Source organism: Paenibacillus flagellatus (genome assembly GCF_003217775.1).
In the GTDB taxonomy this organism is placed as follows: domain Bacteria; phylum Bacillota; class Bacilli; order Paenibacillales; family NBRC-103111; genus Paenibacillus_AB; species Paenibacillus_AB flagellatus.
Genome location: NZ_QJVJ01000022.1, coordinates 1 through 54,600 on the forward strand (window position 1 = coordinate 1; position 54,600 = coordinate 54,600).

Here is a 54,600-nt window from a genome sequence, read left to right on the forward strand (position 1 = left end):
CCTCTCAGGTCGGCTACGCATCGTCGCCTTGGTGGGCCGTTACCCCGCCAACTAGCTAATGCGCCGCAGGCCCATCCGTAAGTGGCAGATTGCTCCGCCTTTCCAGGAAAGAAGATGCCTTCTCTCCACCTATCCGGTATTAGCGTTCGTTTCCGAACGTTATCCCGGTCTTACGGGCAGGTTGCCTACGTGTTACTCACCCGTCCGCCGCTAGTCTCCGAAGAGACTCGCTCGACTTGCATGTATTAGGCACGCCGCCAGCGTTCGTCCTGAGCCAGGATCAAACTCTCCAAAAAGGTACTGCTTATTGGATGAGCCGATTGCTCATTTCGTACTGACTTGTTGTGGTCTCTTGCGAGACCGCACTTGCACGCTCGTTGTTCAGTTTTCAAGGAACAAGGATTGCTCTATTCGTCGTCTTTCACAGCAACCATTTGCTCGAATGCTGTTTAGCGACGACCTCTTTAATATAACACATCGCCCATGACCAATGCAAGCATTTTTTCGAAATCATTCGTTTGGAAGCTTGTACCACCTGGCATCGTGCGATGTCGCGAAACATAATTTATCATATCCGTCTCTACCCGTCAAGCCTTTTCGGGTCAACATACGACAGCCGTTTATTGATAGTTTCGATTCCGCGCATAGCGTGACAAATCTTTGGGGGAAGCCAGCCGGGCATACATGCGGAATACGACTTTATAACGCGATTCGATCGCATTTTTGACGTCGCCGTCCAGTCGGTGATCCTTCAAATCGAACAGCATCTCATCCAGTTCTTTGCGCAATACGTAGCCGAGTTCTTTGCATTCTCTTTGATTGAATAAAAATCCGAGCATGGAAGTTTATTGCGCCCCCTGTCCGTTATCGTAATCTTAACGGTTGTGTGCACCGCTTTACTGTTATGCTCACAATTTGCCAATTTTATGATTGGGGGCGCAAATTTTATAACCGGATGACCCAAGGCGTCACGAAGCTCTCGATGATCGCCGCTGCCAGCAGCGAGACGACAAGCAATCCGATCAAGGGAACTGTCAGCTTCATGAATCGCTCCAGATCGGCCGCAAACGATTGCCGGCCACGCGCGTTCACCAAGCGGAGCGTACCTTTACCCATAATCGATCCGAACTTGATCCCGTAAGCGCAGGCGATAATGATGGCGGGAATCTCGATCACGCCGTGCGGAATAAGACCTTTTAACAAGAAGGCCAGTTGCCCCGCTTCCGTCTGCAGCTCGGCCAAGTACCCGATTACCATCCCGTTAATAAGCAGAAAGCCGATCGGCAATATACCGAAGAAGACGCCCGCATACACGATAAGCACCGATTTGATCGCATTGTTCAAAAAAATGAAGCCGAACAGCCAAAGCATCGAATGGTCTTTCTCGGAAATGGCTTTTGCCAAATCGCGCAGCCCTTCCACCTGGCTTTGGAGGATGTTGTCGAACCGATCGGAGTAACCGTAGCCGAGCACGATGCCGCATACGAAAACGAGTGTCGCGGCGATAAAATAATTATGCATTTCTTTAAAATGGCGGAACAGCGCATGAATACTCATCGGAAACGGATGACGCTCCTTCTCTTTAAAGGTTTGTCCGGAATCGAACGCATAAGCGGGACGTACGAGCATACATTTTATTATAAACCATATACAAGCCTTTTGCGCGCGAAACGCTTCGTTCGTGCAAAGGTTCCAAAGGAGGCCTGAAATTGCCGTGAACTTTTTTTACGTCATGAACGGCACGAGACTGAAACGGTACTTGATCGTCTTCATCGCCGTCGTGTTCGCGGTCGGAATCGTCTACTCCGAAAGCGGCAACATTACCGTCTTCTCGCAGAGCGAACCGGCGGCCATCTACAGCGTCGAAACGGACAAGAAGGTAATCGCCCTTACGTTCGACATCAGCTGGGGAGACAAGCGCGCCGAGCCGATTCTAAACATTTTGCAAGAGAAGGGCGTGAAAAAAGCTACCTTCTTCCTGTCCTCCCCCTGGAGCCAGCAGCACCCGGAAATCGTGAATAAAATCGTCAAAGGCGGTTGGGAAATCGGCAGCCACGGCCATAAGCACGTCAATTACAGCAAATTGAGCGACGAAGAAATCCGTACGCAGATCTCGACGGCCCACGGTATTTTGCAGCAGGTGACCGGACAGACGCCCGGCTTGATCCGACTGCCCAACGGCGACTTCGACAAGCGCGTCCTGCGCATCGCGAACGAGCTTAATTATAAAGTGATCCAGTGGGACACCGACTCGTTGGACTGGATGAACAAAGGCGTCGACAATATTATCAATCGCGTCGTAACGAAAGCGCACCCCGGCGATATCGTCCTGATGCATGCAAGCGATACGTGCACGCAGACTCACGAGGCGCTGCCCGTTATTATCGACCAGCTGCGGGCCAAAGGATACGAATTCGTTACGGTCAGCGAGCTGATTCAGCAAACGTCGGTGGAGCATAAGGAAGCGGAGCGTCAAACCGGCGGCACCATTCATTAAAAAAAACGACAACCCCGAGAGTTATCCGCTCTTGGGGTTGTTATTTGCCGGCAGCAGCCGGTGCAGCAGCAGGATTTGCCAAGCATTGCAGGCAAGCAGCGGGGCGACCATAATAGTCGTATAAGTCGCTTCATTCAGGTTGAACGCCGGAACGGCCTCAAGAATCGTCGCAACGGACATGAAAAACAACGTAGGGATCAAAGCGCGCCGGTTCGTCTCCTTGACTTTCCGGTACGTTACCGCGATCGATACCAGCAAAATGACGATCGGCAGCAAAATGTACTGTACCCAGCTTCCGTTGCCGTCATTGGCGGCACCGGTATATCGCAGATAGACGATATCGAACAAGGCTACGATGATAAGAATAACTTGCAAAATGTCCCAATAGAGCAATTTGCCCCGAAACAAATTAAGCGCGACAAAACGTACCGTGAGATAAGCGAAAAAGCCCATCTGGCTCAAAACGGCGATCATCCCGGCACCGAACAGCATAAACAGCCACTCGTACCAGCCGACCTCGACGCCCAGAAACACGAAATTCGGCACCGTGAGCTTCAACGCGATGCCGGCGATCATGCCGACCGCCGTCCCGACCAACAGGGTCGTCCAAAACAAATAGCCCCATTTTTTTAACGTCAAGTTCGAACCCCTCCGACTCGTCCCATTCCCCTTGCACCAACTAATTATAGACAATTGTATCAACCCGCACAACCAAAAGCGAATTTCCCAAACCAAAGTTCTCCGAACATAAAGCGCCCGATTAAACGAATACTAAGCGGGAAACCACATGAAGGGAGCAACAGGTTCCATGAACTGGAGACGGATGCGCGGGTACGCCGTGTTGCTGCTGTTGCCTTTACTGATCTCATGCGGAAGCGGCGGCTCTTCCGAAGGCAGCAGCTCGCAAGGATATAAAGATACGAAATCGATGGTCATGGATATTTTGAAATCCGAAGACGGCAAAAAAGCGATTAAGGAAGCGACGAAGGGCGGCGGGAATGGCGGCGGGGGCGGCGGCGGTATGCAAGCCCAATCGGCGGGCGGCGGCGGCAAAATTCAGATGCTGTCGGCGCAGGATGCCCAACAGCTGCAAGTCGTCGTGAAGGACGTGCTGACGTCCGACGGCAGCGACAAAATGATCAAAACGATGATGACGGATCCGAAATTTGCCGGCGATTTCGCCAAGGCGCTGCAGAAAGAGAACAAACAGCTGCAAAAGGATTTGATGAAGGACCCGGAGTATCAGAAGCAGATGATCGATCTGATGAAAAATCCCGAGTATGAGAAAATGCTCATGGACGTTATGAAAAGCGCCCAGTATCGGCAGCAAGTCATGACCGTCATGCAAGAAGCGCTGCAAAGTCCGCTATACCGACTGGAACTCATGAATTTGCTCAAGAAGGTTATGGAAGAGCAGGCCCAGCCGCAAGCGCAAGGCGGCAAGCAAGGGGAGAAGCAGCAGGGGAAAAAAGGCGGCGGCCAAGAAGGCGACAAGCAAGGCGGCGGCGGTGGCGGCGGCGGTGGCGGTGGAGGCGGTGGAGGCGGTGGAGGCGGCGGTTAATAACCGCCCTCGCTCACTCGACTCCATACCCTATACAAAAAGGACTGGCCGGGTGCCAGTCCTTTTTTCTGCTGCGAACCATTCCCGCGATCGCCGAAAGTCGACCTTCGCTGCGTTATGCTTCGGTTTCGTTTTGCCGAATTACCGCTTCGGCGACTTCCAAATACATTTGTCCGACGTCGCTATCGGCCTTATAAACGGACGGCGAATAATCGGGCTCGCTGGGGTGATTGTCCGGCGCGCCCAGCGGAATTTGGGCCAGCAGCTTCGTATGAAGCTCTTCGGCCAGCTTGGCTCCTCCGCCGCGTCCGAACACATAATCTTTGTGACCGCACTGGCCGCAGGCGTAATACGCCATATTCTCGACGACGCCGATGATTTCGTGATTCGTGTGCACCGCCATCGCCCCCGCTCTGGCCGCTACGAAAGCGGCGGTCGCGTGCGGCGTCGTAACGATGATTTCCTTGCTGTGCGGAATCATCTGATGAACGTCCAGCGCCACGTCGCCCGTTCCCGGCGGCAGGTCGAGCACCATGTAGTCGAGCTCGCCCCATTCTACCTCGGAGAAGAAGTTGCGCAGCATTTTGCCGAGCATCGGCCCCCGCCAAATGACCGGCGCGTTGTCCTGAACGAAAAAGCCCATCGAAATGACCTTGACGCCATACCGTTCCACCGGACGGATCAATTGGTCGACGAGCTCGGGACGGTCTTCGATGCCCATCATGTCGGGCACGCTGAAACCGTAAATATCGGCATCGATAATGCCGACCCGTTTGCCTTTCCTTGCCAATGCGACGGCCAGATTGACGGCCACGGTCGACTTGCCTACGCCCCCTTTACCGCTGGCAACGGCGATAAAGGTCGTTTTCGAGCCTTCCGCCAGCAAATTGGTCGGAGTCGGCTTGACGGGCTCCGGATTCGCCTTCTTGGCCGCTTCCGCGCGCTCGTAATCGGACATTTCGCGGAACCGGATATGAACGTCGGCTATCCCGCTCCGATTCAATACGCCCGCAATCTCACGGCGCAGCTCTTCTTTCCGTCCCTCGTCGTCCGTCGAGAGCACAACGCTCATCGCCACGCTGTTTTCCTTCACCATGACATCCTTGATGGCGTTCAATTCGACCATGCTTATCCCGTAAACCGGATCCTGCAAATGACGCAGCGACTCCAGCACCTGTTCCCGAGTCATGTGGGCAGCCCCCCGTTATGCGTTTTCGAACCTTCGATCATTATAGCACATGTCGCAGCCGGCTCGAAAATGCGAAACGTAAATCCCGCCGTTCATTTATCGGTCGCATAGCGCAAAATCCCCCGGTAAATCGATTCCGCCACTTTCTTCTGATAGCCGGCATCCGCCATCAAGCGCGCTTCCTGCGGATTGGACAAAAACCCGACTTCGACGAGCGTCGCCGGAATATCGAGCGCTTTGAGCAAATAAAACGTGTCTTCGGTTTTCGGCACGCGGTCGGTATTGTTCAAATTGGCGCGAATTTCGCCCTGAATGCTCTCCGCGAGCTTCTTGCCCTCCGCATTGGTCGGAAAATAAAACGTTTGCGCCCCGTTCCACTTCGGAGAAGGAATGCTGTTCAGATGGATGCTGACCAGCATGTCGGCTTTCTTGCTCCGGATCAAGTCGACGCGCTTGAGCAAATCTTCGGTTTTGCGCTTGCTGTAGCCCTTCGTCCCTTCGGCGGCCAGATCGGTATCCTCCTCGCGCGTCATGACGACTACCGCTCCGGACTGCTGCAAATAATCGCGCAAGTAAAGCGAGATGGCGAGATTCACTTCCTTCTCGACGAGCCCGCCGCTGCTGACCGCTCCGCCGTCCGGTCCGCCGTGCCCGGCGTCGATGGCGATCACTTTTCCCGACAAAGGCATCGTCCAATACGTCCAGGTTCGGGTCGTGGGCAATTCGTAGGTGAACAAGAAAATCATGAGCAGTACCATCGCCGTCGACAGCAGCAGCTTCAGCATGCCGTTCGTATTGAGCCAGACGACGACGCGCGCCCTTCTTTTCCGCATAAAAAAATCCACCCCAGTTCCGCTAGACTTTTCGTGTAACGATAAAATCTATATGGACCGGGATGGACAAATATACCTATGGATTGGACGAGGGCACCAATTGATCGGACATTCCTTCGATCAGCACCTTGGCGACTTCCGGACGGGTAAATTCCGCCGGCGGGCATATGCCCTCCCTCAGCATCGCCCGAACCTTCGTACCGGACAAATGCATATGATGCGATTTATCGTGCGGGCACGTCTTGCTCGTCCCCATGTTGCCGCACTTCGTGCAGAAGAAGCTGTGCTCGAAGAAAAGCGGCGTAATGCCGAGCTCATCGGCCGTAAAGTTTTTGAAAATGTCCTGCGCCTCGTACGTGCCGTAATAATCGCCTACGCCGGCATGGTCGCGCCCGACGATGAAGTGGGTGCATCCGTAATTTTTGCGCACCATCGCATGAAAAATCGCCTCGCGGGGCCCCGCGTAACGCATCGCCGCCGGGAAAACGCCGAGCATCGTACGTGCCTTCGGATAATAATGGTCGAGCAGCACCAGATAGCTTCGCATCCGCACGTCCGCATTGATATCGTCGGACTTCGTCTCGCCGACCAACGGATTGAGGAACAAGCCGTCGACGATTTCCAGCGCCGTCTTCTGAATATATTCGTGCGCCCGGTGAACCGGGTTGCGGGTTTGGAAGCCGACGACGGTTTTCCAGCCGTTTTGCACGAACTTTTTGCGGGTCTCCGCCGGGTCGAAATAAAATTCCTGGAATTTATCCGGCTTCGGACGGTTCAGCAGCTGAATCGGACCGCCCACGTACGTCTTGGGCCGCGAGAACAGCTTTTGCACGCCCGGATGCTCCAAATCGTCCGTTTTGAACACCTTGACCGCTTCTTCCCGCTGATCGACACGATACACGCTGCGCACGTCCAAAACGGCGTATACGACGCCGTCTTCTTCACCGACAAGCGCCACCCTTTCCCCGACCAGCAGACGCTCCGCAAGCGCATCCTCGACCGGCAAGACGATCGGAATGCTCCACACCGTCCCGTCGGCCAGACGCATCCGGTCAAGCACCGAACGGTAATCCTTCTCCTCGAGGAACCCGGTAAGCGGAGAAAAAGCGCCGATGCCGATCAAATCAAGGTCGGACACGGTCCAGGCGTTAACCGGAATGTGCTGCAAATCTTCCGCTTCCTTCAACAAGCCGTCGCGCTGGGCGCCGGTGACGACGCGATTGACCAAAGCGCCGCCATGAGGCTTTATCGTTTCTGCCATGATTATAATCCTCCCAAATCGGACGTTCTGCTTTACTTATGCAGGCCGCATTCCGTTTTCTCGAACCCGGACCAACGACCCGCCCGCGGATCTTCGCCGGGGAGCACTTGACGCGTGCACTTCTCACAGCCGATGCTCGGGTAATATTGATCGTGCAGCGGATTATAGATCAATTCGTTTTCACGAATATAGTTCCATACATCGTCCGACGTCCAATCGGCGATCGGATTGAATTTCACGAGACCGAACTTGACGTCATACTCAATCTTCTTCGCATTGGCCCGCGTCGGAGCCTGATCGCGGCGAATGCCGGTGATCCATGCTTCGTACTTGCCCAATATATCGGTCAACGGCTCGACTTTGCGAATGTTGCAGCACGCGGTCGGATCGGATTTCCACAGCTCGTCGCCATGGCGTTCCGCTTGCTGCTCCAGCGTAAGCTTCGGGCTGACGCGAATGAATTTCAATCCGTAACGCGCCTCGAGCCGGTCTCTCGTCTCATAGGTCTCCTTGAAGTGGAGATCGGTATCCAAGTAAAAGATGTCCGTCGAAGGCGACACCTTCTGCAGCATATCGACCAGCACGACGTCCTCCGCGCCGAAGCTGCAGGCGAACGTAATGTTCGGGAACGTCTCGACCGCCCACTTCAACACAGCCTCCGGACGTTGCGATTCCAGCGTCTCGGCGGCATCTCGGATGAGCGCTTCTTTCTCAAGCAAGTTCATACGTATGATCCTCCTTGTTCGAATCCATTTTTTGATTTCCGAGTTAGTTTATATGAATTAAGGTATATACTCATTATAAGGTTAATTAATGGGGTGTCAATACATATCGTTATGAACCTCTCGTTTTTTTGGGCACATCACTATAGTATGGCGAAGCCGGTTATTGGTGAAAACAAAAAAAGACCTTTTCCGCTGTGCGGAAAAGGCCTTGTTGCTGTAAACGATCGATGGGAATCGGATTAGCGCTTCGAGAACTGAGGCGCACGGCGGGCTGCTTTCAAGCCGTACTTCTTCCGTTCTTTCATGCGCGGGTCGCGCGTCAGGAATCCGGCGCGCTTGAGCGGTCCGCGGAATTCCGGATCGGCTTTCAGCAATGCGCGGGAAATGCCGTGACGGATCGCGCCCGCTTGTCCGGTCGTACCGCCGCCATTGGCGATAACGAGGACGTCGTACTTGCCGCCCGTCTCAGTCAGCGCGAGCGGCTGCTTCACGATGAGCTTCAACGTCTCCAGACCGAAATATTCGTCCAGTGCGCGGTTATTGATCACAATCCGGCCTTCGCCCGGTACGAGACGTACGCGTGCGACGGAGTGCTTCCGACGGCCGGTTCCGTAATATTGTACTTGTGCCATGAACAGATCCTCCCTCTAATTATCCGCGAAGCTGCCAAGCTTCAGGTTGTTGTGCTTGGTGCGGGTGTTCCGAGCCTGCGTAAACTTTCAGCTTCGTCTTCAAGCTGTCGCCGATCCGGTTTTTCGGCAGCATGCCGTAAACGGCCAGCTCAACCATACGCTCCGGCTTATTGTTCAGCATCTCTTGTGCGGTCGTCGTCTTCAAACCGCCCGGATATTGAGAGTGGCGGTAATATTTTTTCTGTTGCAGCTTCTTGCCCGTCAGTACGACTTTATCGGCGTTGATGATGATGACGAAATCGCCGGTATCGATATGCGGGGTGAACTCCGGCTTCGTCTTGCCGCGCAAGATCGATGCGGCTTCGCTGGCCATACGGCCGAGCGTTTGACCGGCTGCATCGATGATGTACCATTTCTTTTGAACTTCGTTCGGCTTCGCCATATATGTGGTACGCATTCGCTTTGTCCTCCTAAATAAATCTCCATGTCACGCATTCGTTATGTTCATCTTGATCGAAGCAGATGCCTTCTCACAACTCGGGGCGTGGGAGGCCAGTTGTGAAAAGAGCCATCTAATATATTACAACATTTCCGGGTGTAGCGCAAGACGTTCTTTCGGGGAACGCATGCGCTTCTTTCGCCCATCGCGAATCAATACACGACTTCCCAGAGCATCAACCCGTGGGCCATCGCCGTCGGCCCGGCCAGCTTCCGGTTGCGGGCTTGGAGGATGACCGCCATTTCCGACGGGTCTCGCTTGCCTTCTCCGACCTGCATCAGCGTGCCGACGATGATTCGCACCATATGCTGCAAAAAACCGTTCCCGGTTACGAACACATGAATCAATCCGGACGAAGAAGAGGCGGCCGATTCGCGCTCCTCCACGATCTCGGCGTCGAAAATCGTTCGCACGTGCGAGGGCTTCGTCGATTTCACCGAACAAAACGTCGTGAAATCATGCTCGCCGATCAGCGCCCGGAGCGCATGGCGCATCGCTTCCACATCAAGCCGAGTCGGATGGTGAAATTGGAGATGTCGCTGGAATACGTCCGGCACCCGATTCGTGTTGATCGTGTACCGGTACGTTTTCCTCTTGGCCGATCTGCGCGCGTGGAATTGCGGATCCGCCGTACGCGCCTCCATGATGCGAATGTCCGGAGGCAGACGCGAATTAAGCGCCATCGCCCACCGTTCGAGCGGAATAAGGGACGACGTATGAAAGTTGATAATTTGGGCTCTCGCATGCACGCCCGCATCGGTCCGCCCCGACGAGGTGATGGCGATTCGTTCCCCCGTAAGCTGTTCGATGGCCGCTTCGATCCGGTCCTGAATCGTATTCCCGCCGGGCTGCGATTGGAAACCGAAATATTGCGTTCCGTCATAGCTTACGGTCATAACCAAATTCCTCATCTTGCACCCCAAAATCGAAACCTGTGCCGAGTCTCGTTCGTCGCCCATGCGTACTTACAAAAAAAAGGGCTTCAGCAGAATCAGCGATTCTGTCCACCCTTTCATCCGGTCGATTAAGCTCGATCTACCAGTTCCAAGTACACCATGGGAGCCGCATCGCCACGGCGAGGTCCCAGCTTCAAGATACGAGTGTATCCACCCGGACGTTCCGAGTAGCGAGTCGCGAGTTCCGAGAACAGCTTCTGGATCGCGTCTTGATCCGCGTCGGGCAATTCTTCGCGACGGACAAATGCAGCCGCTTGACGGCGAGCGTGCAGATCGCCGCGCTTCGCCAGCGTAATGAGTTTCTCCGCAATGGAGCGAACTTCTTTCGCCTTCGCCTCGGTCGTTTGGATACGTTCGTATAAGAACAGGTCGGTTACCAGGTCACGAAACAAAGCTTTGCGAGCGCTGGAGTCACGGCCCAATTTTTGGTATGCCATCTGTTTCCCCTCCTTCTGTAGTCGTACGGTTGAACATGGAACAGCCGCGCAGGAGTTCCGTTCGTCGATCAATCTTCCGCGCGCAAGCCGAGTCCGAGCTCTTCCAGCTTCTCTTGAACTTCCTCCAAAGATTTGCGGCCCAAGTTGCGAACCTTCATCATATCTTCTTCGGTTTTCGTGATCAGCTCTTGCACGGTATTGATACCCGCACGTTTCAAGCAGTTGTAGGAACGAACCGAAAGATCCAGCTCTTCGATCGTCATCTCCAACACTTTTTCTTTCTTGTCTTCTTCCTTCTCGACCATAATCTCCGCGTCTTTCGCTTCGTCGGTCAAGCCGACGAACAGCATGAGATGTTCGGTCAAAATTTTGGCGCCCAGGCTGACGGCCTCTTCCGGTCGAATGCTTCCATCGGTCCACACTTCGAGGGTAAGTTTGTCGTAGTTCGTGACTTGACCGACACGGGTGTTTTCGACGCTGTAGTTCACGCGGGTAATCGGCGTGTAGATCGAATCAACCGGGATGACTCCGATCGGTTGGTCTTCTTTCTTGTTCCGATCCGCGGGAACGTAGCCTCTGCCGCGTCCAGCGTGAATACGCATATGCAGTCTGGCGTCCGCCGCGAGCGTGGCGATGTGCAGATCGGGATTGAGAATTTCCACATCGCTGTCCGCGCGAATGTCGCCGGCGACGACATTGCCTTCGCCTTCGGCATCGATTTCGAGCACCTTTTCCTCGTCGGAATGGATTTTCAGAGACAATCCTTTCAAGTTCAGGATAATCTCCGTCACATCCTCCATCACGCCCGGCACTGTCGAAAACTCGTGCAGCACGCCGTCGATCTGAACGGAATTGACGGCAGCTCCCGGCAGCGAGGAGAGCAGGATGCGGCGCAAGGAATTCCCGAGCGTTGTCCCGTATCCGCGCTCCAACGGTTCGATCACGAACTTGCCGTATTTGCCGTCATCGTTCAATTCGACGGTTTCGATTTTAGGCTTTTCAATTTCGATCATGAACTTAACCCTCCTTAAAAACGTCGTTTCCCTCCGGATTCCCTGTACGCGCAAAAAAGCATAGTATGCCTATCGTCCACAACCATTATTCACATGTTTCGGATATTTATACTATATAGGAAACCACTACTCAGACACGACGACGTTTTGGCGGGCGGCAGCCATTGTGAGGAATCGGCGTTACGTCCTTGATCAGGTTGACTTCGAGTCCTGCCGCTTGAAGCGAACGAATCGCCGCTTCGCGACCGGCACCCGGGCCTTTGACCATGACTTCCACGCTTCTCATTCCATGCTCCATAGCGGCTTTGGCTGCGGATTCGGCAGCCATTTGGGCCGCATACGGAGTGCTTTTACGGGATCCCTTGAAGCCCAGGTTACCGGAGCTTGCCCAAGAAATCGCGTTACCGTGCGGGTCCGTAATCGTTACGATCGTGTTGTTGAACGTCGAACGGATATGGGCCACACCGGTCTCGATATTTTTACGGTCACGACGTTTCGTGCGTGCTGCTGCTTTTTTAGGCTTTGCCATGAGAGTTATCCCCCCTTATTATTTCTTCTTATTCGCTACCGTACGACGAGGACCTTTACGCGTACGCGCGTTCGTTTTGGTGCGTTGACCGCGAACCGGCAAGCCGCGGCGATGACGAATACCGCGATAGCAGCCGATTTCTACGAGCCGCTTGATGTTGAGGGCAATCTCGCGACGAAGGTCGCCTTCCACTTTCAACGTTTTGTCGATCGCTTCACGGATTTTGTTCACTTCATCTTCCGTCAAGTCGCGAACACGGGTGTTGACGTCCACGCCGGTTTGCGCGAGGATTTTTTGGGAAGTCGTTTTGCCGATCCCGAAAATGTACGTCAGCGCGATTTCCACGCGTTTGTCACGGGGCAAGTCTACTCCAGCTATACGAGCCATTAGTGTTCGTGCACCTCCTTTTAACCTTGTTTTTGCTTATGCTTCGGATTTTCGCAAATGACCATGACCGCGCCTTTGCGACGAATGACTTTGCATTTTTCACAAATCGGTTTGACCGACGGTCTTACTTTCATGGTTATACCTCCTGAGAGCTTTCCGATGGAAAGCTGCATCGTAAGCGTTGCTGAGCTTTCCGATAGGAAAGCCGTTAAGCGTTGCATCTAACCTTTTTATTTAAACCGATACGTAATCCGGCCTCTGCTCAAATCGTACGGCGACAGCTCGACGGTCACTTTGTCCCCTGGCAATATACGGATGAAGTGCATCCGGATTTTGCCCGATACGTGGGCCAGCACTTGGTGCCCGTTCTCGAGCTCCACCTTGAACATGGCGTTCGGGAGAGGTTCGATTACTTTGCCTTCTACCTCAATCACATCTTCTTTGGCCACGGTCAATCTCCTTTCTCATGCGCTTCGGATTGCACGCTTTCCAAATATTTGTTCAACGCGTAACGTAGTTTGCCGTTGGTCACACGCCCGGTTTCCTTGATGCTGTCGGCCACCTCGCCGCTCACATGATCGAGCAGCTCCAGATGAAGCAGGTTTTTCTTTTTCGGCTGGTCGAATTTGCGCTTGTCGCCGTCGGCGATCCATACGAACCGATCGTCGATGATCCGGACGATAACTGCGTATTTCTCCTGCTCGCGGCCTCGCAGTACTTTGACGATCCGGCCGACTTGCGGTTCAATCGCGGTATCTTCCATCGAGCGTCACCCGTTTCTCGCGGATTTGGTCAAAATCTCGAATCCGTCGGGAGTAATGGCGATCGTATGCTCGAAGTGAGCGCAGAGCGAACCGTCCACGGTTACGACCGTCCAATTATCCTCCAACGTCCTCACGTACCGTTCGCCGACGTTCACCATCGGTTCGATGGCGAGCACCATGCCCGGCTTCAACCGGGGTCCGCGGTCCGGCAGCCCGTAATTGGGGATCTGCGGTTCCTCATGCAAGTTTTGACCAATTCCGTGCCCCACATACTCGCGCACGATCGAAAAGCCTTCTTCCTCCACGCACGTCTGAATCGCATGCGAGATGGTAAACAGGCGGACATCCGCTTTCGCTTTCGCGAGTCCCGCATACAGCGCTCGCTCCGTCACGTCCAGCAGCTTGCGGGCCGTGTCCGAAACTTGGCCCACCGGATACGTCCAGGCGGAATCGCCGTGATATCCTTTGTACTTCGCGCCGATGTCGATGCTGATGATGTCGCCTTCCTTCAGCTTTCTGTCGCCGGGAAATCCGTGTACCAGTTCCTCGTTGACCGAAGCACAGATACTGGCAGGAAAACCGTTATAGCCTTTGAAAGATGGGGTAGCGCCCTGACTGTTGATATACGTTTCCGCGATGTGATCCAATTCCTTGGTTGTAATGCCAGGCTGAACCGCTTCGGCCATCAGCCGGTGCGTCTCGGCGACGATCCGGCCGGCTTCCCGCATAAGATCGAGTTCAGCTTCGGTCTTACAAATGATCATCAGGCTTGACCTCTCAGCAAAGAAGAAATCTCGGCCGTCACCGCATCGATATCTTGTTGGCCGTCCACTTCGCGAAGCAGCCCTTTGCCCGCGTAATACTCGAGCAGCGGAGCCGTCTTGTTCGTGTATTCGTCCAACCGGGTTCCTACCTTTTCCTCCGTATCGTCGGAGCGCTGGTACAGCTCGCCCGAGCATTTGTCGCAGACGTTGTCTACTTTGGGCGGATTGAACAGCACATGGTAGGTCGCGCCGCAAGATTTGCAGATGCGTCTTCCGGTCAACCGGCCGAGCAGCAGGTCGCGGTCGACTTTCAGGTTGATGACATGATCGATTCGTTTCCCCATCGAAGCCAACATCTCGTCAAGCGCCTCGGCTTGCGCGATCGTTCTCGGAAACCCGTCCAGCAAAAACCCGTTGTCGCAATCCGGTTTCTCGAGACGCTCTTTCACGATTCCGTTCGTAATCTCGTCGGGGACGAGAAGCCCTTGATCGACAAAGCTTTTGGCTTTGACGCCAAGCGCCGTTCCTTGGCTCATCGCGAGCCGGAAAGCGTCGCCCGTCGAGATATGCGGGACGCGGAATTCGTCGACGATCCGTTCGGCTTGCGTTCCTTTACCGGCTCCCGGAGGACCCATGAAAAGAATGTTCACTGTACGCACCCTCCCTGGATGTTTCCGCGGGCGAAAACGTCCTTCATGCGTGATTTGCAATCCGTTTATTTATTGATAAACCCTTTGTAGTGGCGTTTGATCAACTGGCTCTCGATTTGCTTCATCGTCTCCAGGGCGACGCCGATTACGATAAGCAGCGACGTGCCGCCGATCGTTACTTGTTGCGGAAGCCCCGCCAAGTTGGTGAAGAAGACGGGCAAAACCGAAATGAGCGCCAAGAAAATCGCGCCGGACAACGTAATGCGGGTCATGACTCGGGTCAAATAAGTGGCCGTCGTTTTACCCGGACGAATGCCCGGAATGTAACCGCCGTTTTTCTTCATTTGCTCCGCCATTTGGACCGGGTTGATTTGCACGAACGTATAGAAGTACGTGAAACCGACAATCAACAGGACATACAGCACCATGCCGAGCGCGGCGCTGTAAGAAAGGTTGTTGATGATCCAGTCCGCCACGACGTTACCGCGCCAGAACTGAGCGATCGTAGGCGGGAAGACGAGCAGCGACGAAGCGAAGATGACCGGGATTACGCCCGCCGCGTTGACTTTGAGCGGAATGTGCGTCGATTGACCGCCGTACATTTTGCGCCCGACAACGCGTTTCGTATATTGTACCGGAATTTTGCGTACGCCCTGCTGAACGAAGATGACGCCGACCACGATGGCCACGATGACGACCAAAATGATCACGACTTTCAAAATGTTCAGGAACAGGGTGCCCTCCGCCGACTCGGCAAACAGGTGCAAGTAAATCAAGTTGATGCCGTTCGGAATGGAGGCGATAATCCCGGCGAAAATGATGATCGAAATCCCGTTGCCGATGCCGTACTCGGTAATTTGCTCGCCGAGCCACATCAAGAAGGCGGTACCCGCCGTCAAGACGATCGCGATGAGCAAATACGTCGTGAATCCCGCATCGGTGACGAGCTGCATGCCGTAAAGCCGGTTAAAACCGAACGCGACGCTGTACGCCTGGATCAAGCCCAGGACGATCGTACCGTAACGCGTAATTTGCGCCAGCTTCTTCCGTCCGACTTCGCCTTCCTTCGCCCATTGCGCGAATCGGGGAATGACGTCCATCGACAACAGCTGCACGATGATGGAGGACGTGATGTACGGCATAATCCCGAGTGCGAAAATGGAGAATTGGAACAAGGCGCCGCCGGAGAACGTGTTCAGCAGGCCGAATACGCCGCCGCCGCTCGATTGATCGATGCTTTTCAGTATTTCCGTATCAATGTTCGGCACCGGAATAAAAGCGCCGATGCGGTACACGATCAGAATGAGGAGCGTGAATATAATTCTTCTCCTCAGATCTTGTACCTTCATGATGTTGGACAACGTCTTGAACATCAAATCACCTCGGTTTTACCGCCGGCAGCTTGGATCTTTTCGACGGCAGATTGAGAGAACTTATTCGCTTTTACTGTCAATTGTACAGTAAGCTCGCCGTTACCCAAAATCTTGATGCCGTCTTTCGGGTTTTTCACAACACCCGATTGCAAAAGCAGTTCCGGAGTGACTTCCGTTCCAGCCGAAAATTGATTCAATTCGCTCAGGTTGACGATCGCATATTCCGTACGGAAGCGATTGTTGAAACCGCGCTTCGGCAAACGACGGTACAGAGGGTTCTGTCCGCCTTCGAAGCCCGGGCGAACGCCGCCGCCGGAGCGTGCGTTTTGACCTTTGTGACCTTTACCTGAAGTTTTTCCGTTTCCGCTTCCGACCCCGCGACCCACACGGTTCCGCGTTTTCTTCGAACCCGGTGCAGGTGAAAGTTCGTGTAACTTCATCGGTGCACCTCCTATAGCAAGATTGTGAAACGAACTAGACGTTCGTCGAAATGGTCGTTTCTTACACTTCTTTAACTTCAACCAAATGGCTCACTTGGTTGATCATGCCGCGAATCGACGGCACGTCGTTATGAACGACCGTTTGGTGAAGCTTGCGCAAGCCGAGCGTTCTAACGGTGACGCGCTGGCTTTCCGGGCGGCCGATCAAGCTGCGCTTGAGGGTGATTTGCAATTGCTTCGACATCCGTTTCCCTCCTTAACCGAGAAGCTCTTCAACCGTTTTACCGCGAAGCTTCGCTACATCTTCAGCCCGCTTCAAACGTTGCAAACCTTCCAAAGTGGCATTGACCATGTTGATCGAGTTGGAAGATCCGAGCGATTTCGTCAAAATGTCGCCGACGCCGGCCAGTTCCAATACGGCGCGAACCGGACCGCCTGCGATAACTCCGGTACCTTTCGAAGCCGGCTTCAGAAGAACGCGGCCTGCCCCGAAATGACCGATAACCTGGTGAGGAATCGTCGTGCCGACGATCGGTACGTGAATGAGGTTTTTCTTCGCGTCCTCGATGCCTTTGCGGATCGCGTCCGGCACTTCGGCCGCTTTGCCGATGCCCGCGCCTACCCAGCCGTTGCCGTCGCCGACGACGACCAGTGCGCTGAAGCTGAACCGGCGTCCGCCTTTGACGACCTTCGCAACGCGGTTCAAGTTGACCAACTTCTCTTTCAGGTCCAATGTATTGGGATCTACACGCAAGTCGTTTACCTCCTTATTGAGAGATTTCGATTAAAACTCGAGCCCTGCTTCGCGGGCTGCGTCCGCAAGCGCCTGAACGCGGCCATGGTACAAGTATCCGCCGCGGTCGAAAACCACTTTGCTGATGCCTTTTTCTTTCGCGCGCTGCGCCACCAATGCGCCTACTTTTTGAGCCGCTTCGGTGTTGCCGCCGTTCTCGATTTGACCTTTCAGGTCTTTATCTTGAGTCGATGCGGAAGCAAGCGTTACGCCGTTCACGTCGTCGATCAATTGAGCGTACATGTGCTTGGAGGAACGGAAAATGTTCAGACGCGGACGTTCCTGGGTCCCTTGGATCTTTTTGCGTACGCGCAGATGTCTTTTTTGACGGGCTTTATTCTTATCGCCTTTGGTAATCATCGGGTGTTCACTCCTTCCCTTCTGCCAAGAAGCTCTATGCGGCTCCTTAGTGGATTAAGCGATCCTTATCGGCTGCTTACGCGGCCGGAAGCGGAATCTTACTTCTTCTTGCCGGCTTTGCCTTCCTTGCGGATGATGCGCTCGCCCTCGTACTTGATACCTTTGCCTTTGTATGGCTCCGGCTCGCGTACGGAACGAACTTTAGCAGCCGTTGCGCCGACGAGTTCCTTGTCGATGCCCTTCACGATAATTTTCGTGTTGGACGGTACGTCGAACTCGATTCCGTTCTCCGGTACGATTTCGACCGGATGCGAGTAGCCGACGTTCAAGACGAGCTTGTTACCGTTCTTGTTGGCGCGGTAGCCGACGCCGACGAGGTCGAGCGACTTCGAGAAGCCGTCCGTTACGCCGCTCACCATGTTGTTGATGACGCTGCGGGTCGTACCGTGCAAGGAACGGTGCAATTTGTTGTCGGAAGGACGTTCGACGTTGATGACGTTATCCTCGACGACGATTTTCATATCCTTATGAAGCTCGCGGCTCAGCGTCCCTTTCGGGCCTTTGACCGTGATGACCGTATTGTCAAGCGTTACATTAACCCCATTCGGGATCGTAATGGGTTTACGACCGATACGAGACATAGTTGCACCTCCATTCTTACGCGATGTGAATTACCAAACGTAGCAGATGACTTCGCCGCCGGATTTTGCCTGGCGAGCGTCTTTGTCGCTCATGACGCCTTTGGAAGTCGACAGGATGGCGATTCCGAGACCGCCGAGCACCTTCGGCACTTCCTGATTTTTGGCGTATACGCGCAGTCCCGGTTTGCTGATGCGTTTCAGGCCGGTGATGACGCGCTCCTGATTCGGGCCGTATTTCAGGAAAATACGGATAATCCCTTGTTTGTTGTCTTCGATATATTCGGCGTCGCGGATGAAGCCCTCTCTCTTCAAAATCTCGGCGATTTCTCTTTTGATTTTCGAAGCGGGAACCTCTACCGTTTCGTGACGAACGACGTTTGCATTGCGGATGCGTGTCAGCATATCTGCAATTGGATCTGACATAACCATTAGTTGCGAACCTCCTTCCCGAAGTGGGGTAATTACCAGCTTGCCTTTTTCACGCCAGGAATTTGACCTTTATAAGCCAATTCTCGGAAACAGATACGGCAAATTTTGAATTTGCGCAATACGGAATGCGGACGACCGCAGCGCTCGCAGCGAGTGTAAGCTTGAACTTTGAATTTCGGCTTCCGCTGCTGTTTGATCTTCATCGAAGTTTTTGCCACTGTTACACCTCCGAACCTCTCTTAAGATTTCCGATCTTATTTCACGAACGGCATCCCGAGTTGTTCCAACAGCTCGCGGGATTCTTCGTCCGTTTTGGCAGTCGTTACGATGACGATATCCATACCGCGCACTTTATCGACTTTGTCGTATTCGATCTCCGGGAAGATCAGCTGTTCCTTGATACCGAGCGTATAGTTGCCGCGTCCGTCGAAAGCTTTGTTCGATACGCCGCGGAAGTCGCGTACGCGAGGCAGCGCGATGTTGAACAGCTTGTCGAGGAAGTAGTACATCCGGTCGCCGCGCAGCGTTACTTTAACCCCGATCGGCATGTTTTCGCGGAGCTTGAAGCCGGCGATCGATTTTTTCGCACGAGTCACGACCGGCTTTTGACCGGCGATGATCTGCATGTCGTTCACGGCCGTATCGATGACTTTGGAGTTGCCTACCGCGTCGCCGACACCCATGTTGATAACGACTTTCTCGATTTTCGGAACTTGCATCACGGTCGTATAGTTAAACTTCTGCATCAGAGCAGGAGTAACTTCGTTCAGAAAACGGTCTTTCAATCTGGTTGCCATTAAGGATGGACCTCCTTTCTAAGCCAAATGATTAGTCGATCGCTTCGCCCGATTTTTTCGCGATGCGCACTTTCGTACCGTTATCCAGCACTTTGTAGCCTACGCGAGTCGGTTGACCGCTCTTCGGGTCGATCAGCATGACGTTCGAAACGTGAATCGGCGCTTCTTGGTTCAAGATGCCGCCTTGCGGGTTTTGCTGATTCGGCTTTTGGTGCTTCTTCACCATGTTCACGCCTTCGACGAGAACGCGATTCTCGCGAGGGTAAGCGGCGATGACGCGACCTTTTTTGCCTTTATCTTTGCCGGTAATGACCATTACCGTGTCGTCTTTTTTTACATGAAGCTTGTTGTTGTGGGACTCCAACAGCTTTTTCGTTTTCGGCATTCGTTACACCTCCCAGACTGACCCCGTAAGAAGCTCGTATTAGATAACTTCCGGAGCCAAGGATACGATTTTCATAAAGTCTTTATCGCGAAGCTCGCGGGCGACCGGGCCGAAAATACGCGTTCCGCGCGGGCTCTTGTCGTCCTTCACGATAACCGCCGCGTTCTCGTCAAACCGGATATAGGAACCGTCCTTACGACGGGTAGAGCGCTTCGTGCGTACGATAACCGCTTTGACTACGTCGCCTTTCTTGACAACGCCGCCTGGTGTTGCTTCTTTCACAGAGCAAATGATCAAATCCCCGATAGCGCCAACGCGTCGGCCGGTACCGCCAAGGACACGGATGCACATCAGTTGCTTGGCTCCGGAGTTGTCCGCGGACACCAATCGTGTAAATGGTTGGATCATTTGTAAGCCCTCCTTTCAAGTGTGTGCTGCTGACCGAATTATACGATAACCGCTTTTTCGACGACTTCCACGAGCCGGAACCGTTTGTCTTTCGACAGCGGGCGGGTCTCCATGATTTTGACCGTATCGCCAATTTTGGCTTCGTTGTTCTCGTCGTGCGCTTTGAACTTCTTCGTATATTTGATGCGTTTATGGTACAAGCTGTGCTTCTTGTAAGTCTCGACGGCGACGACGATCGTTTTGTCCATCTTGTCGCTCACGACTTTACCGATTTGCACTTTGCGTTCGTTGCGTTGTTCCATCGAATGCCCTCCTCTCTAAATTCGTCAGCTAATGCCGAGTTCTCTTTCGCGCAAAATGGTCTTCGCACGGGCGATCTCTTTGCGAAGCTCACGAAGTCGAATCGGATTGTCCAGTTGGCCCGTCGCCAATTGGAAACGGAGGTTGAACAGCTCTTCTTTGAAACCGGACACTTTTTGCTCGATTTCAGCAGTGGTCAAGTTGCGAAATTCACTGGCTTTCATTTGCTTCACCACCCACTTCTTCTCTCTTCACGAACTTCGTTTTGATCGGGAGCTTGTGGGACGCAAGACGCATAGCTTCGCGCGCGATTTCTTCGCTCACCCCGGCCAGCTCGAACAAAATTTTGCCGGGCTTCACAACCGCTACCCATTTCTCCACGTTACCTTTACCGCTACCCATCCGAACCTCGAGAGGCTTTTGCGTGATCGGCTTGGAAGGGAAAATTTTAATCCACACTTTACCGCCCCGCTTGATATAACGGGTCATCGCGATACGTGCCGCCTCGATTTGGCGGTTCGTAATCCAAGCCGGCTCAAGCGCCTGCAAACCGTATTCGCCGAAGGCTACGTCCGTGCCGCCCTTCGCGCGGCCTTTCATCTTACCGCGCTGCTCTTTGCGGTGCTTGACGCGTTTAGGCAACAACATGATCAGTTTCCTCCTTCCTGAACGTCCTTTTTCTTCGCTGCCGGAAGAACTTCGCCGCGATAGATCCAGACTTTAACGCCGATCCGTCCGTATGTCGTATGAGCTTCCGCCGTACCGTAGTCGATATCTGCGCGAAGCGTATGAAGCGGAACCGTTCCTTCGCTGTAGCTTTCGCTCCGTGCGATTTCCGCGCCGCCGAGACGACCGCTCACGCCGGTTTTGATCCCTTTTGCGCCGGCTCTCATCGTCCGTTGAATCGCTTGTTTCATCGCGCGGCGGAACGAAATGCGGCGTTCCAGCTGCTGAGCGATGCTTTCGGCGACCAGGATCGCGTCGAGCTCGGGGTTTTTGATTTCCGCAATGTTGATATGGACTTTTTTGCCCGACATTTTGGAAATGTAGTTGCGGATCACTTCCACTTCAGCGCCGCCCTTGCCGATAACCATGCCGGGCTTGGCCGTATGAATCGTAACGTTGACGCGGTTGGCCGCACGCTCGATGTCGATATGGGAAACAGCCGAGTCCTTCAGCTTGTTTTTCAAATATTCGCGGATTTTGACGTCTTCCATGAGAAGCGTACCGAATTCTTTATCGGCGTACCATTTGGACTCCCAGTCCCGGATAACGCCAATTCTCAGTCCGACTGGACTTACCTTTTGACCCACACGTTATCCCTCCTTATTTTTCAGATACCACCAAGGTGATGTGGCTGGTGCGTTTCAAGATTTTGAATGCGCGACCTTGGGAACGCGGACGGATCCGCTTCAAAGTCGGCCCTTGATTGACGTAAGCTTCCGACACGACCAATTTGTTCGCGTCGAGCGAATGGTTGTGCTCGGCGTTTGCGATAGCCGAATTCAGCAGCTTTTCCACGACCGGCGAAGCGGAGCGCGGCGTGTTGCGCAGAATGGCGATTGCGTCTCCCACTTGTTTGCCCCGGATCAAGTCGATTACGAGCCGAACTTTACGAGGAGCGATGCGAATGTGGTTCGCATGTGCCTTTGCTTGCATGGGGTGTACCTCCTCTCAAACATACGTGATTCTAAGATTAGCGCTTGCCCGTTTTCTTGTCGTCGTCGTGACCTTTATACGTACGAGTCGGCGCGAATTCGCCCAACTTGTGTCCGACCATGTCTTCCGTTACATAGACCGGAACGTGCTTTCTGCCGTCGTATACGGCGAAGGTGTGTCCGACGAACTGAGGGAAAATCGTCGAGCGGCGGGACCAGGTTTTGATTACCGTTTTCTTCTGTCCCAATGCTTCGACTTTTTTCATCAAGTGATCGTCCACAAAAGGTCCTTTTTTCAAACTGCGGCCCATTCGTAAATCCTCCTTTCATCCAACCTTCTCGGTGCCGCTCTTACTTCGTGCGGCGACGGACGATGTATTGGTTGGACGCTTTTTTCTTCTTGCGCGTTTTGTATCCGAGCGTAGGCTTGCCCCATGGCGACATCGGCGATTTGCGTCCGATCGGAGCGCGGCCTTCGCCACCGCCGTGCGGGTGGTCTACCGGGTTCATGACGACCCCGCGGACTACCGGGCGTTTGCCCAACCAGCGGTTACGGCCGGCTTTACCGATGTTGATCAGCTCGTGGTCTTCGTTGCCTACGGAACCGATCGTCGCGCGGCATACGCGAAGAATGCGGCGCATTTCGCCCGAGGACAGACGAACCGTTACGTAGTCGCCTTCTTTACCGAGCAATTGAGCTTCCGTACCGGCTGCGCGAACCAACTGGCCGCCTTTGCCCGGCTTCAGCTCGATGTTGTGGATAACGGAACCGACCGGGATGTTCTCCAGCGGAAGCGCGTTGCCGATACGAATGTCTGCGTTCGGACCCGAATGGATCGTGTCGCCGACCTTCAAGCCTTTCGGCGCGAGGATGTAACGCTTTTCGCCGTCCGCATAATGGATCAGCGCGATGTTCGCCGTACGGTTCGGATCGTACTCGATAGTTGCAACGCGGCCCGGAACGCCGTCCTTGTTGCGCTTGAAGTCGATGATCCGGTACTTGCGCTTATGTCCGCCGCCTTGGTGACGAACCGTAATTTTACCTTGGTTGTTGCGGCCTGCTTTGACGTGCAGCGGAGCCAGCAACGATTTCTCCGGTTGCGAAGCGGTAATCTCCGCGAACGCATTGACCGTCATTTGCCGTTTCGACGGCGATGTCGGTTTAAACGATTTGATTGGCACTTTGTTTCCCTCCTTGCCCCGTTAAATTAAACCGTCTCGAAAAATTCCAACGGCTTGCTGTCTTTGCTCAGCGTCACGAACGCTTTTTTCCATTCGGACGTATATCCGGAGTAACGGCCGTAACGCTTCGGTTTGGCCGGAACGATCATCGTGTTCACTTTGTCGACTTTCGTCTTGAAAATTTCTTGAACCGCCAACTTGATCTCGGTCTTGTTCGCGCGCTTGTCGACCTCGAACACGTACGTGTTGGCACCCATCAAGTCGCTGGATTTCTCAGAAATGATCGGGCGCTTGATAATATCGCGTGGGTTCTTCATTACGCAAGCACCTCCTCTACTTTCTGAACTGCTTCCTTCGTGATGATCAGCTTGTCGTGCGCGAGCACGTCAAGTACGTTGATTCCTTCGGCGGAAACGAATTTCACGCCCGGAATGTTCCGCGTCGACAACGCGACGTTATCGTCATAGCTTCCCGTTACGACGAGAGCTTTGCGCTCTACTTTCAAGTTGCCCAGGATTGCGGCAAACTCTTTCGTTTTCGGTTGGCTGAGAGCCAATTGATCCAGTACGATAATTTCGCTATCGATCACTTTCGACGAAAGCGCCGATTTGATCGCAAGACGACGAACTTTTTTCGGCAGCTTGAAGCCATAGCTGCGAGGAGTCGGTCCGAATACGACGCCGCCGCCCTTCCATTGCGGAGAACGGATGCTGCCTTGACGAGCGCGGCCCGTACCTTTTTGTTTCCAAGGCTTGCGGCCGCCGCCGCGAACTTCCGAACGGCCTTTCGTTTTGTGCGTGCCGAGACGCTGAGACGCTTGCTGAAGGACGACTGCGGAATGAACGACGTGCTTGTTCGGCTCGATCCCGAATACCGCGTCCGCCAGTTCGACTTCGCCTACTTGCGCTCCGCTCACGTTATACAGTGCTACTTTTGGCATGGGTGTTCCTCCTTTCTCGCTACCTTATTGCTTTACGGTCGACTTGACGCTGACGTAGCTGTTTTTCGGTCCCGGAATGGAGCCTTTCACCAGAAGTACGTTGCGTTCGGAATCGACTTTCACGATTTGCAATTTTTGAATCGTAACCGTTTCGTTGCCGAGACGGCCTGCGTTCTTTTTGCCTTTCGGCACTTTGTTACTCGTACGGATGACGGCGAGAGAGCCGGCACCGCGATGATATTTCGAGCCGTGAGACATCGGTCCGCGGGAATAGCCCCAACGTTTGATCGCACCGGCCGTACCTTTACCTTTGGAAGTACCCGTTACGTCAACATATTCGCCTTCGGCGAAGAGATCGGCTTTCAACTCTTGGCCCACTTCGAACTCGCCAAGGTTCACTCCGCGAATCTCTTTAATGTAGCGCTTAGGTGCGGCATTGGCTTTTTTCGCATGGCCAATCGCAGGTTTGGTTGCGTTCTTTTCTTTCTTGTCGTCGAAGCCGATTTGGATCGCTTCGTACCCATCGTTTTCCTGGTCCTTCTTTTGAAGAACGACGCAAGGTCCCGCCTGAATAACCGTTACCGGAACTACGGTACCGTCAGCGGCAAACACCTGAGTCATACCCAGTTTTTTTCCTAAGATACCTTTCATGTTGACACCTCTTTTCTTTTACGTATGCGTATTACAGTTTGATTTCGATATCTACACCGGACGGCAGATCCAAGCGCATCAAAGCATCGACCGTTTGCGGAGTCGGATTCACGATGTCGATCAGACGCTTATGCGTGCGCATTTCGAACTGCTCCCTGGAATCCTTGTACTTGTGCACCGCGCGCAAAATCGTAATGATTTGCTTTTCCGTCGGCAGCGGGATCGGACCGGACACACCTGCACCGGAACGTTTCGCCGTTTCGACGATTTTCTCTGCGGATTGATCGAGCACTCTGTGATCGTATGCCTTCAAGCGGATACGAATCTTTTGCTTTGCCATATTGTTCCCTCCTTTTATCGCCCAATTTGAGTATCGGACATACTCCGTGAAAATCTCCTGACGCCCTGCCATGGCAAAGGGGCCGGGTGTGTCAGCAACCTCTCACATCATCGCAACGTCACAGACCAACGTTCAATATTGTACAACAAATAAGGAAGGAAAGCAAGAACATATCGCTATATTAACGTAACATGTTTAATTTGAAACTTTTTTCACAAAAATAAGTCGTCTATTCTGGGTAACAAATAATAAGTCAGGGAATAAGCAACAAACGATACTATTAGTGCGATCACAATGGAGTACGCTTTATACTTTGACGATAGGGAGTAAGTAGTAATGGAGGAGGTGATAAACGCTACAAAAAATAAAATAAATGAAGGCAATGTCATCATATTTTTTCCACTCCTATCATTTTCTTCGCAACCATTTCATTATACAACCCGCCGCGCCACTTTACGTATCTAAACTTTCGAGATATGTTTAATTGCTGTTTCGGCATTTTATTGAGTGACTTACCTCTTAATTATTGCCATACATTTTAAAATATAATAAGAGAGGTTCCCCTCTCTTATTATACGTGCTATTTTCATTACATCTTAAGGAGTCCAATAGGTAGGCGCATCGCTTGTGGCTGTAAATACACTTGGAGAGCTTGACCAACTTAAGGATATTCCCCATGGCTGGATTGCAACTCCAGATAAAGTCCCATTTGTCCACGAATGATCAAATTGCGGCTTTATTTCATATGTTTCTCCAACCTCTGTTACTCTAAAATAAGTCGCTAACACACCGTCATCCCAGTTATAGTCAAGGCCATCCTGTGGAAATGAGGCTCCCCGATATGTTATTGTATCTTGTCCTACAAACGATACTCCCTGAGCGGTTGAAGCTGAAGGCTGCGTTTTCGTTTCTGTTATCGAATCATTGGCATTCCAGAGCCGCAAATAATGGGACCCAACATTTCTCAATTTACTCACATCGCTGTTAGTAAAATAAAGACCAAATTGATCGAATGCACCGATATCATCTGTCTTATACATGAGATCGCAACACCACCATTCTTTGTCTTGCCTCCAATACTTTTTCCCGCTGGAGTCAACTTTCCAAGCGAATGCCGTATCTATCCTCCAAGCACCTGTTTGGGTATCCCATGATATAGATGGTCGTGTCACGACAACGTTTTCAGGTTGTGTGTACTCAACACAGAGATGTCACAAACACTTAATTCTTGGCACTTCCAAGCTTTTTGAACTTGTCTCCTCCTTTCGCCTGTACATATTATATAATAAACCCAAATTTTTCAAATAGTTATATTTACTATTTTGTAATTATTAAATTTATCTTGGTATTCAGTATTTCCGGAACATGCAAAACCACAAAAAGAAGGTCCCCGGCGTGTTCCGCCGAGGACCGTTTCTTCTATTATAATGTAGCTTCGCGAGCGAAGGCTCGCATCCGCTTACTTCGTGATCGTTACAACCGCGCCGGATCCTACGGTCCGTCCGCCTTCGCGGATCGAGAAGCGAGTTCCTTCTTCGATAGCGATCGGAGCGATCAGCTCAACCGTAACGGTGATGTTGTCGCCCGGCATAACCATTTCCGTACCTTCCGGCAGGTTGATGATGCCCGTAACGTCAGTCGTCCGGAAGTAGAACTGCGGACGGTAGCCCGTGAAGAAAGGCTTATGACGGCCGCCTTCTTCTTTGGTCAGGACGTATACTTGAGCGGAGAAGTTCGTGTGCGGTTTAACCGAACCCGGCTTCGCCAAAACTTGGCCGCGCTCGATGTCTTTACGGTCAACGCCGCGGAGCAATGCGCCGATGTTGTCGCCCGCTTGTGCGGAGTCGAGCAGCTTACGGAACATTTCAACGCCCGTAACGACCGATTTGCGAGTTTCTTCGGCCAGACCGATGATTTCGATCTCGTCGCCGACTTTAACCGTACCGCGCTCTACGCGACCCGTAGCAACCGTACCGCGGCCCGTGATCGTGAACACGTCCTCGACAGGCATAAGGAACGGCTTGTCGGTGTCACGTTGCGGAGTCGGGATGTACGTGTCGATTTGCTCGAACAGCTCGACGATCTTGTCGGCCCAAGGACCGTTCGGATCTTCGAGAGCCGGACGTGCAGCGCCGCGGATGATCGGCGTGTCGTCGCCCGGAAATTCGTATTCGTTGAGCAGGTCGCGAACTTCCATTTCAACGAGCTCGAGCAGCTCTTCGTCTTCAACCATGTCGCATTTGTTCAAGAATACGACGATGTAAGGAACGCCTACGTTACGGGAGAGCAGGATGTGCTCGCGCGTTTGCGGCATAGGACCGTCAGCAGCGGATACGACGAGGATCGCGCCGTCCATTTGAGCTGCGCCGGTGATCATGTTTTTAACGTAGTCGGCGTGTCCCGGGCAGTCTACGTGAGCGTAGTGGCGGTTCGGCGTTTCGTATTCGACGTGAGCCGTCGAAATCGTAATGCCGCGCTCGCGCTCTTCCGGAGCTTTGTCGATTTGGTCGAACGCTACGGCGTTACCACCGTATTTTTTCGCCAAAACGGTCGTGATGGCCGCCGTCAAAGTCGTTTTACCGTGGTCGACGTGACCGATGGTACCGATGTTAACGTGCGGCTTGTTGCGTTCAAATTTCGCTTTTGCCATGACAACAATTCCTCCTTAAATAAGAGATTATGATTATGCGCCCTTGTTCTTTGCAATAATTTCTTCTGCAATGCTCTTAGGCACTTCTTCATAATGGGAAATTTCCATCGAGTAAACGCCGCGACCTTGCGTACGCGAACGAAGCGTCGTGGAATAGCCGAACATCTCGGCGAGCGGTACTTTCGCACGGATGATTTGAGCGCCTGCGCGGGAATCCATACCTTCGATACGGCCGCGGCGGGAGTTCAAGTCGCCCATGACGTCGCCCATATACTCGTCCGGAACGGTAACTTCCACTTTCATGATCGGCTCGAGAATAGCCGGGTTACACTTGTCCTTCGCCGCTTTAAGCGCCATCGAACCCGCGATTTTAAACGCCATTTCACTGGAGTCGACATCGTGGTACGATCCGTCTACGATCGTAGCTTTCAGGTCCACGAGCGGATATCCGGCGAGAACGCCGTTTTTCATCGATTCTTCGATACCGGCTTGAACGGCAGGGATGTACTCTCTCGGTACTACGCCGCCGACGATTTTGTTCTCGAACTGGAAGCCCGTTCCCGGTTCGAGCGGCTCGAACTCGATCCATACGTGACCGTATTGACCGCGGCCGCCGGACTGGCGCACGAATTTCCCTTCGACTTTCGCCGGGGAGCGGAACGTTTCGCGATAAGCGACTTGCGGCTTACCGACGTTCGTTTCGACTTTAAACTCGCGAAGCATGCGGTCGACGATAATTTCCAAGTGGAGCTCGCCCATACCTTGGATAATCGTTTGGCCCGTTTCTTCGTCGGTGTAGTAACGGAAAGTCGGATCTTCTTCCGCCAATTTGGAGAGGGCGACGCCCATCTTGTCTTGGTCGGCTTTCGTTTTCGGTTCGACGGCGATGTCGATAACCGGATCCGGGAAGTTCATCGACTCCAGAATAACCGGATGCTTCTCGTCGCACAGCGTGTCGCCGGTGATCGTATCCTTCAAGCCTACGGCAGCCGCGATGTCGCCAGCGTATACTTCGCTGATTTCTTGACGGCTGTTCGCATGCATTTGGAGAATACGGCCGATACGCTCGCGCTTGCCCTTCGTCGCATTCAGTACGTACGAGCCGGACTGAAGTACGCCGGAGTAAACGCGGAAGAACGTCAGCTTACCGACATACGGGTCCGTTGCAATTTTGAACGCCAAAGCCGAGAACGGCTCCGTGTCGCTCGATTTGCGGCTGACTTCCGTACCGTCTTCAAGCGTACCGCGGATATCCGGTACGTCGATCGGAGCCGGCAAGTAGTCGATGACGGCGTCCAGCATGAGCTGAACCCCTTTATTCTTATAAGACGAACCGCAAATGACCGGGAAGATTTTCACTTCGCACACGCCTTTGCGCAGAGCGGCTTTGATTTCCGGAATGGAGATTTCTTCTCCTTCCAAATACTTCATCGTCAGCTCTTCGTCCAGTTCCGCTACTTTCTCGATCAGCTCGGTGCGGAGCTCCGCAACCTTCGCTTGGAACTCGGCCGGAACTTCGACTTTCTCGATGTCCTTGCCGAGGTCGTCCTTGTAGATGTACGCCACTTGCTCGACCAGGTCGATGATGCCTTTGAAATCGGCTTCGGCGCCGATCGGCAGCTGAATGGCGACTGCGTTTGCTTTCAACCGATCGCGCATTTGGTCAATAACGCCAAGGAAGTCGGCGCCGATGATGTCCATCTTATTGACGTACGCGATCCGCGGAACGCCGTAGCGATCCGCTTGTCTCCAGACGGTTTCCGATTGCGGCTCAACGCCTTCTTTCGCGCTGAATACGCCAACCGCTCCGTCAAGAACACGCAGGGAACGTTCGACTTCGACCGTGAAGTCTACGTGTCCTGGCGTATCGATAATGTTGACCCGGTGGTTGTTCCACTGGCAAGTCGTAGCGGCGGACGTAATCGTGATTCCGCGCTCCTGCTCTTGCTCCATCCAGTCCATCGTCGCCGCACCTTCGTGCACTTCGCCGATTTTGTGGGTACGGCCTGTGTAAAACAGAATCCGTTCGGTCGTGGTCGTTTTGCCGGCATCGATATGCGCCATAATCCCGATGTTGCGTGTCTTTTCCAAGGAGAACTCTCTTGCCATACGACCGTCTCCTTTCGAGCTGTCTGTGTGGGTTATGTAGAAAGACTTCTTCAAGAAGTCTTTCTATCGATTTCCTACCAGCGATAATGAGCGAATGCTTTGTTGGCTTCCGCCATTTTGTGCGTGTCTTCACGCTTCTTGACCGACGCTCCGGTGTTGTTGCTGGCATCCAAAATTTCGGCGGCCAGACGCTCTTCCATCGTTTTCTCGCCGCGAAGACGAGAATAGTGGACCAACCAACGGAGACCAAGCGCCGTACGGCGCTCCGGCTTGACTTCAACCGGAACCTGATAGTTCGAACCGCCCACGCGGCGAGCTTTGACTTCGAGCACCGGCATGATGTTCTTGATCGCTTGCTCGAACACTTCCATCGGCTCTTTGCCGGAACGGTCCTTGATCAGATTGAACGAGTTGTACAGAATCGTTTGAGCGACTCCGCGCTTCCCATCGATCATGATTCGGTTGATAAGTCGGGTAACGAGTTTGCTGTTGTAAATCGGATCCGGCAGTACGTCTCTTTTCGGTACGGGACCTTTACGAGGCATAGTTATCCCCCTTTCTTGCAAAATTCATTCCATAATTTGTTCCGATATTCATCATAACCCAATCGGCGATTACGATTTTTTCGCTTTCGGACGTTTCGTTCCGTACTTGGAACGAGCTTGCATCCGGTTGTTCACGCCGGACGTATCCAATGCGCCGCGAACGATGTGGTAACGTACACCCGGAAGGTCTTTGACCCGGCCGCCGCGGATCAGCACGACGCTGTGCTCCTGCAGGTTGTGGCCGATACCCGGAATGTAAGCCGTCACCTCAACTTTGTTGCTCAAGCGTACACGGGCATATTTCCGAAGCGCGGAGTTCGGCTTCTTCGGAGTCATTGTGCCTACACGAGTGCAGACGCCGCGTTTTTGCGGAGCGCTGATGTCGGTTTGTTCCCGCGACAGGGCGTTGTACCCTTTTTGCAGAGCCGGGGATTTCGACTTGGTGATTTTCGCCTTACGGCCTTTGCGTACCAATTGGTTAATAGTTGGCATGTCGCCACCTCCTTCCCCTCGTTTTGCGTTTCAAGCCCACAGATCCAGGTGGTTCGCGTTTTTGCAAACGAAATGTTCTTGCCGCGCGCATTCCGCCGTATTCATGCGAGACGCACGCGACAAAAACAGGATTGCTCCGCGACGGACGATCCGGCTGCCCTTCGGCTGCCGGTCGCACCATCACGGCACTCAGTCATTCGTTTACCGCTGCGGCCATGGCCGCACCCACTTCGATTCCGCAAGCTTTGCCAAGCTGCTTCATCGAATCGACATATGTCACTTGAACCCCCATCTTCTTGCAGAGGCTCACGATCTTGGCCGTTACTCTCGGATCTGCATCTTTCGCGACAAATACTTCGGCAGCCTTACCGAGCTCTACCATCTTTGTCGTTTGCTTGGTGCCTATCGTAATCTTCTCCGCCTGCTTCACTTTATCGTAAGACATCGTGACGTTCCTCCAAAAGGACAGCAGTGAAAATAGAGCTTCGGCACACACTTTGATAGTTTAGCATTTTGAAAATGTCGTGTCAAGAACGAAACCTTAGGACTCGACAGCGACCGTTTCTTTGAATTCTTCCTCGGAATCGGTCTCTACCGCGTTCGGATCGTACACCCGAATGTTCCGGTAACGCGACATGCCCGTACCGGCCGGAATGAGCTTCCCGATAATGACGTTCTCTTTCAAGCCGAGCAGCTGGTCCACTTTTCCTTTGATCGCCGCATCGGTCAGGACGCGGGTCGTCTCTTGGAACGATGCCGCGGACAAGAACGAGTCGGTCTCGAGCGACGCCTTCGTAATCCCGAGCAGAACCGGCTTCGCGACGGCGGGCTCTTTGCCCGAGAACAGCGCTTGGCGGTTCGCCTCTTCGTACTCGTGCATATCGACGAACGATCCCGGCAGCAGCGTCGTGTTGCCGCTGTCGACGATGCGGATTTTGCGCAGCATCTGGCGGATCATGACTTCGATATGCTTGTCGTTGATCTCAACGCCTTGGTTCCGGTACACGCGCTGTACTTCTTGCAAAATGTAATTTTGCACGCCGCGAATGCCCTTGATGCGCAGCATTTCTTTCGGGTCGATGGAGCCTTCGGTCAGCTCGTCGCCCGCTTCGACCTGCTGGCCGACCGCTACGCGGATGCGGGAACCGTACGTGACCGCGTACGTCTTCGATTCGGCTTCGCCCTCGATCTCGATTTCGCGGCGGTCCTTGCCCTCGCGAATGTCTTTGACCGTACCGTCGATTTCGGAAATCGTCGCTTGGCCCTTCGGATTGCGCGCTTCGAACAGCTCCTGGATCCGCGGCAAACCTTGGGTAATATCGTCGCCCGCAACGCCCCCGGTATGGAACGTACGCATCGTGAGCTGCGTTCCCGGCTCGCCGATCGATTGCGCGGCGATAATGCCGACGGCTTCGCCGATCTCGACATGCGTGCCCGTCGCCAGGTTACGCCCGTAGCATTTTTTGCAGACGCCGTGGCGCGTGCGGCAGCTGAGTACGGAGCGGATCTGGATTTTTTCGATGCCGGCCGCGATGATGGCGTCCGCCTTCGTCGAATCGATCAGCTCGTTGCGACCGACGATAATTTCTTTCGTCTCCGGATGGCGAACCGTTTCGAACGAATAGCGTCCTTCGATGCGGTCGTACAAATCCTCGATAACCTCTTTGCCGTCCTGAATCTTGCTGACGATGAACCCTTTATCCGTGCCGCAGTCGTCCTCGCGGACGATGACGTCTTGCGCGACGTCGACGAGACGACGGGTCAGGTAGCCGGAGTCGGCCGTCCGAAGCGCCGTATCCGCCAAGCCTTTCCGGGCGCCGTGCGTCGAGATGAAGTATTCCAAGACGGTCAAGCCTTCGCGGAAGTTCGATTTGATCGGCAATTCGTAGATCCGGCCCGACGGCGTGGCCATGAGGCCCCGCATGCCGCCCAGCTGCGTAATCTGCGATTTGTTACCCCGCGCTTTCGATTCGACCATCATGTTGATCGAATTGAACTTGTCGAGCGACTTCATCAGAACGTCGGTAATGCGGTCTTTCGCTTCGCTCCAGATGGAGATGACGCGGTCGTACCGCTCGTCGTCGGTAATAAGACCGCGACGATATTGCTGCATGACGACTCTAACTTTTTCTTCCGACTCGCGGAGAACGACTTCCTTCTCCTGCGGCACGATAACGTCGGCGACGGCGACGGTAATGCCCGCACGCGTCGAATACGTAAAGCCGTTTTGCTTGATTTTGTCCAAAATAACGGACGTCTCCATCGTATGGTAACGGCGGAAGCATTCCCCGATAATCGTACCGAGGTAGTCTTTGCCCACCGCACCGCGGGATGGCAGGCTGCGAAGAATCTCCTGGACGTTGGCGCCTTTCTCCGAAATGAAATATTCGTCCGGCGTGCCGTTGAACAGGTTGTTCTTCGTCGCTTCGTTAATATACGGGAAGTCGGCCGGGAAAATCTCGTTGAAAATGATTTTGCCGACGGTCGTGACAAGCAGCGAGTTTTGCTGCTTCTCGGTAAAGCTCGTTTTGCCGAGCGCTCTGGCCGGAATGGCCACACGCGCGTGAAGCGACGCGGCTCCGCGATGGTAAGCCGAAACCGCTTCGTGGACGTTGCGGAAAATGGTGCCCGTACCGGGAGCCTCCACGTTGTCCATCGTCAAGTAGAAGCTGCCGAGAACCATGTCCTGCGAAGGCGTAACGACCGGCTTGCCGTCCTTCGGGTTCAGGATGTTGCCGGAGGCGAGCATCAGGATGCGCGCTTCCGCTTGCGCTTCCGCGGAGAGCGGAACGTGAACGGCCATCTGGTCGCCGTCGAAGTCGGCGTTGTACGCCGTACAGACGAGCGGGTGCAGCTTGATCGCGCGGCCTTCCACGAGAATCGGCTCGAACGCCTGGATACCGAGACGGTGAAGCGTAGGGGCGCGGTTCAGCAAAACCGGATGCTCCTTGATCACTTCTTCGAGAACGTCCCATACTTCCGGGCTGATCCGTTCGACTTTGCGCTTCGCGCTTTTGATATTATGGGCAAGCCCTTTATTGACGAGCTCCTTCATGACGAACGGCTTGAACAGCTCGAGCGCCATTTCCTTCGGGAGACCGCACTGGTACATTTTCAAGCTCGGACCGACGACGATAACGGAACGTCCGGAATAGTCGACGCGTTTGCCGAGCAGGTTTTGCCGGAAGCGGCCCTGCTTGCCCTTCAGCATATGGCTGAGCGACTTCAGCGGGCGGTTGCCCGGACCCGTAACCGGACGTCCGCGGCGGCCGTTGTCGATGAGCGCGTCGACGGCTTCCTGCAGCATCCGCTTCTCGTTCTGTACGATAATATCCGGTGCGCCGAGGTCGAGCAAACGCTTCAGCCGGTTGTTCCGGTTGATGACGCGGCGGTACAGGTCGTTCAAGTCCGACGTCGCGAAGCGTCCGCCGTCCAGCTGAACCATCGGGCGAAGCTCCGGCGGGATGACGGGAAGAACGTCGAGCACCATCCATTCCGGCTCGTTGCCGGAATTGCGGAACGCCTCCATTACTTCCACGCGCTTGATCGCGCGATTGCGGCGCTGGCCTTGGGCGGTGCGAAGCTCTTCCTTCAGCGCATCGACTTCCTTGTCGATGTCGATGTCCTGCAGAAGCTTCTTCACCGCTTCGGCGCCCATGCCCGCTTGGAACGCGTAGCCGTACTTCTCGCGGTAGCTGCGGTATTCTTTTTCGGACAACAGCTGCTTTTTCTCAAGCGGCGTATCGCCCGGATCGGTTACGACATAAGATGCGAAGTAGATAATCTCCTCGAGCGAACGCGGAGACATGTCAAGCGCCAAGCCCATCCGGCTCGGAATGCCCTTGAAGTACCAAATATGCGAAACCGGCGCGGCCAGCTCGATATGGCCCATCCGCTCGCGGCGCACTTTCGCGCGGGTTACTTCGACGCCGCATCGATCGCAGACGACGCCTTTGTAGCGGACGCGCTTGTACTTGCCGCAATGGCATTCCCAGTCTTTCGTCGGGCCGAATATTTTCTCGCAGAACAAGCCTTCTTTTTCCGGCTTCAAGGTCCGGTAGTTGATCGTTTCCGGCTTCTTGACTTCCCCGCGGGACCAGGAACGGATTTTATCGGGCGAAGCGAGACCGATCTTCATATACTCGAAATTGTTTACGTCCAACAAGGAGCAACCCTCCTCCAGTGTATACTGCGTCAGCGTTGCCGCCGGATCATTCCATGCCGACTTCGGCGCCTTCGAGGTTGAGATTGAGCTTGTCGCCGGACACGTCGTCCTCGTCGTCCAGCTCCTTCATCTCGATTTCCTCTTCGTTCTCCGACAAAATCTTGACGTCCATGCCTAAGCTTTGCAGCTCTTTGATCAAAACCTTGAACGATTCCGGAACACCCGGCTCCGGCACGTTCTCGCCCTTGACGATCGATTCGTATGTCTTGACGCGTCCGACGACGTCGTCCGATTTGACCGTAAGAATTTCCTGCAGCGTATAAGCGGCGCCGTACGCTTCCAGCGCCCACACTTCCATCTCCCCGAAACGCTGGCCGCCGAACTGGGCTTTACCGCCGAGAGGCTGCTGCGTAACGAGCGAGTACGGACCGGTGGAGCGCGCATGGATTTTGTCGTCGACCATGTGCGCCAGCTTGATCATGTACATGACGCCGACCGTCACTTCGCGTTCGAACGGCTCGCCCGTACGTCCGTCGTACAGAATCGTCTTGCCGTTGCGCTGCATGCCGGCTTCTTCCATCGTGTCGAACACGTCGTCCTCGCGCGCGCCGTCGAATACCGGCGTAGCGGTATGGATGCCGAGCTTGAGGGCGGCCATGCCGAGATGGACCTCGAGCACCTGGCCGATGTTCATCCGCGACGGAACGCCGAGCGGGTTAAGCACGACTTGAACCGGCGTGCCGTCCGGCATGAACGGCATGTCTTCCTCCGGCAAAATGCGGGCGATAACCCCTTTGTTGCCATGGCGACCGGCCATCTTGTCGCCTTCGGATATTTTACGTTTTTGGGCAATATAAACGCGAACGAGTTGATTGACTCCCGGCGGGAGTTCGTCTCCGTTCTCGCGGGTGAACACTTTGACGTCGACGACGATCCCGTCCGTACCGTGCGGTACGCGAAGCGACGTGTCGCGGACTTCGCGGGCTTTCTCGCCGAAGATGGCGTGGAGCAGCCGCTCTTCCGCCGTCAGCTCGGTTACGCCCTTCGGCGTCACTTTACCGACGAGGATGTCGCCTGCCGCGATTTCCGCACCGACGCGAATGATGCCGCGCTCGTCAAGATTGCGGAGCGCGTCTTCGCCGACGTTCGGAATGTCGCGCGTAATTTCTTCAGGCCCGAGCTTCGTATCGCGGGCTTCGGACTCGTATTCCTCGATATGGATCGACGTGTAGACGTCTTCCTTGACGAGCTTCTCGCTGAGCAGGATCGCATCCTCGTAGTTGTAGCCTTCCCACGTCATGAACGCGACGACGACGTTGCGGCCGAGCGCGAGCTCGCCCATCTCGGTCGAAGGACCGTCGGCGAGGATGTCGCCGACCCGGACTTCCTGTCCTTTGCGGACGATCGGCCGTTGGTTGATACATGTTCCTTGGTTGGAACGAATAAACTTATGAAGTCTGTGCTTGATCAGATCGCCTTCCACGAGACGACCGTCGACCAATTGGCGGCGGCGTACCCAAACCTCGTTCGCCGATACGCGCTCCACGACCCCGTCATGCTTGCTAACGACGCATACCCCGGAATCTTTGGCGCTCTTGTGCTCCATCCCCGTGCCGACGAGCGGCGATTTCGGGATGAGCAGCGGAACGGCTTGCCGCTGCATGTTCGATCCCATGAGCGCGCGGTTCGAGTCGTCGTTCTCGAGGAACGGGATGAGCGCCGTCGCGACCGAAACGACCTGTTTTGGCGAAACGTCCATATAGTCGACGCGCTCTTTTTGCAGCGTCAAAATATCGTCCTTGTAGCGCACGATGACGGAATCGTTGGCAAACGTGCCGTCTTCGTTCAACTCGGCGTTCGCCTGGGCGATGACATAGTTGTCTTCCTCGTCCGCGGTCAAGTACGCGATCTGGTCCGTCACCTGCCCCGTCTTCGGATCGACCCAGCGGTACGGCGCTTCGATAAAGCCGTATTCGTTAATGCGGGCGAACGAGGACAGCGAGTTGATCAAGCCGATGTTCGGACCCTCCGGCGTCTCGATCGGACACATCCGACCGTAGTGGGAGTGGTGAACGTCGCGCACTTCCATGCCGGCGCGCTCGCGCGTCAGACCGCCCGGTCCGAGCGCGGACAGACGGCGCTTGTGCGTCAGCTCGGCAAGCGGGTTCGTCTGGTCCATGAACTGCGACAGCTGGGAGCTTCCGAAAAACTCCTTGATCGAAGCGATCACGGGACGGATGTTGATCAACGCTTGAGGCGTGATGACGTTGGCGTCCTGAATCGACATCCGCTCGCGCACGACGCGTTCCATCCGGGACAAGCCGATACGGAACTGGTTCTGCAGCAATTCGCCTACCGAACGCAGTCTCCGGTTGCCCAAGTGGTCGATATCGTCCGTGCTGCCGATGCCGTGCAGCAGGTTGATGAAGTAGTTGATCGACGAAATGATATCCGCCGGGGTAATGTTCTTGACCGATTTATCGATGATCCCGTTGGAAATGACTTTGACGACTTTGCCCTCTTCCAGCGGGGAATAGACGTTGATCGCCTGCATCGGGATGCGATCGGCATCCAAAACGCCGTTGCTGACGCCGTATTCGACGAAGCCGACGTTTTTCTCCAGATACGGCAGCACTTCGTCCAACAGACGGCGGTCGAGCATTTGCCCGGCTTCGGCGATAATTTCGCCCGTTTCGGGATTGACCAGCGTTTCCGCCAGCCGTTGGTTGAACAGCCGGTTTTTGATGTGCAGCTTCTTGTTGATTTTATAACGGCCGACGTTCGCGAGGTCGTAACGCTTCGGATCGAAGAAGCGAGCGATCAGCAAGCTCTTCGCGTTGTCCAGCGTAGGCGGCTCGCCCGGACGAAGACGCTCGTAAATCTCGATGAGCGCTTTTTCGGTCGTGTCGGTGTTGTCTTTGTCGAGCGTGTTGCGAATATATTCATCGTCGCCGAGCAGATCGATAATCTCCGCATCGGTTCCGAAGCCGAGCGCGCGAAGAAGCACGGTCACGGGAATTTTCCGCGTCCGGTCGATGCGCACATAGATGATGTCCTTCGCGTCCGTCTCCAGCTCGAGCCAAGCGCCCCGGTTCGGAATGACGGTAGCGGTGTAACTTTTTTTGCCGTTTTTGTCGATTTTTGTGCTAAAATAAACACTGGGGGAACGAACGAGCTGACTGACGATAACCCGTTCGGCACCGTTAATAATAAAGGTACCGGTATCCGTCATAAGCGGGAAGTCGCCCATGAAAACTTCCTGTTCCTTCACTTCACCGGTTTCTTTATTGATTAAACGAACCTTGACACGCAGCGGAGCAGCGTACGTTACATCACGTTCCTTCGATTCATCGACGGAATATTTCGGCTCGCCCAAGCTGTAATCGATGAATTCGAGCACCAGGTTGCCCGTGAAATCCTGAATCGGCGAAATATCTTGGAACATTTCGCGCAATCCTTCGTCCAAAAACCATTGGTACGATTTTTGTTGGATTTCGATCAGGTTCGGGACTTCCAGCACCTCGTTAATTCGTGCGTACGTTCTGCGATTGCGACGTCCGTATTGAACAGTATGACCCGCCAACTTTCCTTCACCCCTCACATCGACTTCGAAAATACTGCAAACAAAAAAGAAGAAAAGCCTCGTCGAAAAGCCTTGCGGCAATTGAAGTGAGACCTTTTTCGCGGTAGCGTGGCAGCCTTCCCATGTTCACATTTAAGTAGATTTTCCGCAAAATGTAAACATTATACTTCTTTCGCCAAAATTATTCATGTCCTTCCGAAAAAAGACTTGACATTTTAGCGAAATAAAGACATGACGCCCATCCTAATACTGACATTTTATAATATTACCACAACGGGCCACCGGAGTCAAATACAACTTACTCGGGCGTTCGTCAAGCAGAAACTTGTCGAACGGTCTACTTCCGCGCGCAATAGATGCGATAGCCCTTGTCCTTATCGACTTCTTCGACCGACGCGAACAGCGATTCCAGCTTGGCGAGAGCGGAAGGCGCTCCCTGCTTCTTCTGAATGACGATCCACAATTGACCCCCTTCGACCAAATGCTGATGCGCCTCCTCGAAAATGCGGTGCACGACCTGCTTGCCCGCCCGGATCGGCGGATTCGATAAAATTTTCGTAAACGCGCGTCCCGCCACCGGCTCGAACAGGTCGCCCTGCTTCACCTCGACGTTCGACACTTGATTGGCCGCCGCATTGGCGCGGGCGAGCTCCACCGCCCTTTCGTTGATGTCGACCATCGTGACGCGCCCACGCTTGGCCAGCGTCGCCGCGGTTATGCCGATCGGCCCGTAGCCGCAGCCGACGTCAAGCACCTCGTCCGTCTCGGCGATGTCCATCGTCTCGATCAGGAGACGGCTGCCAAAGTCGATCCCTTCCTTGGAAAATACGCCGGCATCGCTCGTAAAGGCGAACGTTCGGCCGCGCAGCTCGGTCCGGATCGTCTGGCGGTCGCTCGCCGCCGTCGGCTTCTTCGAATAATAATGATCCGCCATTCAGCATCCCTCCGCGAATGCAACAATCCCCCTTGAAGCGCCAGGCTCCAAAGGGGATTTGCGTTTGCCGAAATTACTTCACTTCTACTTTTGCGCCAGCTTCTTCGAGCTTGCCCTTGAGCGCTTCCGCGTCTTCTTTGGACACTCTCTCTTTGATCGGCTTCGGCGCGCCGTCTACGAGGTCTTTCGCTTCTTTCAGGCCGAGACCCGTAATTTCGCGAACGACTTTGATAACGTTGATTTTGGAAGCGCCGGCGTCGACGAGGATAACGTCGAATTCCGTTTGCTCTTCCACTTCAGCAGCGCCGCCGCCTGCTACTACCGCTACCGGTGCAGCCGCCGTTACGCCGAATTCTTCTTCGATCGCTTTGACAAGATCGTTCAGTTCGAGAACCGTCATGCCTTTAATGGCTTCCAAGATTTGCTCTTTGCTCATGGGTTAACCCTCCATAGATACGTATTTGGGATAAAAAATCGAAAGCTTATGCTTGCGCTCCGCCTTCTTGCTTTTCCGATACCGCTTTGACCGCGAGGGCGAAGTTGCGGATCGGCGCTTGCAGCACGCTGAGCAACATGGACAACAGACCTTCGCGGGAAGGCAGGTCCGCCAGTGCCTTGATTTGGGCTACGTCCACGACGCGGCCTTCGACTACGCCGCCTTTGACTTGCAGCGCGTCGTTCTTTTTCGCGAATTCCGACAAGATTTTAGCCGCTACGACGACGTCGTCTTTGCTGAACGCCACGGCGGTCGGTCCCGTCAATGCGCTGTCGAGGTCGGTCAAACCGGCTTCGGCGGTCGCACGGCGAACGAGCGTGTTTTTCAACACTTGGAAATCGACGCCCGCTTCGCGGAGACGCTTGCGCAGCTCGGTCACTTGAGCCACGTTCAGCCCGCGGTAGTCGGCAACGATCGTGCTCGCGCTGTCGCGCAGCTTCGCCGTTACGTCGGACACGACTTGCTGTTTCTCTTGAAGCACTTTTGCGTTTGCCATCTGTACACCTCCTGAAAAACTGGCTTCTTGCTTGGCGCGATGTTGCCGTACAGCCAACGAAAAAGCCTCCGTTGGTTAGACGGAGGCATGACGTTCCATGCAACTTTTTCGCTAAGGAAAAAGCTTGCTGCATTGTATCGCAACACCTCGGTAGGACATTAAGCCTTGCGGCACCTACTGTCTACGGTCAACATATTCGCTTTTGGAAAACCTCTAACAGATTACCACGTCCGCCCGCAAAATGCAAATGGCGAAGTTCGCCAAAGCGGAGCCGCGGAAATCAGCGGAACGTTTGCGGGTTTACGCGAACGCTCGGGCCCATCGTCGAGGAAACGGCGATGTTGCGCAAGTATACGCCTTTGGCCGCTGCCGGCTTCGCACGCACGAGAGCTTCCACCAAAGCGCGGAAGTTTTCTTGCAGCTGCTCGGCGCCAAACGATACTTTCCCGATCGGAGCGTGAATTTGTCCGGCGCGGTCGAGACGGTACTCGATTTTACCGGCCTTGATTTCCTTCACGGCGTTAGCCACGTCAAACGTAACGGTACCGGCTTTCGGGTTCGGCATCAAGCCTTTGCCCCCGAGCAGACGGCCCAGTTTACCGACTTCGCTCATCATGTCCGGCGTAGCGACGCAGACGTCGAAATCGAACCAGCCTTGCTGGATTTTGTTGATCAAATCTTGATCCCCGACGAAGTCCGCTCCGGCCGCTTCGGCTTCTTTCGCCTTGTCGCCTTTTGCGAACACGAGGACGCGCTTCGTTTTACCCGTACCGTTCGGAAGCACGACGACGCCGCGGACGGCTTGGTCTTGCTTCTTCGGGTCGACCCCGAGACGAACGGCGACTTCGACGGTTTCGTCGAATTTGGCGGGAGCTGCCTTCTTCACGAGTTCAATCGCTTCCGCCGGCTCATAGCTGGCGTCCGGATTGACAAGCTTGGCAACTTCTTGGTACTTCTTGCCGCGTTTTGCCATGTTCGTACATCCTCCTTGTGTGGTGTTAGCGGAAAATCCTCCCACTGTCGCGGTCCTGCGACCGCCTCAAACAAACGATTGCGATCAGTCTTCTACGACGACGCCCATGCTGCGGGCGGTACCTTCGACCATACGCATTGCGGCTTCTACCGAAGCGGCGTTCAGGTCTTGCATTTTTTGCTCGGCGATTTGGCGGACGACGTCACGCTTCACCGTAGCGACTTTCTTCTTGTTCGGCTCGCCGGATCCTTTTTCGATCTTGGCGGCAACGCGCAGCAATACAGCAGCCGGAGGCGTCTTCGTCTCGAACGTGAAGGAACGGTCTTCGAATACCGTGATCACGACCGGAATGATCAAACCGGCTTGATCGGCGGTACGCGCGTTGAACTCTTTGCAGAACGCCATGATGTTGACCCCTGCTTGACCGAGTGCGGGACCGATTGGCGGCGCCGGGTTCGCTTTGCCGGCCGGAACTTGAAGCTTCACCATCTTGATAACCTTTTTAGCCATGCGACACACCTCCTTGCTCGTAATGTGGTGCGAGCGGGACCTTGCGGCACCCTCCCACGGAGAGTCCATCCGATAGACAGACCCAGAAACCGGATAAAAACGTTAGAAGCCGGACCGAATCATCCGAGGATGGCGCCGACCCGAATCTTATATCTTCTCCACTTGAGTGTATTCCAACTCCAGCGGGGTTTCCCGTCCAAACATGTTGACGTGCACTTTCAGCTTCGCCTTGTCGGTCAAAATATCTTCGACCGTGCCGACGAAGTTCGCGAACGGACCTACCTTGACGCGGACGGTTTCCTTGAGCTCGAAATCGATCTTCGGCTTCGGCTCCTCGATGCCCATGTGCTTCAGAATCGCGTCGACTTCCTCCGGCAGCAATGCCGTCGGCTTCGAGCCCGATCCGGTCGATCCGACGAATCCGGTCACGCCCGGCGTATTGCGCACGACGTACCACGAATCGTCCGTCTGGATCATTTCGACGAGCACGTAGCCCGGATATACTTTCCGCATGACGGTTTTCTTCTTGCCGTCCTTGTTCACGATCTCTTCTTCCATCGGAACGAGCACGCGGAAAATCTTATCCTGCATGTTCATCGAGTCCACGCGTTTTTCCAAGTTCGCTTTGACTTTGTTCTCATACCCGGAATAGGTATGTACGACGTACCATCTTTTCTCCATAATGTCACCCGGCTCCCATTATTCGAACAGGCGCAGGATTTCGCTCAGCCCGAGGTCAATCAGCCAAAAGTAGATGGTCATAAACGTGCACGTCGCAAGTACCACAAGGGTGTAACTGGTGAGCTCCTTACGGCTTGGCCATTTTACCTTCTTCAACTCCGACCAGCTGTCGGCGAAAAACGAAAAGGTCGAGCCGAAGCCTTGCTTCATTCTTTGCACAAATGTCACGATTACACCTCCAAACCTGCGGCGCCCCAAATTTCGCGGACATAACAAAAAACCCCCGGAAAAGGGCTACCTGAACCACTTTATCACAGACTGATAGGCGTGTCAAGAAAACGCCCTCGTGTGTGTCGCGCCTGAACCGACTCGTACCAGTGTTGCCGAAACGCTCCTTCTCTAAACCCGAATCTTCCAATAACGCGAACCCGACTATAACAAAAGGACATTCCTCTTCCTCGCGGAAAACGGGAATGCCCTTATACGTCGCGCACTTCCAAATAACGCTCGAGCTTGCGCTTCACTCGCTGGAGCGCATTGTCGATCGATTTCACGTGCCGGTCCAGATCGACCGCGATTTCCTGATACGAACGTCCGTCCAAGTAAAGCATGAGCACCTTGCGCTCGAGATCGCTCAAAATCTCTCCCATCTTATCCTCGAGACCGCTGAACTCCTCCTGATTGATGATGAGCTCCTCCGGGTCGGTGACGCGGGAGCCGCAGATGACGTCGAGCAGCGTCCGGTCCGAATCCTCGTCGTAGATGGGCTTGTCCAGCGATACGTACGAATTAAGCGGGATGTGCTTTTGCCGGGTGGCGGTTTTGATGGCCGTAATGATCTGGCGGGTAATGCACAGCTCGGCGAACGCCTTGAACGTGGCAAGCTTGTCCTCGCGGAAGTCGCGGATCGACTTGTACAGGCCGATCATGCCTTCCTGCACGATATCCTCGCGATCGGCTCCGATCAGGAAGTAGGATCTCGCTTTGGCACGGACAAAATTTTTGTACTTGTTGATCAAGTACTCGAGCGCCTCGCTGCTGCCTTCGCGTACCGATTCCACTACCTCTTCGTCGGCCATCAGGTCGTAATCGTGCATTCTCGAATCTTTGAGGTCGATGCTCACCAATATCCCTCCGGCTGCAAGCTGAACCTAGCGATCCACTTCGAAAGATAGGATTAGTATACATTATGTAATCTAACATCGTCAACCGCGCCGTACAGGGAATAAGTAGGTTGGCGTAACGTTTCCTCACTTGCCTCGCCGCCATTTTTCGAACAGCTCCCGCATCGAATCGCTCAGCTTGCTGTCGATCGAGTTTTTGGCCGGAGCCGTCGATTCTTCGATTTTGACCCGGATTTCCTTGCGGATCTCGCGGATGGCGAGCCGCAGCTCTCTCGCGGGCAGCCGGAGAGCGCCTTGTCCGAACGTAACGTGCTGCTCCACCGAATCGGAGGTCGCGACGTAGATTTGCACCCGCCTTCCTTTCAGCTCCGCTACCAGTCTCTCGATTCGCTCGTCCGCGGTTTCTTTCTCCCGGGTATACAGCACCTCGACTTTATGCTGGCTGTAGACGCCGCCGATCCCGGGGACTTGGTGCGCGTCGAAAACGACGTACACTTTGTTGCCCCGGTACGACTGGTAATCGGCCATCATGTCGATGAGCCGGTCCCGCGCCTGTTCCAGGCTGATGTCTTTCAGCTTCTGCAGTTCCGGCCACGATCCGATGATATTGTAGCCGTCCACGATGACGATTTGTTTCATCCTCTCCCGACCAGGACGGTTACGAGACCGTCGCGCCGCGCTGGCGGACGACCTCATACATGAGCACGGAGGCGGCAACGGAGGCGTTGAGCGAATTGATCCGGCCGGCCATCGGCAGCTTGACGAGGAAATCGCATTTCTCCTTGATCAGCCGGCCGATGCCGCGATTTTCGTTGCCGATGACGATGGCGAGCGGCATCGTGAAGTCGGCTTTGTACACGAGCTGCTCCGCCTCCACATCGGCGCCGGCGACCCATACGCCTTCTTCCTTCAGCGCGTCGATCGTCTGGGCGATGTTCGTCACGCGCGAGACCGGCACGTATTCGACCGCTCCCGCCGACGTCTTCGACACCGTCGCGGTCAAGCCGACCGAGCGCCGCTTCGGGATAATGACGCCATGAACCCCGGTACAGTCGGCGCTTCGGAGAATCGAGCCCAAATTATGCGGATCCTCGATTTCGTCCAGGATGAGCAGGAACGGCGCCTCGCCCCGCTCCTTCGCCTTCGCCAGCAAATCGCCCACCTCGACGTAGCCGTGTGCGGCCGCCTGCGCGACGACCCCTTGATGGGGGACGTCGGAGACGAGCTGGTCCAGCTTCCGTTTGTCGACGAACTGGATGACGATCTGCTGCTTTTTCGCTTCCGCCACGATCGGCTGCGTATGATGCTTTTGCGCCTGTTCGGCGACGAATATTTTATGAATCGTCCGGCCGGAGCGGAGCGCCTCCAGCACGGCGTGTTTACCGGCAATCCATTCTTCTTCCATCGATCAGCTTCCTCCCGGTTGTTCCAACATGAGCCCGAACAGCAGTTCCAGCCGATCGAACCGTTTCGTGTAGTATAAAAATCCGATCAAGCACTCGAAGCCCGTGCTATGCCGGTAGTCGAGCACGTCGGCGTTTTTCGGCATCGTCCCGGACTTGGCGTTGCGCCCCCGCTTCACGATATCGGCCTCCTCCGGCGTCAGGTGCGGCTGCCACAGCTGCAGCGTCCGCGCCTGCGCCTTGGCGGAGACGAACTTCACCGCCTCGCGGTGCAAATGGTTCGGCCGGTGGTTCGGCCGCGAGATGACGTACTGCCGGACGAGCACCTCGAATACGGCGTCGCCCATATAAGCGAGAACGAGCGGGTTAAGCTGCGCCGCATCCTTCGCCGGCTCGAATTGAAACAGATTCCCGTCCATCAGCGTCGCCCTTTCATTTCCGCCGCCAGCGCAGCCCTTGGGGCGTATCCTCGAGCAGGATTCCTTTGGCCGTCAGCAAGTCGCGGATTTCGTCGGCCCGCGCCCAGTTTTTGGACTTGCGCGCCTCCGTCCGATCCTCGATCAGCCGCTCGATCTCTTCGTCCAGCAGCTCCTCGGCCGGCTCCGTTAGTATGCCCAGAACGCCGTCCCATTCGCGAAGCGTATCGAGCAGCAGCTCGAGCGTCGCGACGGTCGCTTCGGACTTCGCCAAGTAGGCGTTGCTTTCCGCGATCAGGTCGAATACGGCGGTAATGGCGTCCGCGGTATTGAAATCGTCGTCCATCTTGTCGCGGAACGTCTTCTTCGCCCGCTCCACGGCGGCCCGCACGTGCTCGTCGACGGCACCCGAGGATGCGCTCTGCAGCCGATGCCGAATGTTCGCGACGCCGTTCTCGATCCGCTCCAAGCCGTTGCCGGCTTGCTGCAGCGCGTCTTCGCTGAAATTGAGCGGGTTCCGGTAATGGGTGGACAAGAACAGGAAGCGGATCGCCTGCGGCTTCACCCGCTTCACGAGCTCCTTCACGTTAATGCCGTTTCCGAGCGATTTCGACATTTTCTCGTTGTCGATATGAAGGTATCCGTTATGCATCCAATAGTTCGCGAGCGGATGGCCGTTCGCGCATTCGGACTGCGCGACCTCGCATTCGTGGTGCGGGAACTGCAAATCTTGCCCGCCGCCGTGGATGTCCAGCGTCACGCCCAAATATTTGCGCGCCATGGCGGAGCATTCGATATGCCAGCCCGGCCGGCCGTCCCCCCACGGACTCGGCCAATGGATTTCGCCCGGCTTGGCCCCTTTCCACAGAACGAAATCTTGCGGGCTTTCCTTCCGCTCTCCGACTTCGACGCGGATGCCGAACTGCAGCTCCTGCAGGTTCTGATGCGACAGCTTGCCGTATTCCGCGAATTTCTCGGTGCGGAAATAGACGTCCCCGCCGCTCGGGTATGCGTAGCCTTTGTCCACGAGATCCTGGATCAGCGCCACGATCTCCGGAATGTTCTCCGTCACCCTCGGATTGACGCTCGCCTTGCGGATGCCGAGCGACTCGATGTCCTCGTAGTAGGCGGCGATATACTTTTCCGCGATTTCCGGCACCGTATCGCCGACCTGCTCCGCTTTGCGGATCAGCTTGTCGTCGACGTCCGTGAAGTTGACGACGTAGTTCACCTCGTAGCCGGTCGATTCCAAATAGCGACGCACGACGTCGAAGAAAATCGCCGGTCTTGCGTTGCCGATATGAATATAGTCGTACACGGTCGGACCGCAGACGTACATGTTCACTTTGCCCGGCGTGATCGGGACGAACGTTTCCTTGCTTCGAGTCAGCGTGTTATATACTTTTAGACTCATACGGTTGAACCCCTCCGTTAAATCGTTTCAGCTCGCCTTGGAGCCGCTCCACTTCCGTGCGCAATTCCTGGATTTGCTTCTCCATATGCCGGAACACCTCGATCAGCGGATCCGGCAGCTTGTCGTGATCAAGCTTGTTGAGGCTTACCCCGTTGCGCTTGACGATCCGGGCTTTCAAGCCGACGACGGTGCTGTTCTCGGGCACTTCCTCCAGCACGACGGCGTTCGCTCCGATCTTGGCGTTGTCGCCGACCCGGAACGAGCCGAGCACTTTGGCGCCGGAGGCGATGACGACGTTGTTGCCGATCGTGGGATGGCGCTTGCCCTTCTCCTTGCCGGTGCCGCCCAGCGTGACGCCTTGATACAGCACGACGTCGTCGCCGATCTCGCACGTCTCCCCGATGACGACGCCCATGCCGTGATCGATGAACAGCCTCCGGCCGATACGCGCTCCCGGGTGTATCTCGATCCCCGTCATAAACCGGCTCACCTGTGAGATGATGCGGGCGATCGTGAACCAGCGGCGGTTGAAAAACCAGTGTGCAAGCCGGTGCGCCCATATGGCATGCAGACCGGAATAGGTGAAAATCACCTCGAAGACGCTGCGAGCGGCCGGATCGTTGTCGAATACGGCCTGAATATCCGATTTCATGCGGCTGAACATGGACACACCCCTCTTTCGATCTCCCTGATTTTTTCATACAAAAAGCCTCTGCAGCCGTAGCTGCAGAGGCGTCTTATCGCGGTTCCACTCTGCTTGGACGGGCTCGCGCCGCTCGCGACAACCGCGAAGCACGACGAATAACCGTCCGTCTCGTATCCTTAACGCGGATTCATACGGCGACGCCTACCCTGCATGAAGCAGCTCGGCCGTGCGGCTCACGGGCGCATTTCCGTAGCGGCGGGAATAGGCGACTCGCACCCGGCGTCATCCGACGCCGATCGCCCTCTCTGGGAAACCCGGTCTTTACGTACTCTCCCGATCGATGCCTTTGGTTCGTTGTAAGAAATTACAACAAGTATACAATATCAGGCGAAAGCTGACAACCGGTTGCGCAGTCTTTCCGCAACCCGGCCGCGCCCGAGCAGCGCGATCGTCTGATTCAGATCGCGGCCGTGCACCTGACCGGTCAAGGCGACGCGGACCGGCATGAACAATTGCTTGCCTTTGTAGCCCGTATCCTTTTGCACGCTCTTAAGCATCGCTTGGATCGCCTCGGGCGTAAACTCCGACGCCTGCTCGACTTGCGTCAAGAAAGCGCGCAGCACATCCGGCACGTGCGCCTCCGCCAGCACGGCTCGGCCTTCCTCGTCGTCGGCCGGTTCGTCGGCGAAAAACATGTCCGTCAGCGGCACGATGTCGGCGGCGCAGTTCAGCTGCTCCTGATAGAGCGCCACGAGCGACTGCACCCATTCCCGCTTCTGCGGGTCGAGGTCGGCCGGGATGCGTCCCGCCTTCTGCAAGTGCGGAATCGCCAGCTCCGTGACGCGCGCCGGGTCGGCCTTTTTCAAGTAATGGTTGTTCATCCAATTCAGCTTGTTCTTATCAAAAAACGCCGGGCTCTTCGACAGCCGATCCGCATCGAAAGCCGCTATCAACTCGTCGCGGGTGAAGATTTCGTTCTCCCCTTCGGGGGACCAGCCGAGCAGCGCGATGAAGTTGAACATCGCCTCCGGCAAATAGCCGAGCTGGTCGTACTGCTCGATGAATTGGATGATCGACTCGTCCCGCTTGCTCAGCTTTTTGCGCTGCTCGTTCACGATCAGCGTCATGTGCGCGAAATGCGGCGGCTCCCAGCCGAGCGCTTCGTAAATCATCAGCTGGCGCGGGGTGTTCGAGATATGGTCCTCGCCGCGCAGCACGTGGGAGATTTCCATCAGATAATCGTCGACGACGACGGCGAAGTTGTAAGTCGCGATGCCGTCTTTCTTAATAATGACGAAATCGCCGATGCCGTCCGATTCGAACGTGATATCGCCTTTCACAAGGTCGCGGAACGTGTACGACTTCCCTTCCGCCACCCGAAACCGGATGCTCGGCACGCGGCCTTCCGCCTCGTACGCCCGGCGCTGCTCCTCGGTCAAGTTCCGATGCTTGCCGGAATAGCGCGGCGTCTCTCCGCGAGCGGTCTGCTCCTCCCGCTCCCGCTCCAGCTCTTCTTCCGTGCAGTAGCAATAGTACGCGCGGCCTTCCGCTATAAGCTGCTCGGCGTACTTGCGGTAAATATCGAGCCTTTGCGTTTGGTAGTACGGACCGAACGGACCGCCGACGTCCACGCTTTCGTCCCAATCGACGCCGAGCCACTTCAAATACGTCAGCTGGTTCTCGACGCCGCCGGGGACGTTGCGCTTGACGTCCGTATCCTCGATGCGAATGATGAATTTGCCGTTATGATGGCGCGCGAACAAGTAATTGAACAGCGCCGTCCGAGCATTGCCGATATGCAGATGACCCGTCGGGCTCGGCGCGTAGCGTACGCGAATCGGTCTCGTCATGAAGAAGCTCCTCCCGTGGCAACCTGAAATGATTTACGAACGATCATAGCACAACTTTCTGCAAACAGACAACCGACTGCGCCGCAATTCCTTCGCCCCGGCCGGTGAAGCCGAGCTGCTCCGTCGTCGTCGCCTTCACGTTCACCTGCGAGACGTCCGCCTCCAGCACGCGGGCGATCAGCTCCGCCATCGCCGGAATGTACGGCGCCATCTTCGGCTTCTGGGCGATTATCGTCGAATCGATGTTGCCGAGCTTATAGCCCATCCGCTTCGCCATGTCCCAAACATGCTCGAGCAGCTTGACGCTGTCCGCGTCCTTGAACGCCGGATCGGTATCGGGAAAATGTTTGCCGATATCCCCTTTCCCGAGCGCTCCGAGAATGGCGTCGCTGATCGCGTGCAGCAGCACGTCCGCGTCGGAATGGCCGAGCAGCCCTTTCTCGTACGGAATGTCCACGCCGCCGATAATGCACTTGCGCCCTTCCACCAGCTGGTGCACGTCAAAGCCTTGTCCGATGCGAATCACAACCCATCGCTCTCCTCTCGCTCCTGCAGCAGTCGTTCCGCCAGCAGCATATCGTCCGGCGTCGTAATCTTGATATTCGCGTAATCGCCTTCCACGACGTATACGGGATGGCCGAGCCGCTCGACGAGCGTCGCGTCGTCCGTCCCGACGAATCCTTCCCGCTCCGCTTCCCGGTGCGCTTCGACGAGCAGGTCAAGACGAAAAGCTTGTGGGGTTTGCACCGCCCACAAGCTCCGTCTCTCCGGCGTCGACTCGATCCGACCGGACGGATCGACGACCTTGATCGTATCTTTCACCGGCACCGCCACGACGGCGGCTCCGGATTCGCCAGCCTTGTCCAAGCAGCGGTCGATCAGCTCCCCGGTCAGGAACGGACGTACGCCGTCATGTACGGCGACGACCTCGATTCCGTCCGGAAGGCGCTCCAGTCCGATGCGGACCGAATGCTGTCTCTCCGATCCGCCGGCCGTGATGGCCGTCACTTTCGTCAAGCCGTATCGTTCGACATAGCCGACGCACCGCCCGATATCGCCGCTCCCGGTAACGACCACGATCGCCTCGATCCGAGGCAGCCGCTGGAACGTCTCGAGCGTATGCACGAGAATCGGCTTGCCGCCTACCTCCAAAAACTGCTTGCTCTCGGACGTTCCCATCCGGGTTCCTTTGCCCGCCGCCACAACGACGACGCCATATGTTGTCATCTTCTTCTACCCCGCTGTATCCGTTCATGAAATCGGTGCCCAAGGCTTGCTCAGGCGCCAACTTCTATCATAACGGTTTACAGCGCTTTTTCCAACAGTTTCGGCTTGGCGAAAATCATCCTTCCCGCCGACGTCTGCAATACGCTCGTTACGAGCACCTCGATCGTGGCGCCGATATACTCGCGCCCGCCCTCGACGACGATCATCGTGCCGTCGTCCAAGTACGCGACGCCCTGGCCGTGCTCCTTGCCGTCCTTGATCACCTGGACGAGAATTTCTTCGCCCGGCAGCACGACCGGCTTCACCGCGTTGGCCAGATCGTTGATGTTGAGCACCGACACGCCCTGCAGCTCGCACACTTTGTTCAGGTTGAAATCGTTCGTGATCACCTTGCCCTGAAGCGCCTTGGCCAACCGGACGAGCTTGCTGTCCACCTCGGAAATTTCCTCGAAGTCGCCCTCGTAGATGAGCACCTTGACGTCGAGCTCTTTCTGGATCTTGTTCAGAATGTCCAGCCCGCGGCGGCCGCGGTTGCGCTTGAGCAGATCGGACGAATCGGCGATGTGCTGAAGCTCCTCCAGCACGAATTCCGGAATGACCAGCGTTCCCTCGATAAAGCCGGTTTTGCAAATGTCGGCGATCCGCCCGTCGATAATGACGCTCGTGTCCAATATTTTGTGCTCGTCCTTGATCGGGGCGCCCTTCTTCTTCTTGTCCCCGAAGCCGAACGTCGCGACATGGACCAAATCCTCGCGCTTCTTGTAGCCGATGCGAAAGCCGCTGACGCCCAGAAAGGCGGTCGACGCATAAGCGAGCAGCGTCCCGACGTCGCCCGCGCGGGCCAGCGTCGGAAACAGCAGCGCGGCGATGACGAGCCCGAGCAAGAGCCCCGCCAATCCCGAGAACAATTCGAGCGAAGGCGTTTTCGCCACGCGATCCTCCCAATCCCGAATCCGTTCGAAGCCGGAGCCGAGCAGCCAGGCGGACGCCGCCATTACGATCGCCGCACAGCCGAAAGCGGCCCAGTACGCCATTCCCGGAATAGTATCGATCCCGAACAACGGGCCCACAATAGGTAACAAAAATTGCTCGATCGCTTCCTTGCGCCAGTACCCCAACAAGCCTCCCGCCAATGTCAGCAAAAGCTGAAGTTGCCGTTTTGCCAACCAACATCACCTCCAAATCAACAGTTCGTGTTTCCCCATTACCAATTATGATCCAATTTGCGCGGGCCTAATCCGGAGCAGTAAACTTTTTCCTGCAAATTGAACTTTGCCGGCGATTCTTTTATAATGAAACATAGTGAGATTATGGGAACACGGGGTGAATGGAATGAGCGGCTTAACGTTAAAGCAGTTTCAAGAGCAAGTATCCGAATTGCTACTCCGTCACCGAAGCTTACTCGACGTCTTGTCCAAATCGCAGCAATCGAGCGCATCCGTCAACCGGAGCGTCATCAAATCCGTAACCGAATGCGGTTGCATTACCTTGCAAGCCAACAAGCAGCCTTATCCGGACGACCTGTCGCTCGAAGAGGCGAAGGCGCTGATCCAAACCCATATCAACGGCGAATTATGCGAAAATTGCGTCGATGCGATTACCGTGCAGCTCGGCAAGCATTTGTTCTATTTGTCGTCGCTGTGCAACCTGCTCAACCTCGATCTGGACGAAATCATCGACAAGGAATCGAAGAAATGCTCCACGCTCGGGCTGTTCAACTTGTCCTGACGACGGACGGTTCGATAACGACAAAAAAGCATTTATTTTCTGAACCTCAGAAAATAAATGCTTTTTACTTTCGATCTATTCCTTTGGGTAAGCCGTTAACCGTGCGTCTCGCTCTTGGAAGGCTCGTCGGCGGCGTTCATCCGTTTGCGGCGGCGAAACAGCCGTCTAGCGTTTTTTTTTAGCCCGTTCAAACCGTACAGCGCGTAAATAACCAACGGCACGAAAATCAGCTTCGACAAAATGCCCGGGTAGATCACCGCCAGCGTAACCGCGCCGGCGACGATGATCGGCGTAAGCCACAAAGCCGTCTTCGGGATGCCGACCTTCTTGAAGTTCGGGTATTTCACCGTGCTGACCATCAGGAACGACAACACCAGCGTGCTGGCAAGCAAAATCGAAGTCGGAATTTCATTGTGGAACAGAGCCAGCGTGCTGAGGACGCTGCCCGCAGCCGGAATCGGCAAGCCGATAAAATAGCCGGGCACTCCCGATATAACGTTGAACCGGGCCAAGCGAAGCGCCCCGCAAATCGGGAACACGGCCGTGACGATCCAGGCGAGAGCCGACATGTTCAGCTCTTGAAAAGCGACCACATACATAATAAAAGCCGGCGCAACGCCGAACGAAATGACATCGGACAAGGAGTCGAGCTCTTTCCCGAATTCGCTTTGCGCGTTCAATGCGCGCGCCACGCGTCCGTCCAAGCCGTCCAGAAGCATGGCCACGATAACGAAAATGGCGGCTAGCTCCGCATTCTTGTTATCCGCACCCGAATTGAACGCCAATATGATGGCGACAATCCCCAGGAACAAATTGCCTACCGTAAACATGCTGGGAATTGAGTTTCTGATCATGAAAGGCTCCACCTCTAACCTATACTATGCCCCAATAAGGCCCGCTTCATGCCGCGAACGACCGGGACTTACGAACCTATCTTCTGATTGTAGGCAATTTAGATATGTCTGTCAATGAACAATTGTTCCTGCATCCTTCTAAGCCCTTCCTTGATCGCTCTTGCCCGGACTTCGCCGATGCCGTCGACTTCGTCCAGCTCCTCGATCGTCGCCATGACCATATGCGGCAGCCGCTCGAACGTCTCCACGAGGTTGTGGATGATGACGGAGGGCAGTCTCGGCAGCTTGTGCAGCATCCGGTATCCGCGCGGCGCCACCGTCTCTTCCATCATCGTGTTCGAATACGGATAACCGAGTATCCGGATGATGTGCTGCTGATCGAGCAGCTCCTCCGAGCTCAGCTTGCGCAGCGACGCCGCAATTTCGCGAACCTTCTCCTCGCTGCAGTCGCGGCAGTAGTCTTTGATGAGCAGCAGCGATTCCTGATCCGTCGAGCCGACCAGCTCCTCGAGCTGCATGCTGATCAGCCGTCCTTCCGTTCCGAGCTCATTGATGTACCGTTTGATTTCGGCTTTGACGCGAAGCACCATTTCGACCCGCTGGATGACGTTCGCCACCTCGTGCAGCGTCACGAGCTCCTCGAATTCGGAAGCGCCCAAATTCGTAAACGCCTGGTCGAGCACGGAGCGGTACTTCTCCATCGTCTGGATCGCCTGATTCGCTTTCGTCAAGATGACGCCGATATCTTTGAGCGCATAACGCAAGTTGCCCTGATAAACCGTGATGACGTTCCGGCGCTGGGAAATGGAGACGACCAGCTTGCCGGTCTGCTTCGCTACGCGTTCGGCGGTCCGGTGACGGATGCCCGTCTCGATGGAAGGGATCGAGGAATCCGGGATCAGCTGCGTAT

71 protein-coding genes, 1 rRNA gene and 1 other annotated feature (1 of these 73 only partly in view) are annotated in these 54,600 nt (G+C 55.0%); of the genes, 3 read left to right on the forward strand and 69 right to left on the reverse strand.

Annotated elements, in window-relative coordinates:
• The 3 genes from DLM86_RS30470 to DLM86_RS30480 form a co-directional block, all read right to left on the reverse strand.
• Positions 1-296 (reverse strand): 16S ribosomal RNA (locus tag DLM86_RS30470); the annotation flags it as partial.
• A gap of 324 nt (positions 297-620) precedes the next feature.
• Positions 621-839, reverse strand: a complete 219-nt coding sequence (locus DLM86_RS30475; protein ID WP_110843833.1) for a hypothetical protein — start codon at positions 837-839, stop codon at positions 621-623.
• A gap of 106 nt (positions 840-945) precedes the next feature.
• A complete protein-coding gene (locus DLM86_RS30480; protein WP_110843963.1) occupies positions 946-1,557 on the reverse strand; it encodes a stage II sporulation protein M in 612 nt (203 codons plus the stop codon).
• 157 nt (positions 1,558-1,714) lie between these two features.
• Between DLM86_RS30480 and pdaB the strand changes: the two genes are divergently transcribed.
• Positions 1,715-2,497: a polysaccharide deacetylase family sporulation protein PdaB gene (pdaB, locus tag DLM86_RS30485; protein WP_110843834.1), complete on the forward strand. Its 783-nt coding sequence runs from the start codon at positions 1,715-1,717 to the stop codon at positions 2,495-2,497.
• Positions 2,498-2,518: 21 nt separating this feature from the next.
• Here the strand turns inward: pdaB and DLM86_RS30490 are convergent, their stop codons facing one another.
• Positions 2,519-3,136, reverse strand: a complete 618-nt coding sequence (locus DLM86_RS30490) for a KinB-signaling pathway activation protein (RefSeq protein ID WP_110843835.1) — start codon at positions 3,134-3,136, stop codon at positions 2,519-2,521.
• A 169-nt stretch (positions 3,137-3,305) separates the two neighbouring features.
• Between DLM86_RS30490 and gerD the strand changes: the two genes are divergently transcribed.
• The gene (gerD, locus tag DLM86_RS30495) at positions 3,306-4,058 is read left to right on the forward strand and encodes a spore germination lipoprotein GerD (protein ID WP_110843836.1); all 753 of its coding nucleotides are present in this window, start codon (positions 3,306-3,308) and stop codon (positions 4,056-4,058) included.
• A 115-nt stretch (positions 4,059-4,173) separates the two neighbouring features.
• Here gerD and DLM86_RS30500 read toward each other — a convergent pair whose 3' ends face one another.
• From DLM86_RS30500 to DLM86_RS30805, 63 genes are all read right to left on the reverse strand, one after another.
• Entirely contained in the window at positions 4,174-5,247 is a 1,074-nt protein-coding gene (locus DLM86_RS30500) for an Mrp/NBP35 family ATP-binding protein (RefSeq protein ID WP_110843837.1), read from the reverse strand.
• A 92-nt stretch (positions 5,248-5,339) separates the two neighbouring features.
• On the reverse strand, positions 5,340-6,080 hold the full coding sequence (cwlD, locus tag DLM86_RS30505; RefSeq protein WP_110843838.1) for an N-acetylmuramoyl-L-alanine amidase CwlD: 741 nt from the start codon (positions 6,078-6,080) through the stop codon (positions 5,340-5,342).
• A gap of 76 nt (positions 6,081-6,156) precedes the next feature.
• Positions 6,157-7,341 (reverse strand): sulfate adenylyltransferase, encoded by a 1,185-nt coding sequence (gene sat / locus DLM86_RS30510; protein ID WP_110843839.1) that lies wholly within the window; start codon positions 7,339-7,341, stop codon positions 6,157-6,159.
• A gap of 32 nt (positions 7,342-7,373) precedes the next feature.
• A complete protein-coding gene (locus DLM86_RS30515) occupies positions 7,374-8,066 on the reverse strand; it encodes a phosphoadenylyl-sulfate reductase (RefSeq protein WP_110843840.1) in 693 nt (230 codons plus the stop codon).
• Positions 8,067-8,305: 239 nt separating this feature from the next.
• Positions 8,306-8,698, reverse strand: a complete 393-nt coding sequence (rpsI, locus tag DLM86_RS30520) for a 30S ribosomal protein S9 (protein ID WP_110843841.1) — start codon at positions 8,696-8,698, stop codon at positions 8,306-8,308.
• Between the two features lie 19 nt (positions 8,699-8,717).
• A complete protein-coding gene (gene rplM / locus DLM86_RS30525) occupies positions 8,718-9,155 on the reverse strand; it encodes a 50S ribosomal protein L13 (protein ID WP_110843842.1) in 438 nt (145 codons plus the stop codon).
• Between the two features lie 194 nt (positions 9,156-9,349).
• Positions 9,350-10,108 carry a tRNA pseudouridine(38-40) synthase TruA gene (gene truA / locus DLM86_RS30530; protein WP_110843843.1) on the reverse strand — a complete coding sequence of 253 codons (759 nt, stop codon included), beginning with the start codon at positions 10,106-10,108 and terminating at the stop codon, positions 9,350-9,352.
• A 113-nt stretch (positions 10,109-10,221) separates the two neighbouring features.
• The gene (gene rplQ / locus DLM86_RS30535; RefSeq protein WP_110843844.1) at positions 10,222-10,590 is read right to left on the reverse strand and encodes a 50S ribosomal protein L17; all 369 of its coding nucleotides are present in this window, start codon (positions 10,588-10,590) and stop codon (positions 10,222-10,224) included.
• Between the two features lie 68 nt (positions 10,591-10,658).
• Positions 10,659-11,603: a DNA-directed RNA polymerase subunit alpha gene (locus DLM86_RS30540; RefSeq protein ID WP_110843845.1), complete on the reverse strand. Its 945-nt coding sequence runs from the start codon at positions 11,601-11,603 to the stop codon at positions 10,659-10,661.
• Positions 11,604-11,733: 130 nt separating this feature from the next.
• On the reverse strand, positions 11,734-12,132 hold the full coding sequence (rpsK, locus tag DLM86_RS30545; protein WP_110843846.1) for a 30S ribosomal protein S11: 399 nt from the start codon (positions 12,130-12,132) through the stop codon (positions 11,734-11,736).
• A gap of 18 nt (positions 12,133-12,150) precedes the next feature.
• Positions 12,151-12,519, reverse strand: coding sequence for a 30S ribosomal protein S13 (rpsM, locus tag DLM86_RS30550; RefSeq protein ID WP_110843847.1), 369 nt, complete (start codon positions 12,517-12,519; stop codon positions 12,151-12,153).
• A 20-nt stretch (positions 12,520-12,539) separates the two neighbouring features.
• Positions 12,540-12,653: a 50S ribosomal protein L36 gene (gene rpmJ / locus DLM86_RS30555; RefSeq protein WP_022738894.1), complete on the reverse strand. Its 114-nt coding sequence runs from the start codon at positions 12,651-12,653 to the stop codon at positions 12,540-12,542.
• Between the two features lie 96 nt (positions 12,654-12,749).
• A complete protein-coding gene (infA, locus tag DLM86_RS30560) occupies positions 12,750-12,968 on the reverse strand; it encodes a translation initiation factor IF-1 (RefSeq protein WP_110843848.1) in 219 nt (72 codons plus the stop codon).
• Between the two features lie 2 nt (positions 12,969-12,970).
• Positions 12,971-13,282 carry a KOW domain-containing RNA-binding protein gene (locus tag DLM86_RS30565; protein WP_110843849.1) on the reverse strand — a complete coding sequence of 104 codons (312 nt, stop codon included), beginning with the start codon at positions 13,280-13,282 and terminating at the stop codon, positions 12,971-12,973.
• Positions 13,283-13,288: 6 nt separating this feature from the next.
• Positions 13,289-14,047 carry a type I methionyl aminopeptidase gene (map, locus tag DLM86_RS30570; protein WP_110843850.1) on the reverse strand — a complete coding sequence of 253 codons (759 nt, stop codon included), beginning with the start codon at positions 14,045-14,047 and terminating at the stop codon, positions 13,289-13,291.
• Entirely contained in the window at positions 14,047-14,697 is a 651-nt protein-coding gene (locus tag DLM86_RS30575; RefSeq protein WP_110843851.1) for an adenylate kinase, read from the reverse strand. The genes map and DLM86_RS30575 overlap by 1 nt, the downstream gene beginning before the upstream one ends.
• Before the next feature lie 65 nt (positions 14,698-14,762).
• On the reverse strand, positions 14,763-16,070 hold the full coding sequence (secY, locus tag DLM86_RS30580) for a preprotein translocase subunit SecY (RefSeq protein WP_110843852.1): 1,308 nt from the start codon (positions 16,068-16,070) through the stop codon (positions 14,763-14,765).
• The gene (rplO, locus tag DLM86_RS30585; RefSeq protein WP_110843853.1) at positions 16,070-16,510 is read right to left on the reverse strand and encodes a 50S ribosomal protein L15; all 441 of its coding nucleotides are present in this window, start codon (positions 16,508-16,510) and stop codon (positions 16,070-16,072) included. The genes secY and rplO overlap by 1 nt, the downstream gene beginning before the upstream one ends.
• Before the next feature lie 61 nt (positions 16,511-16,571).
• Entirely contained in the window at positions 16,572-16,754 is a 183-nt protein-coding gene (gene rpmD, locus DLM86_RS30590; protein WP_110843854.1) for a 50S ribosomal protein L30, read from the reverse strand.
• A gap of 12 nt (positions 16,755-16,766) precedes the next feature.
• Entirely contained in the window at positions 16,767-17,264 is a 498-nt protein-coding gene (gene rpsE / locus DLM86_RS30595; RefSeq protein WP_110843856.1) for a 30S ribosomal protein S5, read from the reverse strand.
• A 30-nt stretch (positions 17,265-17,294) separates the two neighbouring features.
• Positions 17,295-17,663 carry a 50S ribosomal protein L18 gene (rplR, locus tag DLM86_RS30600; RefSeq protein WP_110843858.1) on the reverse strand — a complete coding sequence of 123 codons (369 nt, stop codon included), beginning with the start codon at positions 17,661-17,663 and terminating at the stop codon, positions 17,295-17,297.
• 98 nt (positions 17,664-17,761) lie between these two features.
• Positions 17,762-18,304 carry a 50S ribosomal protein L6 gene (gene rplF / locus DLM86_RS30605; protein WP_110843860.1) on the reverse strand — a complete coding sequence of 181 codons (543 nt, stop codon included), beginning with the start codon at positions 18,302-18,304 and terminating at the stop codon, positions 17,762-17,764.
• 30 nt (positions 18,305-18,334) lie between these two features.
• Entirely contained in the window at positions 18,335-18,733 is a 399-nt protein-coding gene (gene rpsH / locus DLM86_RS30610) for a 30S ribosomal protein S8 (protein ID WP_110843862.1), read from the reverse strand.
• Between the two features lie 32 nt (positions 18,734-18,765).
• Complete coding sequence (locus DLM86_RS30615; RefSeq protein ID WP_110843864.1) at positions 18,766-18,951, reverse strand: type Z 30S ribosomal protein S14; 186 nt, start codon at positions 18,949-18,951, stop codon at positions 18,766-18,768.
• Positions 18,952-18,987: 36 nt separating this feature from the next.
• Positions 18,988-19,530, reverse strand: coding sequence for a 50S ribosomal protein L5 (rplE, locus tag DLM86_RS30620; protein WP_110843866.1), 543 nt, complete (start codon positions 19,528-19,530; stop codon positions 18,988-18,990).
• Between the two features lie 31 nt (positions 19,531-19,561).
• Positions 19,562-19,915 carry a 50S ribosomal protein L24 gene (rplX, locus tag DLM86_RS30625; protein WP_110843868.1) on the reverse strand — a complete coding sequence of 118 codons (354 nt, stop codon included), beginning with the start codon at positions 19,913-19,915 and terminating at the stop codon, positions 19,562-19,564.
• A 39-nt stretch (positions 19,916-19,954) separates the two neighbouring features.
• On the reverse strand, positions 19,955-20,323 hold the full coding sequence (gene rplN / locus DLM86_RS30630) for a 50S ribosomal protein L14 (RefSeq protein ID WP_110843870.1): 369 nt from the start codon (positions 20,321-20,323) through the stop codon (positions 19,955-19,957).
• Between the two features lie 38 nt (positions 20,324-20,361).
• A complete protein-coding gene (gene rpsQ, locus DLM86_RS30635) occupies positions 20,362-20,625 on the reverse strand; it encodes a 30S ribosomal protein S17 (protein WP_110843872.1) in 264 nt (87 codons plus the stop codon).
• A gap of 24 nt (positions 20,626-20,649) precedes the next feature.
• Complete coding sequence (gene rpmC / locus DLM86_RS30640; protein WP_110843874.1) at positions 20,650-20,847, reverse strand: 50S ribosomal protein L29; 198 nt, start codon at positions 20,845-20,847, stop codon at positions 20,650-20,652.
• On the reverse strand, positions 20,834-21,271 hold the full coding sequence (rplP, locus tag DLM86_RS30645) for a 50S ribosomal protein L16 (RefSeq protein WP_110843876.1): 438 nt from the start codon (positions 21,269-21,271) through the stop codon (positions 20,834-20,836). The genes rpmC and rplP overlap by 14 nt, the downstream gene beginning before the upstream one ends.
• A 2-nt stretch (positions 21,272-21,273) precedes the next feature.
• Positions 21,274-21,936, reverse strand: coding sequence for a 30S ribosomal protein S3 (gene rpsC, locus DLM86_RS30650; RefSeq protein ID WP_110843878.1), 663 nt, complete (start codon positions 21,934-21,936; stop codon positions 21,274-21,276).
• Positions 21,937-21,949: 13 nt separating this feature from the next.
• A complete protein-coding gene (rplV, locus tag DLM86_RS30655) occupies positions 21,950-22,282 on the reverse strand; it encodes a 50S ribosomal protein L22 (protein ID WP_110843880.1) in 333 nt (110 codons plus the stop codon).
• Between the two features lie 37 nt (positions 22,283-22,319).
• A complete protein-coding gene (gene rpsS, locus DLM86_RS30660) occupies positions 22,320-22,592 on the reverse strand; it encodes a 30S ribosomal protein S19 (protein WP_110843882.1) in 273 nt (90 codons plus the stop codon).
• Positions 22,593-22,632: 40 nt separating this feature from the next.
• Positions 22,633-23,463 carry a 50S ribosomal protein L2 gene (gene rplB, locus DLM86_RS30665; RefSeq protein WP_110843884.1) on the reverse strand — a complete coding sequence of 277 codons (831 nt, stop codon included), beginning with the start codon at positions 23,461-23,463 and terminating at the stop codon, positions 22,633-22,635.
• A 26-nt stretch (positions 23,464-23,489) separates the two neighbouring features.
• A complete protein-coding gene (gene rplW, locus DLM86_RS30670; protein WP_110843886.1) occupies positions 23,490-23,780 on the reverse strand; it encodes a 50S ribosomal protein L23 in 291 nt (96 codons plus the stop codon).
• A complete protein-coding gene (gene rplD, locus DLM86_RS30675; protein ID WP_110843888.1) occupies positions 23,780-24,403 on the reverse strand; it encodes a 50S ribosomal protein L4 in 624 nt (207 codons plus the stop codon). The genes rplW and rplD overlap by 1 nt, the downstream gene beginning before the upstream one ends.
• Positions 24,404-24,427: 24 nt before the next feature.
• Positions 24,428-25,054, reverse strand: coding sequence for a 50S ribosomal protein L3 (gene rplC, locus DLM86_RS30680; RefSeq protein ID WP_110843890.1), 627 nt, complete (start codon positions 25,052-25,054; stop codon positions 24,428-24,430).
• A 31-nt stretch (positions 25,055-25,085) separates the two neighbouring features.
• Positions 25,086-25,394, reverse strand: a complete 309-nt coding sequence (rpsJ, locus tag DLM86_RS30685) for a 30S ribosomal protein S10 (protein WP_006212922.1) — start codon at positions 25,392-25,394, stop codon at positions 25,086-25,088.
• A gap of 596 nt (positions 25,395-25,990) precedes the next feature.
• The gene (locus tag DLM86_RS31875) at positions 25,991-26,434 is read right to left on the reverse strand and encodes a hypothetical protein (RefSeq protein WP_146250332.1); all 444 of its coding nucleotides are present in this window, start codon (positions 26,432-26,434) and stop codon (positions 25,991-25,993) included.
• Between the two features lie 419 nt (positions 26,435-26,853).
• The gene (gene tuf, locus DLM86_RS30690; protein WP_110843892.1) at positions 26,854-28,044 is read right to left on the reverse strand and encodes an elongation factor Tu; all 1,191 of its coding nucleotides are present in this window, start codon (positions 28,042-28,044) and stop codon (positions 26,854-26,856) included.
• 33 nt (positions 28,045-28,077) lie between these two features.
• Positions 28,078-30,153, reverse strand: a complete 2,076-nt coding sequence (gene fusA / locus DLM86_RS30695; protein ID WP_110843894.1) for an elongation factor G — start codon at positions 30,151-30,153, stop codon at positions 28,078-28,080.
• Between the two features lie 74 nt (positions 30,154-30,227).
• The gene (rpsG, locus tag DLM86_RS30700; protein ID WP_110843896.1) at positions 30,228-30,698 is read right to left on the reverse strand and encodes a 30S ribosomal protein S7; all 471 of its coding nucleotides are present in this window, start codon (positions 30,696-30,698) and stop codon (positions 30,228-30,230) included.
• A gap of 69 nt (positions 30,699-30,767) precedes the next feature.
• A complete protein-coding gene (rpsL, locus tag DLM86_RS30705; RefSeq protein ID WP_110843898.1) occupies positions 30,768-31,190 on the reverse strand; it encodes a 30S ribosomal protein S12 in 423 nt (140 codons plus the stop codon).
• Positions 31,191-31,383: 193 nt separating this feature from the next.
• Entirely contained in the window at positions 31,384-31,635 is a 252-nt protein-coding gene (locus tag DLM86_RS30710; RefSeq protein ID WP_110843900.1) for a 50S ribosomal protein L7ae-like protein, read from the reverse strand.
• A 96-nt stretch (positions 31,636-31,731) separates the two neighbouring features.
• The gene (rpoC, locus tag DLM86_RS30715; protein WP_110843902.1) at positions 31,732-35,355 is read right to left on the reverse strand and encodes a DNA-directed RNA polymerase subunit beta'; all 3,624 of its coding nucleotides are present in this window, start codon (positions 35,353-35,355) and stop codon (positions 31,732-31,734) included.
• 46 nt (positions 35,356-35,401) lie between these two features.
• Entirely contained in the window at positions 35,402-38,956 is a 3,555-nt protein-coding gene (gene rpoB, locus DLM86_RS30720; protein ID WP_211326612.1) for a DNA-directed RNA polymerase subunit beta, read from the reverse strand.
• A gap of 319 nt (positions 38,957-39,275) precedes the next feature.
• Positions 39,276-39,872 (reverse strand): class I SAM-dependent methyltransferase, encoded by a 597-nt coding sequence (locus tag DLM86_RS30725; RefSeq protein WP_110843906.1) that lies wholly within the window; start codon positions 39,870-39,872, stop codon positions 39,276-39,278.
• Between the two features lie 73 nt (positions 39,873-39,945).
• Positions 39,946-40,308, reverse strand: coding sequence for a 50S ribosomal protein L7/L12 (gene rplL, locus DLM86_RS30730; RefSeq protein WP_110843908.1), 363 nt, complete (start codon positions 40,306-40,308; stop codon positions 39,946-39,948).
• Positions 40,309-40,354: 46 nt separating this feature from the next.
• The gene (gene rplJ, locus DLM86_RS30735; RefSeq protein WP_110843910.1) at positions 40,355-40,864 is read right to left on the reverse strand and encodes a 50S ribosomal protein L10; all 510 of its coding nucleotides are present in this window, start codon (positions 40,862-40,864) and stop codon (positions 40,355-40,357) included.
• Between the two features lie 49 nt (positions 40,865-40,913).
• Positions 40,914-41,069, reverse strand: a sequence feature (ribosomal protein L10 leader region).
• A 75-nt stretch (positions 41,070-41,144) separates the two neighbouring features.
• Positions 41,145-41,837 (reverse strand): 50S ribosomal protein L1, encoded by a 693-nt coding sequence (gene rplA / locus DLM86_RS30740; protein WP_110843912.1) that lies wholly within the window; start codon positions 41,835-41,837, stop codon positions 41,145-41,147.
• 84 nt (positions 41,838-41,921) lie between these two features.
• The gene (gene rplK / locus DLM86_RS30745; protein ID WP_110843914.1) at positions 41,922-42,347 is read right to left on the reverse strand and encodes a 50S ribosomal protein L11; all 426 of its coding nucleotides are present in this window, start codon (positions 42,345-42,347) and stop codon (positions 41,922-41,924) included.
• A 147-nt stretch (positions 42,348-42,494) separates the two neighbouring features.
• A complete protein-coding gene (gene nusG, locus DLM86_RS30750) occupies positions 42,495-43,028 on the reverse strand; it encodes a transcription termination/antitermination protein NusG (RefSeq protein WP_110843916.1) in 534 nt (177 codons plus the stop codon).
• An 18-nt stretch (positions 43,029-43,046) separates the two neighbouring features.
• On the reverse strand, positions 43,047-43,256 hold the full coding sequence (gene secE / locus DLM86_RS30755; RefSeq protein ID WP_110843918.1) for a preprotein translocase subunit SecE: 210 nt from the start codon (positions 43,254-43,256) through the stop codon (positions 43,047-43,049).
• A 251-nt stretch (positions 43,257-43,507) separates the two neighbouring features.
• Entirely contained in the window at positions 43,508-44,152 is a 645-nt protein-coding gene (gene sigH / locus DLM86_RS30760) for an RNA polymerase sporulation sigma factor SigH (protein WP_110843920.1), read from the reverse strand.
• A 126-nt stretch (positions 44,153-44,278) separates the two neighbouring features.
• A complete protein-coding gene (locus DLM86_RS30765; protein WP_110843922.1) occupies positions 44,279-44,791 on the reverse strand; it encodes an NYN domain-containing protein in 513 nt (170 codons plus the stop codon).
• A 19-nt stretch (positions 44,792-44,810) separates the two neighbouring features.
• Positions 44,811-45,557, reverse strand: coding sequence for a 23S rRNA (guanosine(2251)-2'-O)-methyltransferase RlmB (gene rlmB / locus DLM86_RS30770; RefSeq protein WP_110843924.1), 747 nt, complete (start codon positions 45,555-45,557; stop codon positions 44,811-44,813).
• A 3-nt stretch (positions 45,558-45,560) separates the two neighbouring features.
• Entirely contained in the window at positions 45,561-45,974 is a 414-nt protein-coding gene (locus DLM86_RS30775; RefSeq protein WP_110843926.1) for a Mini-ribonuclease 3, read from the reverse strand.
• A gap of 13 nt (positions 45,975-45,987) precedes the next feature.
• On the reverse strand, positions 45,988-47,385 hold the full coding sequence (gene cysS / locus DLM86_RS30780) for a cysteine--tRNA ligase (protein ID WP_110843928.1): 1,398 nt from the start codon (positions 47,383-47,385) through the stop codon (positions 45,988-45,990).
• A complete protein-coding gene (gene cysE / locus DLM86_RS30785; RefSeq protein ID WP_110843930.1) occupies positions 47,366-48,049 on the reverse strand; it encodes a serine O-acetyltransferase in 684 nt (227 codons plus the stop codon). Before cysE ends, cysS begins: the two co-directional genes overlap by 20 nt.
• 365 nt (positions 48,050-48,414) lie before the next feature.
• Positions 48,415-49,881, reverse strand: coding sequence for a glutamate--tRNA ligase (gene gltX, locus DLM86_RS30790; RefSeq protein WP_110843932.1), 1,467 nt, complete (start codon positions 49,879-49,881; stop codon positions 48,415-48,417).
• Positions 49,882-49,924: 43 nt separating this feature from the next.
• On the reverse strand, positions 49,925-50,407 hold the full coding sequence (ispF, locus tag DLM86_RS30795; RefSeq protein WP_110843934.1) for a 2-C-methyl-D-erythritol 2,4-cyclodiphosphate synthase: 483 nt from the start codon (positions 50,405-50,407) through the stop codon (positions 49,925-49,927).
• A complete protein-coding gene (gene ispD, locus DLM86_RS30800; RefSeq protein WP_110843936.1) occupies positions 50,404-51,108 on the reverse strand; it encodes a 2-C-methyl-D-erythritol 4-phosphate cytidylyltransferase in 705 nt (234 codons plus the stop codon). The genes ispF and ispD overlap by 4 nt, the downstream gene beginning before the upstream one ends.
• A gap of 77 nt (positions 51,109-51,185) precedes the next feature.
• Positions 51,186-52,274, reverse strand: a complete 1,089-nt coding sequence (locus DLM86_RS30805) for a PIN/TRAM domain-containing protein (protein ID WP_110843938.1) — start codon at positions 52,272-52,274, stop codon at positions 51,186-51,188.
• A 166-nt stretch (positions 52,275-52,440) separates the two neighbouring features.
• Between DLM86_RS30805 and DLM86_RS30810 the strand changes: the two genes are divergently transcribed.
• Positions 52,441-52,836, forward strand: coding sequence for a DUF1573 domain-containing protein (locus DLM86_RS30810; RefSeq protein WP_110843940.1), 396 nt, complete (start codon positions 52,441-52,443; stop codon positions 52,834-52,836).
• A gap of 95 nt (positions 52,837-52,931) precedes the next feature.
• On the opposite strand, the gene pssA is transcribed toward DLM86_RS30810, so the two are convergent.
• Positions 52,932-53,690, reverse strand: a complete 759-nt coding sequence (pssA, locus tag DLM86_RS30815; protein WP_110843949.1) for a CDP-diacylglycerol--serine O-phosphatidyltransferase — start codon at positions 53,688-53,690, stop codon at positions 52,932-52,934.
• Positions 53,691-53,788: 98 nt separating this feature from the next.
• Positions 53,789-54,600: the 3' portion of a DNA integrity scanning diadenylate cyclase DisA gene (disA, locus tag DLM86_RS30820; RefSeq protein WP_110843951.1), read on the reverse strand. It continues 265 nt past the right edge of the window; 812 of the gene's 1,077 nt are visible here — the last part of the coding sequence; its start codon lies beyond the right edge, outside the window — the gene reads right to left on this strand; the stop codon is at positions 53,789-53,791.

Excerpts from the sequence above, each read along its gene's own strand:
- DLM86_RS30475 (WP_110843833.1), bottom strand. The coding sequence starts at position 839 with ATGCTCGGATTTTTATTCAATCAAAGAGAATGCAAAGAACTCGGCTAC.
- DLM86_RS30480 (WP_110843963.1), bottom strand. The coding sequence starts at position 1,557 with ATGAGTATTCATGCGCTGTTCCGCCATTTTAAAGAAATGCATAATTAT.
- gerD (WP_110843836.1), top strand. The coding sequence starts at position 3,306 with ATGAACTGGAGACGGATGCGCGGGTACGCCGTGTTGCTGCTGTTGCCT.
- DLM86_RS30500 (WP_110843837.1), bottom strand. The coding sequence starts at position 5,247 with ATGACTCGGGAACAGGTGCTGGAGTCGCTGCGTCATTTGCAGGATCCG.
- cwlD (WP_110843838.1), bottom strand. The coding sequence starts at position 6,080 with ATGCGGAAAAGAAGGGCGCGCGTCGTCGTCTGGCTCAATACGAACGGC.
- sat (WP_110843839.1), bottom strand. The coding sequence starts at position 7,341 with ATGGCAGAAACGATAAAGCCTCATGGCGGCGCTTTGGTCAATCGCGTC.
- DLM86_RS30515 (WP_110843840.1), bottom strand. The coding sequence starts at position 8,066 with ATGAACTTGCTTGAGAAAGAAGCGCTCATCCGAGATGCCGCCGAGACG.
- rpsI (WP_110843841.1), bottom strand. The coding sequence starts at position 8,698 with ATGGCACAAGTACAATATTACGGAACCGGCCGTCGGAAGCACTCCGTC.
- rplM (WP_110843842.1), bottom strand. The coding sequence starts at position 9,155 with ATGCGTACCACATATATGGCGAAGCCGAACGAAGTTCAAAAGAAATGG.
- truA (WP_110843843.1), bottom strand. The coding sequence starts at position 10,108 with ATGAGGAATTTGGTTATGACCGTAAGCTATGACGGAACGCAATATTTC.
- rplQ (WP_110843844.1), bottom strand. The coding sequence starts at position 10,590 with ATGGCATACCAAAAATTGGGCCGTGACTCCAGCGCTCGCAAAGCTTTG.
- DLM86_RS30540 (WP_110843845.1), bottom strand. The coding sequence starts at position 11,603 with ATGATCGAAATTGAAAAGCCTAAAATCGAAACCGTCGAATTGAACGAT.
- rpsK (WP_110843846.1), bottom strand. The coding sequence starts at position 12,132 with ATGGCAAAGCCTAAAAAAGCAGCAGCACGCACGAAACGTCGTGACCGT.
- rpsM (WP_110843847.1), bottom strand. The coding sequence starts at position 12,519 with ATGGCTCGTATAGCTGGAGTAGACTTGCCCCGTGACAAACGCGTGGAA.
- rpmJ (WP_022738894.1), bottom strand. The coding sequence starts at position 12,653 with ATGAAAGTAAGACCGTCGGTCAAACCGATTTGTGAAAAATGCAAAGTC.
- DLM86_RS30565 (WP_110843849.1), bottom strand. The coding sequence starts at position 13,282 with ATGGAAGATACCGCGATTGAACCGCAAGTCGGCCGGATCGTCAAAGTA.
- map (WP_110843850.1), bottom strand. The coding sequence starts at position 14,047 with ATGATCATTTGTAAGACCGAAGCTGAACTCGATCTTATGCGGGAAGCC.
- secY (WP_110843852.1), bottom strand. The coding sequence starts at position 16,070 with ATGTTCAAGACGTTGTCCAACATCATGAAGGTACAAGATCTGAGGAGA.
- rplO (WP_110843853.1), bottom strand. The coding sequence starts at position 16,510 with ATGAAGTTACACGAACTTTCACCTGCACCGGGTTCGAAGAAAACGCGG.
- rpmD (WP_110843854.1), bottom strand. The coding sequence starts at position 16,754 with ATGTCGAAGCAATTGCAAATCACCCTCAAGCGCAGCTTGATCGGCCGC.
- rplR (WP_110843858.1), bottom strand. The coding sequence starts at position 17,663 with ATGATTACCAAAGGCGATAAGAATAAAGCCCGTCAAAAAAGACATCTG.
- rplF (WP_110843860.1), bottom strand. The coding sequence starts at position 18,304 with ATGTCTCGTATCGGTCGTAAACCCATTACGATCCCGAATGGGGTTAAT.
- rpsH (WP_110843862.1), bottom strand. The coding sequence starts at position 18,733 with ATGGTTATGTCAGATCCAATTGCAGATATGCTGACACGCATCCGCAAT.
- rplE (WP_110843866.1), bottom strand. The coding sequence starts at position 19,530 with ATGGCAACCAGATTGAAAGACCGTTTTCTGAACGAAGTTACTCCTGCT.
- rplX (WP_110843868.1), bottom strand. The coding sequence starts at position 19,915 with ATGCCGAAAACGAAAAAGCTGTTGGAGTCCCACAACAACAAGCTTCAT.
- rplN (WP_110843870.1), bottom strand. The coding sequence starts at position 20,323 with ATGATCCAACCATTTACACGATTGGTGTCCGCGGACAACTCCGGAGCC.
- rpsQ (WP_110843872.1), bottom strand. The coding sequence starts at position 20,625 with ATGGAACAACGCAACGAACGCAAAGTGCAAATCGGTAAAGTCGTGAGC.
- rpmC (WP_110843874.1), bottom strand. The coding sequence starts at position 20,847 with ATGAAAGCCAGTGAATTTCGCAACTTGACCACTGCTGAAATCGAGCAA.
- rplP (WP_110843876.1), bottom strand. The coding sequence starts at position 21,271 with ATGTTGTTGCCTAAACGCGTCAAGCACCGCAAAGAGCAGCGCGGTAAG.
- rplV (WP_110843880.1), bottom strand. The coding sequence starts at position 22,282 with ATGCAAGCAAAGGCACATGCGAACCACATTCGCATCGCTCCTCGTAAA.
- rpsS (WP_110843882.1), bottom strand. The coding sequence starts at position 22,592 with ATGGGCCGCAGTTTGAAAAAAGGACCTTTTGTGGACGATCACTTGATG.
- rplW (WP_110843886.1), bottom strand. The coding sequence starts at position 23,780 with ATGAAGAACCCACGCGATATTATCAAGCGCCCGATCATTTCTGAGAAA.
- rplD (WP_110843888.1), bottom strand. The coding sequence starts at position 24,403 with ATGCCAAAAGTAGCACTGTATAACGTGAGCGGAGCGCAAGTAGGCGAA.
- rplC (WP_110843890.1), bottom strand. The coding sequence starts at position 25,054 with ATGAAAGGTATCTTAGGAAAAAAACTGGGTATGACTCAGGTGTTTGCC.
- rpsJ (WP_006212922.1), bottom strand. The coding sequence starts at position 25,394 with ATGGCAAAGCAAAAGATTCGTATCCGCTTGAAGGCATACGATCACAGA.
- DLM86_RS31875 (WP_146250332.1), bottom strand. The coding sequence starts at position 26,434 with ATGTATAAGACAGATGATATCGGTGCATTCGATCAATTTGGTCTTTAT.
- tuf (WP_110843892.1), bottom strand. The coding sequence starts at position 28,044 with ATGGCAAAAGCGAAATTTGAACGCAACAAGCCGCACGTTAACATCGGT.
- fusA (WP_110843894.1), bottom strand. The coding sequence starts at position 30,153 with ATGGCAAGAGAGTTCTCCTTGGAAAAGACACGCAACATCGGGATTATG.
- rpsG (WP_110843896.1), bottom strand. The coding sequence starts at position 30,698 with ATGCCTCGTAAAGGTCCCGTACCGAAAAGAGACGTACTGCCGGATCCG.
- rpsL (WP_110843898.1), bottom strand. The coding sequence starts at position 31,190 with ATGCCAACTATTAACCAATTGGTACGCAAAGGCCGTAAGGCGAAAATC.
- DLM86_RS30710 (WP_110843900.1), bottom strand. The coding sequence starts at position 31,635 with ATGTCTTACGATAAAGTGAAGCAGGCGGAGAAGATTACGATAGGCACC.
- DLM86_RS30725 (WP_110843906.1), bottom strand. The coding sequence starts at position 39,872 with ATGGCGGATCATTATTATTCGAAGAAGCCGACGGCGGCGAGCGACCGC.
- rplL (WP_110843908.1), bottom strand. The coding sequence starts at position 40,308 with ATGAGCAAAGAGCAAATCTTGGAAGCCATTAAAGGCATGACGGTTCTC.
- rplJ (WP_110843910.1), bottom strand. The coding sequence starts at position 40,864 with ATGGCAAACGCAAAAGTGCTTCAAGAGAAACAGCAAGTCGTGTCCGAC.
- rplA (WP_110843912.1), bottom strand. The coding sequence starts at position 41,837 with ATGGCAAAACGCGGCAAGAAGTACCAAGAAGTTGCCAAGCTTGTCAAT.
- rplK (WP_110843914.1), bottom strand. The coding sequence starts at position 42,347 with ATGGCTAAAAAGGTTATCAAGATGGTGAAGCTTCAAGTTCCGGCCGGC.
- nusG (WP_110843916.1), bottom strand. The coding sequence starts at position 43,028 with ATGGAGAAAAGATGGTACGTCGTACATACCTATTCCGGGTATGAGAAC.
- DLM86_RS30765 (WP_110843922.1), bottom strand. The coding sequence starts at position 44,791 with ATGAAACAAATCGTCATCGTGGACGGCTACAATATCATCGGATCGTGG.
- rlmB (WP_110843924.1), bottom strand. The coding sequence starts at position 45,557 with ATGGAAGAAGAATGGATTGCCGGTAAACACGCCGTGCTGGAGGCGCTC.
- DLM86_RS30775 (WP_110843926.1), bottom strand. The coding sequence starts at position 45,974 with ATGGACGGGAATCTGTTTCAATTCGAGCCGGCGAAGGATGCGGCGCAG.
- cysS (WP_110843928.1), bottom strand. The coding sequence starts at position 47,385 with ATGAGTCTAAAAGTATATAACACGCTGACTCGAAGCAAGGAAACGTTC.
- cysE (WP_110843930.1), bottom strand. The coding sequence starts at position 48,049 with ATGTTCAGCCGCATGAAATCGGATATTCAGGCCGTATTCGACAACGAT.
- gltX (WP_110843932.1), bottom strand. The coding sequence starts at position 49,881 with ATGACGAGACCGATTCGCGTACGCTACGCGCCGAGCCCGACGGGTCAT.
- ispD (WP_110843936.1), bottom strand. The coding sequence starts at position 51,108 with ATGACAACATATGGCGTCGTCGTTGTGGCGGCGGGCAAAGGAACCCGG.
- DLM86_RS30810 (WP_110843940.1), top strand. The coding sequence starts at position 52,441 with ATGAGCGGCTTAACGTTAAAGCAGTTTCAAGAGCAAGTATCCGAATTG.
- pssA (WP_110843949.1), bottom strand. The coding sequence starts at position 53,690 with ATGATCAGAAACTCAATTCCCAGCATGTTTACGGTAGGCAATTTGTTC.